This is a genomic window from Streptomyces sp. NPDC001852 (assembly GCF_042891825.1).
Taxonomy (GTDB): domain Bacteria; phylum Actinomycetota; class Actinomycetes; order Streptomycetales; family Streptomycetaceae; genus Streptomyces.
This window is the reverse complement of record NZ_JBIATN010000043.1, coordinates 1-49,074: the sequence shown is the minus strand read 5'-3', so window position 1 is coordinate 49,074 and position 49,074 is coordinate 1. Positions and strand designations below refer to the sequence as shown.

Genomic DNA, 49,074 nt, shown 5'->3' with positions numbered 1-49,074 from the left:
GGGTGGTGTGGTGTATGACCGCGCGGGGGGGTTACTGGCGGTCCGGGGTGGCGCCGTCGGGTAACCGGGGGGTGTGGGGGTCGGGGGCGCGCGCGACCTGGGCCGCGCCCCCCCCGACGACACCGCGCAGCGCCAGCACCCGGCACAGGTCGACCCGGTTGGCGCCCGTGCTCGTCCCGCTGTAGCTCGCCACCGCCGAGTCGGGCACGAAGTGGTCGACGGCGGCGAGGTAGCCGGCGAGCCGGCCGGCCGGCAGGGCGTCGTACATCAGCACGCACACGTCCAGCAGTGCCTGCGGGGCGCCGATCTGCCAGCTGTACCAGTTGCCGTAGCGGGTCTGGTCCGCGTTGTAGACGTCGCCGTGGAGGTGGTCAAGGCCGGTGAGGACCGCGTCCCGCAGATCCGCGTCGCCGGTCAGGCCGGTGCCGGGCTGGGAGTAGGCCTGTGCGAGCGTGCTCAGCCGGGTGCAACTGGTGTTCATGTTGCCCGAGTAGCCGTACGACTCCTGGTCGGTGTCCGGGTCCGGGTCGGCGTAGACCAGGTCGGGCCACAGGGAGCCGGGGGCGGGGGCCATCGTGGCCCGGTACCGGCCCGCCGTCGTGCCCAGGTCGGCGAGCCGGCTCGTGAACGGTTCGGCGGCGGGGTCGAAGCCCTCGCCGAGGATCAGGGTGCGCCACCTCGCCCGGAGCGTCGCGAACTCGTCCGACGCCGCGAACGCCCGGGTCCCGAGACCCAGGGCGAGAGCGGTTCCCGAACAGACGGCCAGAAAACCACGGCGTGACCAAGGAGTCGTCATGACGGCGCTTTCTAGCACGCGCTTTCTCAAACGCTCAATACCTCTTTCGGAGTTGCGTGTTCCGATCGTTTCGGTGTGGCCGGTCGACCCTGAACGGCGCCACCCGCGTCGCCGTATCTCAGTGCGGGGACGACGGAAGGAGATCCAGGTGCCGACACCGCCCGATCCCGAACGGCCGCGTCCCGGACCGGTCCTGGAACCCGTCCGGGTGCTGCGGCCCCGCCGCCTCGACGGCCTCGCGGAGCTGATGCGCGAGATGGAGAGCGCCCCGGCGCGAGCGGCGCACGCCGACGAGGCGGAGACGCAGGAACTGCCGCCCGTACCGCCGGTCCGCACTCCTCCCCACGCCGACGACCGGCCCCGCGTCCTGCGCCGGACGGCCGTCGCCGGGGCCGTGGCCGCCGCCGCCCTCCTCGGGTTCGGCGGCGCGCTGCTCCTGCCCGGCCGCGAGCAGGCCGCGGCGACCGTGCCCCCGCACCGGCCGGCCGCGACCGCACCGCCCCCCGCTGCACCGGCCCCCACCGCATCCCCCGCGCCCACCACCGCCACCGACCCCGACGGCCCCGGCACGCTCCGCCAGGGCGACACCGGCCCCGGCGTCGCCGAACTGCAGAAACGGCTGCTCCGCATCCCGGACGTCTACCGCGACGGCTCCACCAGCGGCACCTACGACGCCGGCCTCACCGCGGCCGTGGCCCGGTTCCAGCTCTGGTACGGCATCAGCGGTGACGAGACCGGCGTCTACGGCGACGACACGCGCCGCGCGCTGGAGTCGCGGACCGGCCCGGGCGACGATTCATGAGCGGTACGCGGGGAACCCCGGGAGAGCGGCGCGGACCGTGCCCGGGCCTCCGTGTGCACGCCGAGGCCGGGCCGTAGCGGCGGACGGGAGCGCGGTGCCATGACGGACGTGGACGGTGCGGCGAGCGTGGCCGGAGCCGGCCCGCAGGAAGGCATGGACGGCTCCATGGACGGCTTCTTCCAGCGGCTGAACCCCGACATGTGTGTGGTCACGGCCGTGGCCGACGGGGAGCGGGCCGGGTGTCTGGTCGGCTTCGCCTCGCAGTGCTCCATCCGGCCGCTCCGGTTCACGGTCTGGCTGTCCAAGGCCAACCACACCTACCGCGTCGCCCGGGCCGCACAGCACCTCGCCGTCCATCTGCTCACCCGCGACCAACGGGACCTCGCGGAACTCCTCGGCGGCCGGACCGGCGACAGGACCGACAAGTTCGCGCGCCTGGACTGGACGGAGGGCTACGGCGGCGCGGTGGTGCTGCGGAACACGGCGGCCTGGTTCGTCGGCACCATCCTCCACCGCACCGACGGCGGCGACCACGTCGGCTTCGTCCTGGACCCGGTGCAGTGGGGCGGGGGGCGCGGCGGGCCGCTGCTGCGCCTGTCCGACGCGGCCGGCATCCACGCAGGTCACCCTGTGGACTGAACGGGTTCGAACACCGGGCAACGCCCTGACGAAAGGCATTGCCCCGGCGGTGGCCCGGCCCCCATCATGGGCAGCCCCGCGGCCGAGCGTCGCGCGTTCCCCCGCACCACTACCGAAAGCCGGCCCGATGACCGCCTCCCGCATCCCGGGCCTCCTCGTGCCCGCCGTCTTCCTGTTGGCCCTGGTCGTCGGGGTGTGCTGGTACTGGCGGCACCGTGACGACGACTGATCCGCGGCCCCGCCACCCCGCGGACCGTCACCGGATCCCGGCGCGGTGTGGCCCTAGTCGTCCGTGTCCGGCGCGTCCGTCACGTCGTCCAGCGGCATCCTGATGTCCACCACGCACACGTCGTCCCGCCCCTCCTCCGCGAGCATCGTGGTGAGCAGCGCGTCCAGTGATCCGCAGTCACCGCAGCCCTGGGCGCGCACCGCTTCGGCCAGCCGGTCCAGGCCCGCGTCGAGGCTCTCACCGGGGCGTTCCACCAGACCGTCGGTGTACAGCAGCAGCCGGTCCCCGGGCTCCAGACGGAGTTCCGCCGCCTCGAAGAGGGGGGCCGCGGTCGCGCCGAGCAGCATGCCGGCGGGCCGGTCGAGATAGCGCACCTCGCCGCCGCGCACGAGCAGCGGCGGCAGATGCCCGGCCTGCGCCCACCCGAGCACGCGCCGGCCGGGGTGGTAGCGGGCGAGCACCATGGTGGCGGTGGCCTGGCTGTCGGGGGAGTGCAGCAGCAGGTAGTTGAGCCCCGCCAGTGCCTCGGTCAGCGAGGAGCCGGTGCTGACCATCCCCTTCGCGGTGAACCTGAGCTGGGCCATCGTGGCCACGGCGTCGACGCCGTGGCCCGCCACGTCACCGACCACGAACAGCGCGTCGTCGCCGGGGAGTTCGATGGCGCTGAACCAGTCGCCGCCCACGTGGATGCCGGACTGCGCGGGCAGATACGCGACCTCGACTCGCAGCCCCGCCCGCCGCACCGGCTTGCTCGGCAGCGGCAGCAGCGCGTGCTGCAGCCGGGCGGCGAGGGCCCGCTCGGCCTGCAGGATCCCGCGCTGCAGCAGCATCGCCCGCTCGCTCTCCACCAGCGCCAGTTCCGCGCTCCGCTGCCGGGTGAGGTCCTGGACGAAGCCGCGCACCTCGACGGCGGTGCCGTCCGGCGCCGTGACGGCCTCCGCCACCAGTCGCAGATGCCGGACACCCCCGTTCGTCCCGATGCGGAACGGCACGTCGAACGGCCGGGCGTGGCGGGTCAGTTCGACGATCGCGTGGGTGAGCGGGCCCGCGTCCTCCGGCAGGGCGAGGTCCGGGAGCCGTTCGAGAGCGAGCGGCTGCTCCGCGGCGGACCGGCCGAGCACGGCATAGGCCTGCTCGGACCACGAGCTCTCCCGGGTGATCAGGTTCCAGTTGGCCCAGCCGAGGTTGCCGAGCCGCTGCACATCGGCCAGGCGCTGCGCCTGCCGCTGAGCGGGTTCGTGCCGCAGCCAGGTGACCAGCAGGCCCTCGCCCAGCGGGGCGGCCCGCACCGAGTAGGTGCCGGTCACGGGCACCTCGCCGGCCACCTCGTGGTAGACGAACGGCTCGCTCTCGAACGGCACGCCCGCCTCCAGCGCCCGGAGACAGCCGTGCCACAGCGCCTCGCCCGCGACGGACGGGTAGCACTCCAGGACCTGTCTGCCGACCATCTCCCGGCCGGACCGGCCGAGCACGTCGACCGTCTCCGCGGTGGCGGCCTCGATGCGGTAGTCCTCCACCTCGCCGGAGGCGGCGCGCAGCGGAGTCAGCAGGATCGCCGCACCCGGCAGCGCGTCGAACACCGCCTGCACGGTCCGGGAGACGGCCTCGCCGGGGCGTTCCGGGGGAAGGCCGAAGGCGCGCAGCCGGCCCGCGCAGAGCCGGGCCACGGCCAGCAGCAGGTCCCGCTCGCGCGGCTCGAACGACCCGCCGCGCCTGCGCAGCACGCCGAGGGCGACACACGCGGTCTCGCCGTCGGGCACCGGCACCGGCAACCAGGCCCTGCTGGCCCAGCGCTCCGGCGGCTCCCCGATCAGCAGGTACCGGTCGCGGTCCCCGGAGTGGTCCTCCAGCCACCGCGGCTCACCGGACCCCAGGGCGTCGAGCGCGGCCACTCCGCGGACCGGGGGGACGTACCGCCACTGCGCGGCGAGGGTCGCGTCGACCCCGGCGTGCCCGATCAGTTCGAGCCCGCCCTCGGGCAGCCGCTCGTACAGCATCACCGCGTCGGCGTCGGTCTCGGGCGCGATGTGGTCCAGCAGACACCGGGCCAGCTCGTGCGGCGTGTCCGCCCGGACCAGGTCCCGGCCGATGCGCCCGAGCGTCTTCGCGAGGTCCGCCGTGCCGGTGGGTGCGGCGTTCCACGTGCCGGCGGCCGGCGGTCCGACGGGGGCCGCGGACGTGCCGGGCGGTCTCTCGTTCGGCGGCAGCAGGGCACCGAGGGTGAGCCAGCACTGTTCGACGAGCGTGCGGTTGCCGTCCCCGGCGCACCGCTGCAACTCCTCGTGCGCGGCTTCCGCGGTGCACCCTGTGACGGCCATCAGCACGCCCTTGGCCCGCTCCACGACCGCCGAGGTCGCGGCCAGGTCCCGCAGCCGTTCCAGCTCGGCGCGCTGCCGGGCCACGATCCTGGCCAGTGCGACAAGATCGTCGCCGGCGTGGTCCACCGGGTGCGCGCGCTCGCTCGTCACGCGATGAGCATGGCACACCGGGGGCCGTTCGATCACTCGTCCGCGGGATCCGGTTTTCATACGACCTTCACACCGGCTTCGCGCCACCTTCCACACCGGCTCCGTACGACCGTCCGGCGGTGGAGCGAGTCGTCTGCACGGACCGCAGCCACAGGGCCTGCGAGGTCGTCAGCCCGGTGCGGGCCCGGTGGATCAGCGGCCCGTGCCACGTGCGGCCAGGGCCTCGCTGACCGCGCGGACGCTTCGGGCGATGTGCTGCAGCTGCATCACCTCGGCGGCGTACAGCTTGATCGTGTGCTCGATGACCGACTCGGGGAGGCCCAGCATCGGCAGCTCGGCCCGTGCGGTCTGCAGGGCCGTCCGGGCGACCCGTATCTCCTGCTGGACCTGCAGCTGGGCGTGCCGGGCGAGCAGGACGGGGTGGCGGATGAGGGCCGGATAGCTGGCGTAGCGCGCGGGGATGAGGTCGCGCAGCCACTTGGCCGCCGAGCGCTCCCAGTCGTACGAGCCCGGCTCCTTGACCTGGCAGGGCCAGTCAGGGCTGATACGCGTGCTGGTCAGAGGCATGATCATCGCTTCCGGTGTGCGGCGTCGTGTGGGTGGTCGACGGGGTGCGGGGCGGCCCCGGCCTAGGGGATGGCCGGGGCCGCCACGGGCGCGTCGCGCAGACGATGCGCCCCGGTACACCCCGCGCGCCGACGTGGGTAGGGGACGGCGGCGGGGGGTGTCCGTGCAGGGGCCCCGGGCGTCGGCGACCGGCGCTGCGCGGTGACTTGCGTACGCATGGGCGGTCCGTCGGCTTTCTCGGGGCGGTGTGCGAGCGGTGGGTCCGCGGGTGCGGAACGCGCCAGGAGTGGGCCGGGCGCGATCCGTGAGCAGTATTTATATATGCCGTCCGCTTTGCAAGACGTATGAAAACATTCATGCGTGATTTGTCGTGGATGATCCCCGTCCGTGGCAGGGGAGACCGCAGGATCTTCACCGCACCCGGTGCAGGGGCGCAGAAACGTGCCCGATTCAGTCCTTCAGGAAGAACTGGTGCTGGTCGGAGAGGTGCTCGTACTTCTCCAGGCGGGCCTGGGTGCGCTCCGGATCGGCGTCGGTCATGGCCTGCAGCAGCGCGGCGGCCATCACGCCCGGCGCGGCGTAGGAGTCGAACACCAGCCGTGAGCCGGTACCGGTGGCGAAGGTGACGTCGGCCTCGTCGGCCACCGGCCCGAGGGCGAGGTCGGTCACCAGGGCGACCTTCAGACCGGCGCCGCGGGCCACCCGGACGGCCTGGAGCGTCTCCTGGGAGTGCCTGGGCATGGCGAAGGCCAGTACCCAGGTGCCGCCGGCCTCACGGCACTGCAGCAGCGCGTCGTAGGCCACGCTGCCGCCCCGGGTGACCAGCCGCACGTCGGGGTGGATGCGGCGGGCGGCGTAGCCGAAGTACTCGGCGAGGGACTCCGAGATGCGCAGGCCCAGCACCGTCAGCGGGGTGGAGCGGGACAGCTCGCGGCCGACGCGGATGATCTCGTCGGGGTTGGCGAAGTCCCGCCGCAGGTTCTCCAGGTTCTCGATCTCGGCGTCGACGGCCGCCTGGAGTTCGTTGGCCCGGTTCTCCTCGGCAGGCCCGCCGGCCAGGGTGCTCAGCGCGATCGACTGCAGCCTCTCGCGCAGGGCGGGGTAGCCGCTGAAGCCGACGGCGCCGGCGAAGCGGGTGACCGAGGGCTGGCTGACCCCGACCCGGTCGGCCAGCTCGGTGATGGACAGGAACGCGGCCTCGGTGATGTGCTCGATCAGGTACTGGGCGATGCGCCGCTGCCCCGGCGACAGACGGGGGCCGTCGAAGAGTTCCCTGAGCCGGGAGGTCGGGGCGGCCTCGGCCGCGGGCACGGTCTTGCCGGACGTGATCGCTGATGCCTGTGCGCGTGCCTGCTGCGGCGAGGGCACCGGTCCGCCTCCTTTTTCTGCCACAAGCACTCAACATAGCTCACCCACCGTCAGGAACAGCGGGTTGAGCAGGAGGTTTCAGCGCCGGAAGAGGCTGATGGAATGCCCCACGTCACCGGCCGGCCGACTGCTGCCGACCAGCTCGGCGAGCCGTCCGCGCGCCTTGGCGAGGGCGGAGTCGGAGACCACCAGCAGCCCGTGCACCCGCTCCGGCGGCACCGTGCGCGGATCGGCGGCGTGGATGCCGTAGTACGACGGCACACCACTGCCCTTGTACACCAGCCACACCCGCTCGCCCCCGTGCCGCTGCCGGAGCCGGTCGGCGAGCCGGCCCAAGTCCTGTCCCCAGTCCACGTTGGAGTCGTGCAGCAGCCGGTGGGTGCGGGCGGGGCCGCCGAAGGCCTCGTTGGCGTACGGCAGGTAGTACGGGAAGGTCCGCAGCGAACTCACGCCCGTGAACAGCACCAGCGCGGCCGCCACGGCGGCCGTCCACCGCCGGCCGGGCCGGGGCACACAGGCCGCCGCCACCGCGAGGAACATCGGCACGAACAGCGCGTACCGCGTCCCGAAGTCCCGTGACCCCGTCATGGCCGCCGCGAGCAGCACCCCGGGCGGCAGCAGCACATACGGCGCCGCCCGCCGCAGCCGCCGTACCGCCACGACCGCCACCGCACCCGCCGCGCCCAGCGCCAGCAGCCCGAGCGGCGTCTTCACCAGCAGGGCGGCCGGCAGGTAGTACCAGAGCGAGCCGGTGTACAGGTGCCCGAACAGATACCCCTGCCACGGCTGGTCCTCCAGACCGAACTGCACCCGCATGCCCGCCCGGTAGGCACCGGGGACGGGAAGCAGATCCACCAGCCGGCCGCGCAGCCCGTGCAGGGCCGGTACGGGTTCGGCGGGAGTGAACCGCAGGCCGGGGTCCACGGCGAGATACGCGGCCCAGACGACGGCGACCGCCACCACCGCCACCACGACCGCCCCGGCGAGCGCCGCCGCCACCGTCCGCCGCCGTCCGCCGGGGGCACCCGCGAGGACGGACGGAGCTGTGTGCAGGCGCGTTTCGGCCGTGCCGGGCTGCGGGGACAGGGCCTTGCCCCGGCGAGGGGCGGCCTGGGCCATGAGGGCGGACAGCGACCGTCGGGCCCGGCCCGGGCCGGCAGGGGGCCGGCCGGTCGGTCGGGCGTCGTGTTCCCGGCCGTGTCCTTGGTCCGGGCCGTCGGTCTGCGGTGCCCGCCCTTCTCGGCCGTCGCCCGTGTACGGCCTGTTGGTGGGCGCTGTCCCCTGCTCCCGACGGCCGCTTGTGTGCGGTGCCTCCTGATCCCGGGCGGCGCCGGTGTCCGGTCCGCCCGTCCTCGGCGCCTCGCGTCCGCTGTCCGTGCCCGGGCCCGGCCGGTCCCCCGGTGGCGGCGCAGGGGCCCGGCGTGCAGCCAGGACGGACAGCGCGGCCAGGCCCAGCAGCACCGGGACCGCCGACAGCGCGCTCATCTTCGTCGCCACGGCCGCGCCGAGAGCCGCCCCGGCGAGCGGCAGGTACAGCCCGGGCCGGCGCCGGGCCCGCCACACCAGCCAGGCCGAGGTCAGGACGAATCCGGCCATCGGCACGTCCAGTGTGGCCAGCGAGCCGTGGGCGATCAGATCGGGCGAGAAGGCGTACAGCGCGAGCGCCACCAGACCGCCCGCCCGACCCGTCAGTTCCCGCGCGAACGCGAAGGCGACCAGCCCGAACAGCAGGGTCAGCACGATCACCGGAAGCCGTGCCCACAGCATCACCCGCCAGGGGTCGTTGCCCGACTCGTAGAGCAGATGCCGGCCCACATCCCCCTGGGTGCCGGTGTACGAGGGGTCGTAGTGCGGGTCGGCCACCGCGACACCGGCCGCGATCAGCAGCTTGCCGAGCGGCGGGTGTTCGGGGTTGTAACGGATCCGGTGCTCGTGCAGATAGTCGGTCGCCGTCGCGACGTACACCGGCTCGTCGATGGTCGGCGTCTGCTGGACGGCCGCGGTGACCACCGCCGCGGCCATCTGGGCGAGCAACACCCCGGCCAGCAGGGGAACCAGCCACCGCCGGTGGCGGCGCAGCCAGGCGTACGGGCGGCCGGGGGCCGGCCGTGGCGGCCCCTCGGCGGCAGCCGCACGGGTGAGGAGCAGGTGCTGTTCGCGCGCCATCATCCGCCCCGCGGTGGCACCGGCCGGGGCGCGGCGGGAACGGTCGTGGGCCGGATCATGGCCCTACTGTCGCACCGCTCCCGCCGCCGCAGGCGTCACCGCTTCACGAGTCGTACCGACAGACCTTCTGCCGTGTACACGGGTACGGCCCGCAGCCGCTCGGAGTTCACCTCGATCCTGGTGAACCGGCCGCGCAGCCTGGGCGCGTCGAGGACCGGCAGGGTGCTGCCCTCGGCCGGCGGCCGCTCGGGGTCGAGGTGCAGCGCCGGCACCGCGGAGTCGCCGATCAGGGCGAGGTGCTGCACCGTCAGCGGTGCCTTGCGGCCGGCCCGCAGGGTCACCTTCCCGGCAGCGGGCACAAGGAGTTCGGCGTCGCCCATGGCCAGCGCCGACGGGCGGGTGCCGGACGGCAGCGCGTCGGCGACCAGCCCGGCCGGCCAGGACGCGGCGGCCACCGGGGCGTGCGGCCGCCGGCCGCTGCTCTCGTGGACGTGGTCGGCGACGGGGGCGTCCTCGGCCACGGCGCGCAGCTGCGTCCTGGTGCCGCCCACGTCGACGCCGACCAGGACGTTCGTGGAATCCTGCACGCCTCTTTTAGTCGGTGCTCCGGCTTACGACGGTGGGCGAACCGTGCCTGGGGAAGGGGTGGTTGAGAGCGGTCGGGAAGCCCCGGGACGGGCCTCGGGCGGAGTACGGCAGGCGAGTACCGTGGAGTTCGTTAGGAAGTTAACTAACCAAGTACAGTGCGTCAAGAGGCGTCGCGCTCCGGACCGTCGAGACGACCGGGCCTTTCGCTGTGACGCCGGGTCGCCCATCGCCGTATCCGGGTGGGTGAGCCCTGCCGAGAGCGGTCCATGACCTGTGGGAGAACCGTGGAACACGACGTGGTGACGGCGCCCCGGCTGTCCGAGAGCGCGAGCGCGGTCTTCGCCGTGCTCGCCCGGGCGGGCAGCGCGACCCGGCCGCAACTCGCGGTCCTCGCCGGCCTGTCCAAGCCGACGGTGTCCTCCGCCGTCGCCGAACTGGAGAGCGCCCGGCTCGCCGCCCTCTCCGGCACCGCCTCCAGCGGCACCGGCCGCACCGCCGCCGTCTACCGGCTCGGACCGGACGCCGGTGCCGTGCTCGCCGTCGACCTGGGCCCCGACCGCACCCGGGTACGGGGCTGTGCCCTGGACGGGACCCTGCTGGCCGAGACCGCCGGCTCCCGGGCCGACGCCGCCGACGCCGTACGCGAGGCCCTCGGCGCGCTGCCCGCCGGCACCCCGCTGCGCACGATCGTCGTCGCCGTCGGCGACGTCACCGCACGGGCGGCGGACGGCGGCGGGATGCGTCCGGCGACCGACAAGGCGGGGCCGGTCTTCGACGCCATGGCCGTCGCCCTGCCACCGGCCGTCCCCGTCCACCTGGAGAACAACGTCAACTGCGCCGCTCTCGCCGAACTTCACGAGGGCGCAGCCCGGGGCCGCGGCACCTTCGGCTACCTCCGCGTCGGCGTGGGCGTCGGCCTCGGCATCGTCGTCGACGGCCGGGTGCTGCGCGGGGCGAACGGCGCCGCCGGTGAACTGGCCCGGCTGCCCTACCCCTGGGACGACGGCCGCGAGCCGCGCCGGGAGGCGCTGGAGGAGTACATGGGCGCCGCGTCGCTGCTGCGGCGCGCCGCCGAGGCCTGGCGGGAGACCGACGGCCCGTGCCCGGCCGGCACCGAGCGGCTGTTCGCCCTGGCCGGCCAGGGATGCGCCCCGGCCCGTGCCGTCGTCGCCCGCCACGCCGCCGACGTGGGCCGGCTCGCCGCCGCCGTGGCCGCCGTGCTCGACCCGGGGCTGATCGTGCTCGGCGGCAGCACCGGTGCGGACCCGCAGCTGCTGCCCGGGGTACGGGCCGAACTGGCGCGGCTGAGCTGGCCCACGGAGGTGGTCAGCAGCACGGTCGGCGAGCTGGGCACCGTCGTGGGTGCGGCCCGGCTCGCGGTCGCCCGCGGTGTCCGAACCGTGACCGAGGCCGTGCGAAGGAAGGATTGACGGCCTCCGGCTCGTTCTGCCAATGTCCGGACAAGCGCTTTCTAAGCCGGTCGGGACACCGGCTTGGGGTGGCATCCGGGCAGGACGCGACGTACGGCCCGGCGCACGAGGGCGTGCTCGTGCGACACCGGCCCTCAGCGGCGGCCGGGACCCCACCCGCAGCAGGCGGCGCGGCCGGGCGAGGCCGCCCCCCGGGAGGCGCACGTTCCCGAGCAATGCCCCGTGCCGCAGCCGCCGCGCACCCGTGCCACGGCCTCCGGCCGGGGAATCCGTCACGCACCTCCAGGGAGGACCCGGTGGGTCACCAGATCTCGCGCAGAACCCTCTTCCGCACCGCGGGCGGGCTCGCCGTCGCAGGCGCCCTCGGCCCCGCCCTCACCGCCTGCGCCGGCGGCACCGGAGCGGGCACCACCAGCAGCAGGCTGACCATGACCTGGTGGGGCAGCGACGAGCGGCACGCGGCCTACAAGAAGGCGCTGGCCTACTTCCAGCAGAAGAACCCGAAGATCAAGATCCAGGAGACCTACTCCGGATACGACGGCTACTTCAACAAGTTCAACACCCAGATCGCCGGCGGCAGCACCCCCGACCTGCTGCAGATGGACACCGCACTGGTCGCCCAGTACGCCCGCAAGGGAGTCCTCGCCCCGCTCGACGACTATGTCGGCAAGTCCCTGGACCTCACCGGCTTCTCCAGGACGCTGCTCGCCGCCGGCACCGTCGACGGCAAGCTCTACGGCGTCCCGTCCGGCATCGGCGTCAGTCAGCTCACCGTGAACCGCAGCGGGCTGGAGCGGCTGGGCCTGAGGTTCCCGGACGCCGAGTGGACCTGGGCCGACCTGAAGAAGATCTCCGCCGACGTCAACAAGAAGAGCGGCGGCAAGCTCTTCGGCGTCGACGACGGTGGCGGCGGCACCCTCAACGCCTTCGAGATCTTCGCCCGTGAGCACGGCCAGAACCTGTTCTCGGACGACGGCAAGAAGCTCGGCTTCACCTCGGACACCCTCCAGGCGTGGTGGGAGTACTGGGCCGAGATGCGCAGGATCAACGCCTGCCCGGCGGCCGCCGTCACCTCCGCGGCGCACAACGACCTCACCAAGAACGCCGTGGTCATCGGCAAGGCGCTGATCACCTTCGACATCGGCGTCTACGGCGCGGGCGGTTCGATCACCGACGCCACCCTGGACTTCCTGCCCACCCCGCAGGGCGACTGGTCCGGCGCCCGCGAGGGCAACTACCTCAACGGCGGCGTGCTGCTCAGCGCCACCAGGTCCAGCAAGCGGGTGGCCGACTCCGTGCAGATCATGTCCTTCTTCGCCCAGGACGCGACGGCCGTCAAGGACATGCAGCTGTACCGCGGCATCCCACCGACGGAGAAGGCGCGCAACCTCATCTCCGCGGGTCTGGACGACACGGACAAGCGGGACATGGCGAACGCCGACTACATCTCCAAGCGGGTCTCCAAGGCCACCGACGCACTGGCCGCCCCGCCGCCCCCGCCGGCGGCCGCCACCCAGATCTGGGACCTGCTGTTCCAGTCGAATCTCGCCATCGCCTTCGGCAAGACGACGCTCAAGGCGCAGCTAGGCAGGTTCTTCGACCAGGCGGCAGGGATTCTGAGCGCCTAGCCGGCACCGCACCGACGAACACCGGGAGAGGGCCAGGGAGATGAGGATGACCACCGCGCAGACCGACGCGGTCGCCAAGGAGCCGTCGGCTCCGGCGACCCCGTCCGACCAGCGGGAACGCGACCGCATGCGGCGCCGCCTGGCCAGAGGGCGGAATCAGGAGGGGCAGCGCGCGGCGCTTGTTCCGAAGGGCGGTGGCGGGCGGCGGGCGGGATGGTGGCCGTACCTCTTTCTGGCCCCCTGGTTCGTGGGCCTGTTCGGCCTCACGGTCTACCCGATGCTGGACTCGCTGTACCTGTCCTTCACCAAGTTCGACCTGCTGACGGCCCCCGAGTGGATCGGCGTCGACAACTACCGGAAGATGTTCACCGACGACCCGGTCTTCTGGGATTCGGTGCACGCCACGCTCCTGTACGTCGTCGTCTCCGTCCCGCTGAAGCTGGCGTTCGCGCTCGGCGTGGCGATGCTGCTCAACCGCCCGCTGAAGGGCATCGGTCTGTACCGGGCCGCCTTCTACCTGCCCTCCCTGCTCGGCGGCGCGGTCGCCGTGGCCATCGTGTGGCGGCAGGTCTTCGGCGGCGACGGCCTGTTCAACGACTTCCTGGGCTGGTTCGGCATCAAGGGCCAGGACTGGGTCTCCAGCCCCGACAGCGCGCTGTACACCATCGTGCTGCTGGCCGTCTGGCAGTTCGGCACCCCGATGGTCATCTTCCTGGCAGGCCTGAAGCAGTTGCCCAAGGACGTCTACGAGGCGGCCGCCATCGACGGCGCCGGGCCCGTCACGCGGTTCTTCAGGATCACCCTGCCGCTGCTCACCCCGATCGTCTTCTTCAACGTCGTCCTGCAGATCATCGACGCGTTCAAGACGTTCACGCCCGCCTTCGTCATCAGCAACGGCACCGGCGGACCGCTCAACTCGACCATGCTGTACTCCCTCTACCTGTACAAGAAGGGTTTCGCGGACCTCCAGATGGGCTACGCCTCGGCGCTGGCCTGGGTGCTCTTCCTGGTCATCGCGGGCTTCACGGCGGTCAACTTCGTCGCCGGCCGGTACTGGGTCCACTACGACGACTGAGCGAGGAGCCGATTCCGATCATGTCCGCCATCACGCCGAGCGTTTCGCCGCTCCAGAAGCTCCGCTCGCTCACCGGCCCCCGCCGCATCCTCCTGCACACCCTGCTCATCGGTGTCGCGATCGTCATGCTCTACCCGCTGCTGTGGATGCTCAGCAGCTCCCTCAAGCCCGACACACAGATCTTCACCCACCCCGGACCGATCCCCGGCGCGCTGCGTCCGGAGAACTACGCCGAGGGCTGGAGCGGCTCGGGAAACTCCTTCTCGCTCTACATCACCAACTCGCTGATCGTCACGATCGGCGCGGTGGTCGGAAACGTCGTCTCCTGCTCGCTGGCCGCCTACGCCTTCGCACGCTTCGAGTTCCGCGGCAAGAAGATCTGGTTCGGCCTGATGCTCGGCACGCTCATGCTGCCCATGCAGGCCACGCTGATCCCGCAGTACACGATCTTCTACAACCTGACCTGGATCAACACCTTCCTGCCGCTGATCGTGCCGAAGTTCCTCGCCACGGACGCCTTCTTCATCTTCCTGATGGTGCAGTTCATCCGCTCCATCCCGCGCGAGCTGGACCAGGCCGCGATGATGGACGGCGCCAACCCGCTGCAGATCTACTGGAAGATCATCCTGCCGCTGATGCGGCCCGCCCTGGTCACCACCACGATCTTCACCTTCATCTGGACCTACGACGACTTCCTCAGCCAGCTCGTCTACCTCCAGCAGAACGCCCGCTTCACCGTCCCCCTCGGCCTCACCCTCTTCCTGGACCAGACCAGCGGCTCCTCCTACGGCGCGATGTTCGCCATGTCGACACTCGCGCTCGTCCCGACGCTCATCTGCTTCCTCGTCTTCCAGAGGAGACTGGTGGAAGGCCTGGCGACCACCGGAATGAAGGGCTGAACAGCGTGCACCTGCCCCACCAGCGCGGCCCGCTGCACGACCTGCCGGACACCCCGCAGGCGTACGACGCCGTCCTCGCCGACGTCACCGAGCAGGCTCTCGCCCGGATGACCCGCGAGGGCAGTCTGGAACACCCCGACGCCCACGACGACATCGGCGACACCTCCCTCGGCATCACCTCCCTGCTCGCCCTCGCCTGGCAGCGCGGCAAGGACCCCCGGTCGGCGGAGGCGGTCCGCCGCTCCCTCGCCTTCCATCTGCGCGAGCGCGTGTACACCGACGACAACCCGGGCTACCCGAACCTCCGGGTCACCAACTCCGGTCTCCCGTATGCCCGTTACGTACTCGAATCCGGTGCCCACCCGATCGGCGACTGGCCCAGCACGGTCTGGGCGCTGCTCCAGGCGGTGAACGTCCTCGACGCCGCCGACGGCCTCCTGGACGACGGACAGCGCGTGGAGCTGGAGGAGCTGGCGCACGGCTACTGGCGGTGGCTCACCGAGGCCACCTTCTTCAACCCGCAGGAGGCCGGCAACCAGGCCATCGGCTGCGTGGTCGGCGGCCTGATGCTCGCCCGCCATCTCCCGGCGGCACAGGGCGAGTCGGTCCGGGCGCGCGCCCTGGCCCTGTACGCCGACGAGATCCGCGCCCACCGCGTCCGCGACCGGGGCGCGCTCCTGCCCCCCGAGCACGGCGGCGCCTACGACAACAACTACGGTCCGATCTCCCTGTCGTTCCTGGCCCAGGCCCACCGGGTCGACGGAGAGGAGATCTTCGCCGAGGACGGCGACACCCTCGCCCGTTACATCGACGCCCGGCTGACGTCCGGCGGCTACGACAACGGCGGGCCCCGCTACAGCGAACAGCACTCCGGCTTTGAATCCGTCCTGGGACTGCGGTACTTCGGGGCGCGCATCGGCGCCGACCTCGGCCGCTACCGGGGCGACACCCTCCCCCACTGCCCGAAAGGCGTGGGAGGTGCCCCCAGGGGCCGGCACGCGGTCGGGGCCGACGGCGGAATCGACGGGCACTTCGCCTTCATGCTGGTCTGGCAGATCCAGGACCCCACCCGCTGGCACCGCACGCCGTCGCCGGCTCCCGCCCGGCACCAACTGCGCCTCGGCACGGTCTCGGTCGCCTTCGACAGCCGGATGACCCCCTCGCTCATCGAGGCGGGCGGCACCTACCACCTGCCCGCGGCCGTGGACCGACAGCACGGGTTCGGGCCGGTCACCGACGGCTTCCTGCTGTGCCGCCCGATGGGAGAGGTCCGGGTCCGGGACGTCCGCTCAGGCGGGCTCGCGGCGAAGCTGGTGACCAAGCCGGTCGTCGGCCGCGACCACGTCCTGCGTCATGTGCGCTCGCTGTACGTCACCGACGGCACGCGCCTGTGGGTGACGGTCGCCGTGGAGCGGCTCGACGGGGCGCCCTACCTGCTGTCCGGGATGCCGTACGCCGCCGACGACGGCGACCGGGTGCGCCGTACCGCCGAGGGCGAGGTCACCTCGGCGGGTGGCCTGCGCCTCACCCACCCCACGGCCTCCGGACCCGGTCACTTCGACGCCCGTGGCGAACTCACCCAGGAGCAGGCCGCGTTCGCGCTCGCCGCCGACCCGCGCGGCTACGGCAACCCCGACGAGGGCTGGCGCCACCTGGTCTCCTCCAGCGCCCTGGAGGCCGAACCGGCACCGGGTGCGCCGGAGGGCCTGCACGTGTTCGCCGTGCGGTACGGGCCGGGAGGAGCGTTCGAGCCGGTGTTCGAGGGCGGCGCGGACGGGTTCACCGTACGCACGGAGGCGTTCACGGCGGTGGTCGGCGCGGTGGCGGGCGACGGCCGTGGGGAGCCGTCCCTCACCCTCCGGAGCTGAGCGTCGTCAGCGCTCGGGGTGCACCGGTGCCGGCAGCGCGCCGGCCGGTACCACCAGGTCCGCCCGCCCCCGCGTCATGGCCACCAGGTCGGCGTTGCGCTGGTCCGTGCCCCGTACCCAGGCCACGGCCGTCTCGTGGTCCTTGCCGAACTCCTCGTGCCGGGCGACCAGCCGGCTGATCCGCTCGTCCTCGGCCGTCTCGCAGAACCACACCTCGTCCAGGCACGGCCGCACCCGTGCCCACGTACCCTCCGTCAGCAGAAGGTAGTTGCCCTCGGTCACCACCAGCCGCGCGGCCGGCGGCACCGGGATCGCGCCCGCGATCGGCTGCTCCAGCACCCGCTCGAACCCCGGCGCGTACACCACGTCGTCGGTGTCGTCACGCAGCCGCCGCAGCAGCGCCGCGTACCCGGCCGCGTCGAAGGTGTCCGGCGCGCCCTTGCGGTCCCGGCGGCCGAGCCGGTCCAGTTCGGCGTCGGCGAGGTGGAAACCGTCCATGGGCACATGCGCGGCCCGGGGCGGGCCATCGGCGTTCAGGGCGCGCACCAGGTGCTCGGCGAGCGTCGTCTTGCCCGCCCCGGGGCTGCCCGCGATGCCCAGCAGGGCACGCCGGCCGTCCCGGACGAGGCCACGGGCGCGGTCGAGGAGGTCGTCGAAGGTCAGCGGCACACAGCAGAGTGTGTCACCAGGAGTTCGCACGGTATGTGGCGTGTGCCACTCACTGGACGGCGCCCCATGGGGAACAGTGCTGGGTATGACTCAGCTCGGTCTGCCCGACGGAATCCAGGCCTGTCTCTTCGACCTCGACGGGGTCGTCACCAAGACGGCCGTCGTGCACGCGGCGGCCTGGAAGGAGACCTTCGACGCGTTCCTGCGGGACTACGCGGGGGAGCAGGGGCGGCCCTTCGACGCGGTCGCCGACTACGACGAGTACGTCGACGGCCGCCCCCGCGCCGACGGCGTCCGCGCCTTCCTCGACTCGCGCGGCATCCACCTGCCCGAGGGCACCCCCGAGGACCCACCGGACGCCCGCACCGTGCACGGCCTCGGCAACCGCAAGAACGTCCTGCTGCTGGAGAAGATCCGCACCGGCGGCGTGGAGGCCTACGAGGGCACCCTGCGCTATCTGGAGGCCGTGCGCGCCGAAGGGCTGCGCACGGCGATCGTCTCCTCCAGCGCCAACTGCAGGGACGTGCTGCGCTCCGTCGGCGCCGAGCACTTCTTCGACGTACGCATCGACGGTGTCGTGGCCGCCGAACGGCACCTGCCGGGCAAGCCGCACCCCGACACCTTCCTCGCCGCCGCCCACGACCTGGGCGTCGAGCCGCGGCGGGCCGCCGTCTTCGAGGATGCGCTGGCCGGCATGGAAGCGGGCCGCGCGGGCGGCTTCGGATACGTCGTCGGCCTGGACCGCGTGGGCCAGGCCGACGCCCTGTACGCGCACGGCGCGACCATCGTGGTGAAGGATCTCGCCGAGCTGGGAGGCAAGCAGTGATCACCGACCGGTCGTACGGCGTGGAGCCGTGGGCCGTACGGGAGACGGCCCTCGATCTCGACGTGCTCGCCCAGAGCGAGTCGGTGTTCGCGCTGTCCAACGGGCACGTCGGCTGGCGCGGCAACCTCGACGAGGGCGAACCGCACGGCCTGCCCGGCAGCTACCTGAACGGCGTGCACGAGGTGCACCCGCTGCCGTACGCGGAGGCCGGCTACGGCTACCCGGAGTCGGGTCAGACGGTCATCAACGTCACCAACGGCAAGATCCTCAGGCTGCTGGTGGACGACGAGCCGTTCGACCTGCGCTACGGCCGGCTCGTCGCCCACGAGCGGGTCCTCGACCTGCGCCGCGGGGTGCTGGAGCGGACCTGCGAGTGGACCTCGCCGGCGGGCTCCACGGTCCGGGTGCGCTCGACCCGGCTGGTGTCCCTGACCCAGCGCGCGGTGGCCGCGGTCGCGTACGAGGTTCAGGCCGTCGGGTGCCGCAGCAGGGTGGTGATCCAGTCCGAGCTCGTCGCCAACGAGACCCTGCCCCAGTCGAACGGCGACCCGCGCGCGGCCATGGCGCTGCAGTCGCCACTGGAGCAGGAGGACCACTTCGCCTCCGGCAGCCGGCTGCGGCTGGTGCACCGCACCCGGCGCAGCGGCCTCAGGGTGGCCGTGGCCGCCGACCACGTCGTCAGCGGCCCCGAGCGCACCACCACCCGCAGCGAGAGCGGCACCGACGTGGCCCGGCTGACGGTCACCTCAGTGCTGGAGCCCGGGCAGCGCCTGCGAGTGGAGAAGCTGGTCGCCCACGGCTGGTCCGGTGCCCGTTCGCTGCCCGCGATGGCCGACCAGGTCGATGCCGCGCTCGCCGCCGCCGCGCACGACGGCTGGCAGGGCCTGCTGGCGGACCAGAGGGCCTGCCTGGACGACTTCTGGTCCCGCGCCGACGTCGAGGCGGAGGGCGACGAGCAGGTCCAGCAAGCCGTCCGCTTCGCCCTGTTCCACGTCCTGCAGGCCGGGGCCCGCGCCGAGCAGCGCGCCATCCCGGCGAAGGGCCTGACCGGCTCCGGCTACGACGGGCACGCCTTCTGGGACACCGAGATGTTCGTGCTGCCCGTGCTCACCCACACCGCGCCCGCGGCGGTCGCCGAGGCGCTGCGCTGGCGGTACAACACCCTGGACGAGGCCCGCGAACGCGCGGCCCAACTCGGGCTCGGCGGAGCCGCGTTCCCCTGGCGGACCATCGCGGGCCCGGAGGGCTCGGCGTACTGGCCGGCCGGCACCGCCGCCTTCCATGTGAACGCCGGCATAGCCGACGCGGTGGTCCGGTACGTCGAGGCCACCGACGACACCCGCTTCGAGCGCGAGGTCGGCGTGGAACTGCTGGTGGAGACGGCCCGGTTGTGGCGCTCGCTGGGCCACCACGACGCGCACGGGGTCTTCCACATCGACGGCGTCACCGGGCCCGACGAATACAGCGCGATCGCCGACGACAACACCTACACCAACCTCATGGCCCGGCGGAACCTGCACTCCGCGGCCGACGCCGCCGAACGCCATCCGCGCGAGGCGGCACGCCTCGGCGTGGACGAGGAGGAGAGCGCGGCCTGGCGGGACGCCGCCGAGGCCATGCACATCCCCTACAACGACGAACTCCGCGTCCACGAGCAGCACGCCGGGTTCACCCGCTACCAGCGCTGGGACTTCGCCGGCACCCGCCCCGACCAGTATCCGCTGCTGCTGCACTTCCCCTACTTCGACCTCTACCGCAAGCAGGTCGTCAAGCAGGCCGACCTGGTGCTGGCCATGTACACCTGCGGGGACTACTTCGAGAAGGGGCACGACGAGAAGGGCGCGGAGGGCGCGGACGGAGCCGGGGGCGAGGACGGCGCGGAGCAGGTCGCCCGGAACTTCGCCTACTACGAGCCGCTGACCGTCCGGGACTCCTCCCTGTCCGCGTGCTGCCAGGCCGTGATCGCCGCCCAGACCGGTCATCCGGACCTCGCCTGGGCCTACACCACCGAGGCGGCCCTGATGGATCTGCAGGACCTGGAGCACAACACCCGCGACGGGCTGCACATCGCCTCCCTGGCCGGAACCTGGATGGCGCTGGTGGCGGGCTTCGGCGGGATGCGCCGCGACGGCGAGCGCCTGCGGTTCGCGCCACGGCTGCCCGAGCGGCTGAGCCGGCTCGCCTTCCACGTGGAGTTCCGCGGCCGGCGGCTGCGCGTGGACATCGGCGCGGACAAGGTGACGTACGCGCTGCTGGACGGGCCGCCGCTGGGCCTGCGACACCATGGTGAGCCGCTCACCGTGAGCACGGACGAGCCGGCGGTGCGGGCGGTGCCGCCGGTGGTGCGCCGCCCGACGCCGGAGCAGCCGGTGCATCGGGCTCCGAACGGGGGCTGAGTCAGGCGCCCCAAAGGGGCGCGGCGCTGTGACGCTCGCTCAGTTCAGCGCGCCGGACAGCTGTCGCAGCAGGTCGCCCGTCGCGTCCGCGGCGAGCAGGGTGGAGAGGGTGCCCAGGAGGAGGACGGCGGCCGCGGCGGGCCAGAGCCGGGGGAGCGGGCTCGTCTGCAGCGCCGCGATCCGCCGGGTGACGGCGCGGTCGGTGAAGTGCAGGGCGCAGGCGGTGCGGGCAGGGCCGGCGGTGAGGGCCGCCCGGGCCAGCGCCCGCGCGGTGGTCCGCCGGTCGCCGACCGTGGCCGCCGCCTGCTCGTCGGCCCACCGCTCCACGAGGAAACCCACGGCCCTGCGCACCGGAGCGAGCAGCGGGTCGGCCGCGGCAGCGAGCGCCGCCGCCGTGACCAACGGCCCGTGCCGGTGGGCGAGGTGGGCGCGCTCGTGTGCGAGGAGCACCCGGCGCTCGGCGGGCTCGAGCGCGCGCAGCATCGCCGAGGTCACCAGGATCCGGCCCGGCCGGCCGGGGATCGCGAACGCCTGCGGCACCTCGCAGGCGGCGACGATCAGTTCGGTGTCCGCCGGGTGCCCCGCGCACAGCCGGCGCAGGGCCCGCCGGGTGCGGCGCTCGGCGCGTACGGCCCGGTACACCCGTACGGCGATCAACGCCAGCGCCAGGCAGGCGGCGAGGCCGATCGCCCCGGGCACCGGATCCGCCACCGGATGCCCGTCCTCCCGGGCCTCGCGGATCACCGGTGGCGCGTCGCCGAGGAGCGCTGCGGCCAGCAGGACCAGTGACCAGGTGGTGGCCGCGGCCGTCAGCACGGCCGCCGAGGTGAGCACGCGCGCGGCGAGCGCCGGAGCGACCCGGCGGGCGATCAGCGGGCCGACCACCGACAGCAGCAGGGACAGCACCAGCGGGGTGTACACGTCGAACCTCATGCGGCGCCTCCGGCGAGCAGTTCGCGCAGCGCCCGCTCCTCCTCGGGGCTCAGCCCGGTCACGAACTGCTGGAGTGCGGCGATCGGATCCGGGCCCCGGTCCAGGGCCTCGTGCATCGCCTCGGCGGTCAGCTCGGCCGCGTTCTTCGCCGGCCGGTACGCGCCGCGCCGCCCGTCGGCGTCCCGCAGCACCAGCCCTTTGTCGTACAGGCGTTTGAGGATGGTGTGCACCGTGTTGTAGGCGAGCGCCCCGTCGATCTCGGCCTGGATCTCGGCCGGCGTCAGGGGCCGCTCGGTGGCCCAGAGCGCGGCCAGTACCTCGCTCTCCAGCGCACCGGCGCTGCGCCGCTCCGCCCTGCCGCGGGACCCTGTGCCAGCCATGGCCCAACCTTACAGCGCGTAGTGCCGTCGGTCGGATGGCCCCGTCCGCCCGGCATGCGGCAGGTATTCGGGGTAGTTTGGCGGTGTTTTCCCCGACTCCCGTTCGCGACCCTACAGGTTGTAGGGTGACCTGGGTCCCCACACGCAGCGGGGGCAGAGGGGTGATGATGGCCGGCAGCGCGCACGCCACACTCGCCGGGCTCCGGCGCTCCCGCTCGTCGCGCACGTCCGGCGGCACCCGGCCGCTCCCCACGTCCGCCCCGCTCGCGGCCGTCGCCGCTGCCTTCACCCTGGCCCAACTGCTCCTGGTCCGGCCCGGTATGGGCCTCGGCTGGGACGAGACGGTGTACGTCAGCCAGGTCAGCCCCCAGGCCCCCGCCGCCTTCTTCAGCGCACCCCGGGCCCGGGGCGTCCCCCTGCTCGTCGCGCCCGTCGCCTCCTGGTCCACCTCCACGGCACTGTTGCGGACCTACCTCGCCCTCCTGTCCGGCCTCGCCCTGTACCTGGCCCTGCGCGCCTGGCGCGGCCTGTTCCCGGTGCGCGTCCTCGCCCTGGCCGGCGCCCTCTTCGCCTCCCTGTGGGTCACCCTGTTCTACGGCCCGCAGGCCATGCCCAACTACTGGGTCGCCGTCGGCGCCCTGGCCGCGGTCGCCTGCTTCCTGCGCGCCCGCGCCGACCGGGCCGACCGCGGCGCCCTGTGGGGCCTGGCGGCGGGTGCCGTGCTCATGGCCCTGATGCGGCCCATGGACGCCGTCTGGGCGGTGCTGCCGCTCCTCGCCCTCGGCCTGGCACGCCGCCACTGGCGCCCCCTCGCGGTGCTGCTCGCCGGGCTCGCGGCCGGCACCGCCGAGTGGGTGGTCGAGGCCTACGCCGACTACGGCGGCCTCCTGCGCCGGCTGTCCGAGGGTTCCGCGATCCAGGGCGGCCTCGGCTGGCATCTCGCCGTCGTCGACCAGCTGCGCAGCCTCGGTGGCCGGGCGCTGTGCCGGCCCTGCACCGGTGCCGTCCCCCACCCCGTGGTCACCGTCTGGTGGTTCGTCCTGCCGCTGCTCGCCGTGCTCGGTCTCGTCGTCGCCGTCCGCGCCCGGCGTACGACGGCCACGCTGCTGCCGCTCGCCTGCGCGGCCACCGCCGCCTTCCCGTACCTGTTCATGATCGGCTACGCCGCCCCGCGCTTCCTGCTGCCGGCCTACGCGCTGCTCGCACTCCCGGTCGCCGGCGCGCTGGCGTACCTGGTCGCGGCGCCGCGCCGGCCCTGGCGGCCGGTCGTCGCCTCTCTGCTCTGCCTCGGACTCGCCGCCCACCTCGCGGTGCAGCTGGCCGTCCTGGAGAACACGGTCGACAACACCACCGAAGACCACCAGGGCTGGTCCCGCACCGCCGCAGCCCTCCACCGGCTCGGCGTCCGCCCGCCCTGCCTGCTCACCGGGGACGGGGCCATCCCCGTCGCGTTCTACACCGGCTGCTCCTCGGCCGAGACGGCCGGGCACGATGCCAACAGCACCGCGGAGACCATCGGCGGGAGCGCCCGGCGGATCCCGGTCGCCGCGCTGGTGCCCGACGGCACCCGGCCGCCCGGATACGCCCGTGGCTGGCCGTCCGAACCGCTCGACGGACAGCGGCTGTACTACTCCGTACCCGGGGGCGGCCGATGACCTCCCCGCCCCGCACCGAGGGACGGCCGCTGGAGTCCCCGCCGCAACTCGCCCTGTCCCCGGGGCGCCGGCACGCCTATTGGCACGCCGGCGTCCTGCTCGCCGTCCTGCTCGGCGGGCTGTACCTGGCCCGCCGGCACTGGCCCGTGCTGGAGAGCGGAGCCGGGCGGCTGGCCGGGGCCGACCAGGGCTGGCTGCTGGTCGGGGCGACGGCGGCCCTCGGCACCTGGGCCGCCTCGGCGCTCGCCCAGCAGGGCGCGGTGCTCCGGCGGCTGCCCGGATCCCGGCTGGTCGCCGCCCAGTTCGCCGCCTCCGCCGCCAACCATCTGCTGCCCGCCGGGCTCGGCGCGGGTGCGGTGAACCTCAGGTTCCTGATGCGCTGCGGACTGCCCGCCGGCCGCTCGGCCAGTGCCCTCGCCGTCAAGGCCACCGCCGGAGCCACGGTCCGCCTGGCACTGATCGCGCTGCTCGTCCCGGCCTGCCCGGGACTGCTGCGTGCGCCGCACCCCACCCCGACGACCCTCGCCGTGGCCCTGGGCGGACTCGTGCTGCTCGCGGCCCTGCCGGTCACCCCCTGGTGGGCGCGCTGCCGCAGGGCCCTCACGGCGGTCCTGGCCGACATCCGCGCCCTGCACACCTGCCCCGCGCGGGCGGCCGCCCTGTGGGGCGGTTCCCTCGCCTTCGCCGCGCTGCACTCACTCGTCCTCATCGCCGTCACCCGGGCGGTCGAACTGCCGCTGCCCCCGCTGCAGGTGGCCCTGCTGTACCTCGCCGCCAGCAGCGCCGCCGCCCTGCTGCCCACCCCGGGCGGTCTCGGCTCCCTGGACGCGGCGCTCGCGCTCGCCCTCACCGTCTCCGGGGCCCCCGGCGCGGCCGCCGCCTCCGCCGTGCTCGGGTACCGGCTGCTGACCGTGTGGCTGCCCCTGCTTCCGGGGCTGCTGGTGCTCGGGGTGCTGGTGCGGCGCAAGGCGCTGTGAGGCCGCGGAGTTTCCCACCCGCCCGCCACAGGTAGGAGTCGGGTGTCGCATGCCGCACAGGAGGGGGAGAGCCATGTCGGGGAACGACACAGCGGGCTTGCCGGCGAGGCGTTCTTCACGCCGGGGACGTCGTCCTTCACCGAGTTCCTGGCCGCGCACCGCCCCGGGTTGCTGCCCACCGCGCCCGTGCTGCCCGCCGGGACGCGGATGGCTCCCGACCGGTTCCCGCACGGCACCACCGTGCTCGCCCTCACCTACCGCGACGGCGTGCTGATCGCCGGCGACCGCCGCGCCACCATGGGCAACCTGATCGCCCAGCGCGACCTGGAGAAGGTGCACCCCGCCGACGACCACACGGCCGTCGCCTTCGCCGGCACCGTCGGCCTCGCCGTCGACATGGTGCGGCTCTACCAGGTCGAACTCACGCACTTCGAGAAGATCGAGGGCACCCCCATGACTCTGGCCGGCAAGGCGACCCGGCTCGCGGCCATGATCCGGGAGAACCTCGCCCAGGCCATGCAGGGCCTCGCCGTCGTCCCGCTGCTCGCCGGGTACGACCTGACCGCGCCCGACGGCGGCCGCGGCCGTGTCTTCGGCTTCGACGCGGCCGGCGGCCTCTACGAGAAGGACGACTTCTACGCCGAGGGCTCCGGCTCCCCGTACGCCCGCGGCGCCCTGAAGAAGCTGTACCGGCCGGGCCTTTCCCGGCGCGAGGCCGTCCTCGCCGCACTCCAGGCGCTCTACGACGCGGCGGACGACGACTCGGCCACCGGCGGCCCCGATGTGAACCGCCGCATCTTCCCCGTCGTCTGCGTGATCACGGCGGACGGCTTCGAGCGGCTGCCGGAGTCGGAGACCGGCGAACTCAGCCACGAGACGGTCCGGCAGCGCACTGCCCGCCCGGACGGCCCGCAGGCCGCGCCCTGACCCGGCGCCGCGCCGGCGCGGGCAGGGACCCGCGGACCATCTGCCGGCGATCGTCCGGCGGGCGGGCGCGGCCACGCGGACCGTCTGGCCTCGGTGCTGTGACCGATCGGGCGAGGCGGACCGACTGAGGCGGTCGCCCGGCGGTCCGGGTGACGCGGACAGTGCGAGGTGGTCAGCCGGCGGGCAGGGTGACGCGGGCCGGCTCCGGCCCCGGAGCCGGCCGGCAGTCCGTGCGGTGCGGTGGCCTCATGTCAGGCGGTGGCCGATCCCGCGTGCGGTGGCGATCGTCCGCTCACTGCCCGCCGCGCGCAGCTTGCGGCGCAGCCGGGTCAGATACTGGTCCAGCGTGTTGTCGCTGACCTGCGCCCCCTCCGGCCAGCCCGCACGCAGCAGTTCGCGGCGGCGCACCAGCTCCCCGCCGGCCGCGCTGAGCGCCGCCAGCAGCCGGAACTCCGTCGGCGTGAGGTCGACGCGCCTGCCCGACACGGTGGCGCTGTGCCGTACGGCGTCCAGCACCAGTTCCTCTTCCTCCGCAGTGGCCGAGGCCGCCGGGGGTGCGGCCCGGCGCAGGGCGGCGCGCAGCCGGGCGGCCAGCTCGGCGAGGTGGAACGGCTTGGGCAGGTAGTCGTCCCCGCCGGCCGAGAACCCGGACAGGCGGTCCGTCAGCCCGTGGCGCGCGGTGAGGAAGACGACCGGGGCGAGGAAGCCGTTGGCCCGCATCGCCTGGCAGACGTCGCGGCCGTCGGCGTCGGGCAGGCCGACGTCCAGCACGACGGCGGACACGTCCGGTGTCGCCAGCCGCAGGGCGGTGGCGCCGTCGCCGGCGCAGACCGTGTCGAACTCCTCGTCCTGCAGACCACGGCGCAGCACGTCACGCAGGGCGTGATCGTCCTCGACGATGAGGATCCTGGGGCGCATGTCTCTCCACCGGCCCGTCGGCCGCGTCGTTCGGGTGGGGTGTGCCGGGCTCAGGGGCACGGGGGACGTATCGACCGGGCAGCCACCGGGCCACCGCGCAGACGAACACGCCGAGCCAGCCGATGGCGAACAGCCAGCCGCCGACCACGTCGGTGAACCAGTGCACGCCCAGGAAGACACGGGTCAGCCCGACCCCGGCCCCCCAGCACGCGACCAGCAGACACAACACGGTCCTGCCGCGCGGGGCGCGCAGGCACAGGGCCACGATCAGCAGGCCCGCCGCCAGCGCGGACGTGGTGGTGTGACCGGAGGGGAAGGACCAGCCGGAGGCCTGCGTCTGCCAGTCGTGGTGCGGCGGCCGGGCCCTGGCGACCAGCTCCATCACGCCGTACCGCACCGCCTGGCCCGCGCCCAGGCAGACCACGCCGAGCGGCACGGTCACCAGCCGCTGCCGCCAGGTGCGGCCCGCGATCAGCCCGGCCAGGATCACCAGGACGTACGGCACGACGCCCGTGCCCGTGGCGGTCAGGCCCCGGGCCAGCGCCAGCGCGACCGGCGAGCGGTGCCCGACGGACCACGACAGCAGGCCCCGGTCCAGGCCGAGGGGGTCGCCCTGGTCGCTCACCACCACAGCGGCCAGCGCGGCGAACGCCATCCAGGCGCCGAGGGCCACCGTGCCCGCCGGCTCCGCGACCTTCCCGGGCTTCATGCGGTGCCCGCCACCAGCAGCGGGCGCAGCCAGGTGGCCGAGAGCCGCCCCGCGAGGCACGCCGGCCAGCGGCGCAGGACGATCATGGAAAGGAAGCCGACCAGCCCGCCGAGCGCCGCCCCCGCGACGACGTCGTGCGGATAGTGCACCCCGACCCACACCCGGGAGGCCGCCATGGCGAGGGCGCACACCGAGGCGACCACGCCCAGCCGCCGGGAGACGAAGAACAGGGCGACCGCCGCGGCCCAGGCGATTGCGGTGTGATTGCTCGGGAACGCCCAGTCGCCCCGCGCCGGACACGCCTCCAGCGTCCGGAACGCCAGGTGGCGGCACGGCCGGTCCTCGGCGACCAGCGGCTTCACGGCGCTGTTCACGGCGAACGCCACCAGCACCGCCACCGGCACGGTCAGCGCGATCATGGCCGCGGTCGCCCCGTCCCGGCGGGCCCGCCACCAGCCCACCACCATGAGCAGCGCGAACGCCGCCAGTCCGTACGCCGACCACACGGTGATGGCGCCGTCCAGCCAGCCGGGGGAGCGGTGCGCCAGGTCCACCACGTCGGTGTACAGCGGCCCGTCGACCGACGAACCCGACAGGGCGGACAGCATCAGCGCGCCTCCTCCTTGGCCGCCCTGCGGGAGCGCAGCACCTCGGCCGCGAGCGGGAGAAGGGACACGACGACGATCAGCGCGATCACCGGCAGCAGGTACTTGTCGATGTTCGGGATCGAGGAGCCCAGCGCGTATCCGGCGAGCGTGACACCGAGGCTCCACACGAGCCCGCCCGCCACCTGCCAGAGGGTGAACGTCCGGGCCGGGACCTCGAGCGCGCCCGCCAGCGGGTTCAGCACCGTGCGCACCACGGGGATGAAGCGTGCCAGCACGATCGCCTTGGCGTGTCCGTACCGCTCCAGCATCTCCTCGGCGCGCTGCGCGCCCTCGCGCAGCTTCGCCGACCGGCTGCGGGCCAGCAGCGCGCCGCCCGCCTTCCGCCCGATCAGGAACCCGCACTGCGCGCCGGCCAGCGCGCCGACGGCCGCCGCGACGAGCAGCGGGCCGAGCGAGAGGTGCACCCCGCTGTCGGACCTGCCCGTGCACAGCAGCCCGGCGGTGAACAGCAGGGAGTCTCCGGGCAGGAAGAACCCGATCAGCAGGCCCGTCTCCGCGAAGAGCACGACGCCGACGCCGAGCACGCCGAAGGCGGCGAGCAGCGAGTGGGCGTCGAGCACGTTGACCGCGAGCTGCGACGCCAGGTGTGGGGGAGTGGCCATCGCCGTACGCCCTTTCCTTCGACTTGCCTCGACAAGGTTTGACTACACATTTGTAGACGTTCCAACGGACTGTAGACGAATGGAGAGTGGCGAACGTTCCCGGACTTTACATTTCCATTGCCGGTTCGTGACCGGCCGACTACATGGTCGTGGTCATGATGGTCCGCGAAGGTAAGGTATGCCTTCACTAACTAACAGGGAGGGCAGCAGGGCATGTGGGACGACGCGTTTCCGAGTTTCCTGATCGGACTCAGGGAGGGACTCGAAGCCGGACTGATCGTCTCCATCCTCGTCGCCACCCTGGTCAGGGCCGAAGCACGGTCGCGGCTTCCCCAGGTGTGGACCGGCGTCCTGGCCGCCGTCGCCGTGGCCATGAGCTTCGGCGCGGTGCTCACGTTCACCGCCGCGTCCATGCCGCAGACCGCGCAGGAGGCGTTCGGCGGCATCCTCAGCGTGATCGCCGTCGCGTTCGTCACCGCCATGGTCTTCTGGATGCGCCGCTCGGCCCGCAGCCTCTCCGGCGAGCTGAAGGAGAAGGTGACCGGCGCCCTCGCCATGGGCTCCGGTGTGCTGATCCTCACCTCCTTCCTCGCGGTCGGCCGTGAGGGCCTGGAGACGGCCCTCTTCCTGTGGACCACCGCGCAGGCGGCCGGCGAGTCGGCCGGACCGCTGACCGGCGCCGCCATCGGCCTGGTCCTCGCGGCGGGCCTGTGCTGGGGCCTGTACCGGCGCGTGCTGAAGATCAACCTGACGAAGTTCTTCACCGCCACCGGCGCCGTACTGATCGTCATCGCGGCCGGCGTCCTCGGCTACGGCCTGCGTGACCTGCAGGAGGGCGGCGTGCTGCCCGGCAGGACCGCCTACGCGGTCGACCTCGCGAGCAGCGTCGACGCCGGCTCCTGGTACAGCACCCTCATCCAGGGCGTCCTCAACCTCACCCCGACCATGACCTGGCTCCAGGTGGCGGCCTACGTCGCCTACCTGGTCGTCGTGATGACGCTGTTCGTCCGCGGAGTGCGGACCACCGCCCCGAAGCCGGCGAAGGAACGCCCCGCGGCGGAGCCGAAGGCCGGCCGGCCCGAGCGGCGCCGCCCGGTCTGGGTGGTGCCCGCCGCCGTGGTCGCCGTACCCGCCGTGATCGCCGGACTCGTCGTAGCCGTCTCCCGGCCCAAGCCCGCCGGTGACCAGACCGTCGCCGTCTCCGAGACCGAGTGCGGCAAGGGCTTCACCGCGCCCAAGCCCGGCCGGCAGACCTTCCAGATGCACAACACCGGCGGCAAGACCTCCGAGGTGTACCTCATCGACCCGTCGACCAGCGCGGTCTACGGCGAGATCGAGGGCCTCGCCCCCGGTACCACCCGCGACCTCGTCGCCACCGTCGCCGGCGGCGCCTACGCCTGGCGCTGCGTACCCACCGGCGGCAAGGCCGTCACCTCCCAGGCGGTCACCGTGAGCGGCGGCGGCGCGGCCAAGCCGGTCGTCCCCGTCTCCGAACAGGACCTCGCCGCACCCCTGAAGGCGTACAGGACGTACGTCGAACAGGGTCTGGACACCCTCGTCACCCAGACCCGCACCCTCGACGACGACATCGAGCACGGCCACCTGGACAAGGCCCGCACCGACTGGCTCACCGCCCACCGCACCTACGCCTCCCTCGGCGCCGCCTACGGCACCTTCGAGGACTTCGACAAGAAGATCGACGGCCGCGCCGACGGACTGCCCGACGGCGAGAAGGACAAGGACTTCACCGGCTTCCTGCGCCTCGAGTACGGCCTGTGGCACGGCGAGTCCGCCAAGGACCTGACCTCCCCCGCCCGGCAGCTCGCCACGGACGCCGCGGGTCTGCGGAAGGCCTTCCCGTCCCAGGACTTCGACCCCGGCGACCTGCCGCTGCGCGCGCACGAGATCCTGGAGAACACCCTCCAGTTCGAGCTGACCGGCGACACCGACGAGGGCAGCGGCACGAACCTCGCCACCGCCGACGCCAACCTGGCCGGCACCCGCGAGCTGCTCACCGTCCTCGAGCCGCTGCTGACCAGCCGCGCCCCGAAGCTGCTCCCGACGGTCGACACGGACATCGCCCGCGTGCAGAAACTCCTGGACGCCGCCCACGACGGCACCCACTGGACCCCCGTCGACCAGCTCGCCCAGGCCGACCGGCAGCGGCTGAACGGCGCCACCGGCCAGCTGCTGGAAGACCTCGCCCCCGTCCCGGACCTGCTCGAGATCCGGAAGTCCGCCTGATGACCGACGCCTGCCCCATGACGTCCGCGCACCCGCACCCCGAAGGGAACCCTGCGATGTCCACTGCCGAACCGCCGGCCTGCCCGGTCGGTCCCGCCCGCCGCTCCTTCGTGCGGACCGCGCTCGGCGCCGGTGCCGCCGGAGCGGTCCTGGCCGGCGGCGGATTCGCCCTCGGTGAGAGCGGCGGCACGGCCCAGGCGCAGACCGCCGGCCCGGACGGCAAGGCGAAGGTCCCCTTCCACGGCGCCCACCAGGCCGGCATCGTCACCCCGGCACCGGCCGCCGCCACCTTCGTCTCATTGAACGTCATCGCCGACGACCGCAAGGGCCTGACCGACCTGCTGCGGACCATCACCGAGCGCGCCCGCTTCCTCACCTCCGGAGGCACCCCCGCCGACCTGGGCGTCGGTGCGCCGCCGTCCGACAACGGCATCCTCGGCCCCGAGGTCCCCTCCGACGCCCTCACCGTCACCGTCGGCGTCGGCGCCTCCCTCTTCGACGACCGCTTCGGCCTCGCCAAGGCCCGGCCCGCCCGGCTCACCCCGATGCGGACCTTCCCCAACGACAACCTGAACGCCGCCGAGTGCCATGGCGACCTGTCCCTGCAGATCTGCGCCCAGAGCACGGACACCGTGCTGCACGCCCTGCGCGACATAGCCCGGCACACCCGCGGCGCCATGCAGATCAAGTGGCGCATCGACGGCTTCCAGAACGCCCCCCGCCCCACCGGCGCCCAGCGCAACCTGCTCGGCTTCAAGGACGGCATCGCCAATCCGGACGTCACCTCCGCACGCGAGACGGACAAGCTGATCTGGGTCGGCGACGGCCAGGGCGAGCCGGCCTGGACCAAGGGCGGCAGCTACCAGGTCATCCGGATCATCCGGATGCTGGTCGAGTTCTGGGACCGTGTCTCGCTCACCGAGCAGGAGAAGATGTTCGGCCGCCGCAAGGACACCGGCGCCCCGCTCGACGGCGCCAAGGAGACCGACATCCCCCAGTACGCCAAGGACCCGCACGGCACCGCGATCCCGCTGGACGCCCACATCCGGCTCGCCAACCCGCGCAGGGCCGAGACCGACGGCTCCCGCATCCTGCGTCGCGGCTACAACTACGACCGTGGCGTGGACAGCGTCGGCAACCTCGACATGGGCCTGGTCTTCTGCTGCTACAACCAGGACGTCAAGCGCCAGTTCGAGGCCGTGCAGACCCGGCTGATCGACGAGCCCCTGGTGGACTACATCTCCCCGACGGGCGGCGGCTACTTCTTCGCCCTGCCCGGCGTCCGGGACACCGGGGACTGGCTCGGCCGGGGCATGCTCTCCGCCTGACGGCACCCGGCGAACCCCGCCACGACGGCAGGCCTTTCCCTCCTCATGGGAAAGGCCTGTCGCTGCCTTTACCGATCAGTTACTGCACATCACTTGCAAGTACGGGAGGATGGCACAAGGCTGCGCTGTGCAGCCGTACCCGCACCACCGAAGGATGACCCTCCCGATGACGGCCGCCCCTGGTTCCGCTCCGTCCCTCCCCGCCCAGGCCGACGCCAAGCGCTCGGCCTGGCAGCGTGTCCGCGGCTCCATGACGCGGCAGGAGTGGATCAGGGTCGGCGGGATGGCCGCGTTCGTGCTAGCGCTCCACATCATCGGCTGGGGCACCCTGGTCGGCATCATCGCGCCACAGCACTTCAGCGTCGGCAAGGAGTCCTTCGGCATCGGCATCGGCGTCACCGCCTACACCCTCGGCATGCGGCACGCCTTCGACGCCGACCACATCGCGGCGATCGACAACACCACCCGCAAGCTGATGGGCGAGGGACAGCGTCCGCTCTCGGTCGGCTTCTGGTTCTCCCTCGGTCACTCCAGCATCGTCTTCGGCCTCTCCCTGCTGCTCTCGCTCGGCATGAAGACCCTGGCCGGACCGGTCCGCGACGACAACTCACACCTGCACCAGGTGACCGGCCTGATCGGTACGACGGTCTCCGGCACCTTCCTCTACCTCATCGCCGGCATCAACCTCGTCATCCTGGCCGGCATCTGGAAGGTCTTCCGGCAGATGCGTTCCGGCGCCTACGACGAGGCCGCGCTGGAGACGCAGCTGAACAACCGCGGCTTCATGAACCGCCTGCTGGGCCGGGTCACCGGCTCGATCAGCAAGCCGTGGCAGATGTACCCGCTGGGCCTGCTGTTCGGCCTCGGCTTCGACACCGCGACGGAGATCGCCCTGTTGGTCCTCGCCGGCTCCGGCGCCGCCTCGGGCCTGCCCTGGTACGCGATCCTCTGCCTGCCCGTCCTCTTCGCGGCCGGCATGTCCCTGCTGGACACCATCGACGGCTCGTTCATGAACTTCGCCTACGAGTGGGCGTTCTCCAAGCCGGTCCGCAAGGTCTACTACAACCTCACCATCACCGGGCTGTCCGTCGCCGTCGCCCTCATCATCGGCACCGTCGAGCTCCTCGGCCTCATTGCCGACAAGTTCGACCTGCACGGCGCCTTCTGGGACTGGGTCTCCGGCCTCGACCTCAACACCGTCGGCTTCGTCATCGTCGGCCTGTTCTTCGCCACCTGGGCGATCGCCTTGCTCGTGTGGAAGGCGGGCCGCATCGAGGAGAAGTGGACAGAAGGCCTGGCCACGGCCGAGCAGTCCGGCTCCTGACCCTCGTCCCGGGCCGGCAGCCCAGCAGTGACCCCAGCTCCAGCCCCCCAGCAGCACGGCTCTGACGCAGCCCAGCCGGAGCCGCATCGCCCCGAAGCCACTGCACGGCGTCCCCCACCTCGTCCGGTACCGGTCGGTGAACAAGACGGCCGCCCAGTCGAGACGCGCATGATCGCACCGCTGACCCCGTCCGCACGCGGGAGGGGGTTGGCGCCGCGCCACCGGGAAACGCGGACCGGGACCGCCCGCGAGTCCCGAGGGAGGCGACGATGAGCGACCAGCAGTCCGAGCAGACCCCGATGGCGGACGACGCCTACCAGCCCACCGGAACCAACGAGGAACAGGCGGACGCCGCTCCCCTGGACCTCCAGGACGCGGTCGACGAGCGCACCTACGACGACGTCCTCGACGAGGGCTACTCCCCGCCCGAGCGCCCCCTCGCCGTCACCAAGCGGGGCACCACCGCCGCCGAGCAGCACGCCGGGGAGACCCTGGACGAACGGCTCGCCCAGGAGGTCCCGGACACTGAGGCGCCGGCCGGTGACGGGATCGGCGACCGCCCCGGCGGCGAAGGCGAGCCCCTCGGCCCCGAGGCGGGCGCCTCCCGCGCCGGCCGCCTGGTCGCCCCGGACGAGGGCGCGCACCCCGCCACCACGAAGGAGGAGGTCGCGCGGGACGTGGGCATAGACGGGGGCGCGGCGGGAGCCGAAGAGGCGGCGGTGCACGTGGTGGAGGAAGAGACCTGAACCTGGCCACGGGGTCGTCCGCGGCTCTGGGGAACCTTGCGCGGGGCCGCCGGAGCGTACGCAGCGCATCGGGGGCGGCTCGGTCGCGCGGTCCGTCGGGCACGCCGTAGGAGTTTCCGCACGCCGCGAACGTGGCTGGTTCTTGTAGGACTCTCCAAAGATCGCGTTTCGTCCGGTGGCTGCTTTCATGCCTTCCACGCCTGGCTGACTCTACTCCGTTGACTGTGTACTCCTCGTACGAGCTGCGACGACGCACAGCGGGTTGCAGCTGACGGGACACCGATCGCGGGCGGTACGGGCCTGTTGGCCGAGATCGACACCGGCCGCAGCCGGGCCACCGCTCCGCTCGGTCTTCCTGACATCCGGTCAGACATGGGGGGAAATCTTGGCTGAGACGCCGTCCGGTCGGCGCACCGCTCACCGTCGCCGCCACCCCGGCCCAGGTGAACGCCGTCCGCGACGCCACCCGGCCTGAACTTCACCCACACGCGGCGACCCCCCCCCGCACCACCCCACTCATCTCCCCGAAGGAGCGATCATGACCACGCACACCCAGGAAGCGAGCATCCAGGACTCCGAGCGCGCCTGGATGGAAAAGGCGATCATCCTGGCCACCACCAGTGTCACCAACGGCGGCGGCCCGTTCGGCGCCCTGGTCGCCAAGGACGGTGAGGTCGTCGCCACCGGCAACAACCAGGTCACCTCCACCCTGGACCCCGTCGCGCACGCCGAGGTCAGCGCGATGCGTGCCGCCTGCAAGCGGCTGAACACCTTCTCGCTCGAAGGCTGCGTCCTGATCACCTCGTGTGAGCCGTGCCCGATGTGTCTGTCCGCCGCTCTGTGGGCGCGGGTCGACCGGCTCGTCTACTCCGCCGACCGGCACGACGCCGCGGTGGCCGGCTTCGACGACCGCAAGTTCTACGAGCTGTTCGAGAAGAGGCCCCACTCGATGTGGCCCATGGCGGTCGAGCACCTCGACCTGCCCAACCGCACCCAGCCGTTCGACACGTGGCTGGCCAAGGCCGACCGCATCGCCTATTGATCCGGAGCGTCCGTGGGAGCCGCGGTGCGGGACACTTCGCCGCGGCGGGCCGGCCTGCCGGTGAACCAGGAGAGGAAGGCCGTTCGAAGCGGCGCGCGGCGCGTGACCGCCGTACGGGACACCCCGATACCGTGCCCCGGAGCGGGAGTTGCCGTTCGCGTGCGCACTTGTCGCCGGGCCGGTGTGCCGGGAGGACAATGACGGCATGGGGCAGCGACCCGGCGACGTGAGCGCCCCCGCCCGGCTGGCCGGTGCCGACGAGGGGATCGGTGCCGACGAACTCGCGCTGGCCACCCGCAACCACGGTCTGCCCCTCGAAGCGCTCCGGCACGACGTCACCCCGCCCGGGCTGCACTACGTCCTCACGCACTACGACATCCCGTACGTGCCGGACACCGGTGCCTGGCGGCTGACCGTCGACGGCCGGGTGCGCACCCCGCTCGACCTGTCCCTCACCGACCTGCTGTCCTTCCCGCAGGTCACCACCCGGGTCACGCTGGAGTGCGCGGGCAACGGCCGGGCCCTGCTCACACCCCGGCCGGTCAGCCAGCCGTGGCTGGTGGAGGCGGTCGGCACCGCCGACTGGACCGGAGTGCCGCTCGGGCTGCTGCTCGCCGAGGCCGGCGCGGACCCGGCGGCCGTGGACGTCGTCTTCACCGGCGCCGACCACGGAGTCGAACGGGGGGTCGAGCAGGACTACCAGCGCGCCCTGCCCCTGGCCGTCGCCGCCTGCGACGATCCGCGGGTGCTGGTCGCCACCGGGATGAACGGTGCGCCGCTGCCCCCGCAGCACGGCCGTCCGCTCCGGCTGATCGTGCCCGGCTGGTACGGCATGGCGCACGTGAAATGGCTGCGCTCGGTCACCGTCAGCGACGTACCGTTCACGGGCTTCCAGCACTCGGTCGCCTACCGGGTCCGGCGCGCCGCCGACGACGAGGGAGAACCGGTGACACGGATCGCGCCGCGCGCGCTGTGCGTCCCTCCGGGGTTTCCCGACTTCATGTCCCGGACACGGGTGGTGCGGCCGGGGCCGGTGGGGCTCTTCGGCCGTGCCTGGTCCGGTTGGGCGCCCGTTTCCTCGGTGGAGGTCAGCACGGATGGCGGCGCCTCCTGGGCGCCGGCCCGCCTCGACCCGGTCACGCACGGGCACCGGTGGGCCTGGCAGGCCTGGCAGCACACGTGGGTCGCGTCGCCCGGTGAGCATGCCGTGGGCGCGCGTGCGACCGACGCCGACGGTCATGCTCAGCCGCTTGACCAGCGCTGGAACCGTGGCGGCTTGGCCAACAACGCGGTGCGCTGGCAACGGGTGGTGTGTGTCGTCGACACGTCTTCGCCGTAGGCGTCAGCGCCGTCCGGCGGGCGCGGATCGTCCGTGACCGCGCGCCCCGCGCCCCTTGCGGACGGCTGCCCTGCCCCCGTTGGAACGTAGTCCCTTGCTTCCCCGGACCGCCCTACGGCAGCAGCCTCTCGATGGCTGTCGGGCCCTCCTTCTCCATCTTGCGCCGTGCCCAGTCGAGGTTCTTCGGTGTGACGTCCTTGCCCGCCGCCATCACCAGGTCCTCCGGAGTGACATCCCTGGAGGGAGCGGAGTGGAGCAGGGCGTCCGGGGTGCAGTGGTCGTCGGACGACCGGGATTCGTCGGGTGTGATCGTCGACATGATGCCTCCTCCTCGGTCCGGATGACCGCATCCGTGCCGGTGCCGCCGAACGGGGCACACTCTCACCATTCCCCGCAGCGCCTTCCCACGCCACCCGAGAGCACTCGCTCCTAAGCTGGAAAACATCTCGCACCGCTCACCGGGAGGCCGCAGATGGCCGACACCCCGTTTCCCGAGGACGGCCGGACCCGTCCCCGCTATCTGCCCATCGCCGAGCACGGACTCATCGGCGACCTGCGCAGCGTGGCCCTGGTCGGCACGAACGGCACCATCGACTGGTACTGCTGTCCGTCCTTCGATTCCCCCAGCGTGTTCGCGGCCGTCCTCGACGCCGAGCGCGGCGGCCGCTTCGAGCTGGCCGCCGCCGTACCCGCGCGCACCAAGCAGTTCTACTTCCCCGACACCAACGTACTGATCACCCGGTTCTTCACCGAGGACGGCGTCGGTGAGGTCCAGGACTTCATGCCGGTCACCTCCGACAGCGTGGCAGGCGAGGGCGAGGCGGGCCGGCACCGGCTGATCCGGCGCGTGGTCTGCGTTCGCGGCACCGTCCCGTTCCGGGTGCTGGTCGCCCCCCGGTTCGACTACGGCGCGGCCCCGCACACCCTGCGCACCACCGGCGGCACCGTCGTCTTCGAGTCCGCCGAGCGGTCCCTGGCGCTGATCTCCACGGTCGAGCTGGAGTGCGACGACCGGGATGCGCGCGCCGACTTCAAGCTCGGCGAGGGGGAGTCGGCGGTGTTCGCCCTCGACCAGGTGGGCGACGCGGTGGCCCCCCGCGGCTGCGCCCACGCCGAGGCCGAGCACGAGTTCAACGCCACGGTCGCGTACTGGCGGCGCTGGCTGCGCCAGTCCCGCTACCGGGGCCGCTGGCGCGAGATGGTGCACCGCTCCGCCCTGACCCTGAAGCTGCTGACCTACGCGCCCACCGGAGCCATCGTCGCCGCCCCCACCACCAGCCTGCCCGAGCAGGTCGGCGGCGAGCGCAACTGGGACTACCGGTACGTGTGGGTGCGGGACGCCGCCTTCGCCGTCTACGCACTGCTGCGGCTCGGCTTCGCCGGTGAGGCGGAGGCGTTCATGCGCTTCCTGACCACGCACGTTCGCCCCTGCGACATCGACGAGTCCGCGCCCCTGCAGATCATGTACGGCATCGACGGCCGCAGCGAGCTGCCCGAGCGCACGCTGCCGCACCTGGAGGGCCATCTGGGCTCCGCCCCCGTCCGGGTCGGCAACGCCGCTGCCGGCCAGCTCCAGCTGGACATCTACGGTGCCCTGATCGACTCGATCTACCTGTACGACAAATGGGCCCAGCCGATCTCCAGCCAGCAGTGGGACGACGTGTGCCATCTGGTCGAATGGGTCTGCGCCCACTGGGACCAGCCCGACGAGGGCGTGTGGGAGACCCGGGGCGGCCGCAAGAACTTCCTGTACTCGCGGCTGATGTGCTGGGTCGCGATCGAGCGGGCCATCCGCCTCGCCAACCGGCGCGGACTGCCCGCCGATCACCGGCGCTGGCGGCAGGCCCGCGACGACATCTACCGGCGGATCATGGACCGCGGCTGGTCCGAGCGGCGCGCCGCCTTCGTCCAGTACGAGGGCGGCGACGTGCTGGACGCCTCGCTGCTGATGATGCCGCTCGCCAAGTTCGTCGCCCCCACGGACCCCAAGTGGCTGTCCACCCTGGACGCCCTCACCGAGGACCTGGTCTCCGACTCCCTGGTGTACCGCTACGACCCGCAGGCCAGCCCCGACGGACTGCGCGGCGACGAGGGCACCTTCTCGATCTGCTCCTTCTGGTACGTCGAGGCGCTGGTGCGGGCCGGACGGCTCGACGAGGCCCGGCTGGCCTTCGAGAAGATGCTCACCTACGCCAACCACCTCGGCCTGTACGCCGAGGAGATCGGCCGCACCGGCGAGCAACAGGGGAACTTCCCGCAGGCGTTCACGCACCTGTCCCTGATCAGCGCCGCATTCAATCTGGACCGTGCCCTCGGCTGACCGTCGGGGCGGTGTGTCCGCAGGTCGTGCGGGTACCCGGAGGTCTCCGGAAGGAGAACGACGCAGGGTCGAAAGAAGGAGGAGACCCCGTATGACCAGCACCAGCGAGACCGGCGGCGTCACCGGCACGCGCGACAAGAACTACGACCTCATCTGGTACGTCGAGGCGTGCCTGGACAACGCCCTCCGCCTGGAGACGTACATCCACGACGCCGAACGCGACAACGACCGCGAGCTGATCGACCTGTTCCACAAGGCCCAGGCGGACAGCCGCAAGGGCGCCGAGATGGGCAAGCAGCTCCTGCGCGAGCGGCTGAGCGGCTGAGCGCCTGAGGCCGCCTCCCCGCTCAGGCGAACCGGGAACGCGGGACGGGCCCGGCGGAGCGCACGCACGCCCGGTCGCCGCGCAGCCAGGTGCCCTGCACGGCCCCTGCGAACGCGGCTGACCGAGCGTCGTCACCCGCCGGGCCCTCGCCGTCCCCGGACCCGCCGCCAAGCGGCAGGACCCAGGTCAGGGCAGTGGCTGCTCCGCCCAGATGATCTTGCCGTGGGGGGTGTAGCGGGTGCCCCAGCGCTCGGCGAGCTGCGCGACCAGGAACAGGCCCCGGCCGCCCTCGTCGGTGGTGGCCGCGTACCGCAGATGCGGCGAGGTCGTGCTGCTGTCGGACACCTCGCAGATCAGCGTGCGGTCGCGCAGCAGCCGTACCCCGATCGGACTGCGCCCGTAGCGGATGGCGTTGGTGACCAGCTCGCTCAGGATCAGCTCCGTGGTGAAGCCCAGCTCCTCCAGGTCCCAGTCGGCGAGCCGCCGGGTCACCGCGGACCGCACCTCGGACACCGCCGCCGGGTCGGACGGCACCTGCCACTCGGCGACCCGGTCGCCGCCCAGCACCCGGGTGCGGGCGACGATCAGCGCGACGTCGTCGCTGGGCCGGGCCGGCAGCCGGTCCAGCACGGCGCGGCAGGTCTCCTCCGGCGAGCCGTCCGGCGTGCCCCGCAGGGCGTCGCTCAGCAGCTCGAGACCGACGTCGATGTCCCGTTCCCGGTCCTCCACCAGCCCGTCGGTGTACAGCACCAGCCGGCTGCCCTCCGCCAGCTCCAGCTCGGCCGCCTCGAACGGCAGCCCGCCGAGACCCAGCGGCGGTCCGGCCGGCACCTCCGGGAACTCCACGCCGCCCTCCGGCGGCACCAGCGCGGGCGGCGGATGGCCGGCCCGGGCGATGCTGCACCGCCGCGACACGGGGTCGTACACCGCGTACAGACAGGTCGCGCCGGCGATCGCCGCGGAGCCGTCCGCGGCGGTCTCGTCCTGGTCGATCCGCCCCACCAGCTCGTCCAGCAGACCGAGGAGTTCGTCGGGCGGCAGGTCCAGCGCGGAGAAGTTGTGCACCGCGGTGCGCAGCCGGCCCATGGTGGCCGCCGCGTGCAGCCCGTGCCCCACCACGTCACCCACCACCAGCGCCACCCGGCCACCGGACAGCGGCAGCACGTCGAACCAGTCGCCTCCCACCCCGGCCTGCGCCGGCAGATAGCGGTAGGCGATCTCCAAAGCCCCCTGCTCCGGCAGCGAGCGCGGCAGCAGACTGCGCTGGAGCGTGACCGCCATGCTGTGTTCACGGGTGTACCGGCGGGCGTTGTCGATGGACACCGCCGCCCGCGTGACCAGCTCCTCGGCGAGCGCCAGCTCCTCGGAGTCGAACGGCTGCGGCTTCTCCGAACGCCAGAAGTTCACCACGCCCAGCACCAGGTTGCCGGCCCTGAGCGGCACGGTGATCAGCGAGTGGATGCCGTATTCCAGTACCTGGCCGGTGCGTTCCGGGTGCTGCGCGCGCCAGCCCGACGCCTCGCGCAGGACGGGCACGAGGACCGACTGCCCGGTTGTCAGGCTGCGCGCCTGCGGCGAGGTGGCCACGAACCGGATCCGCTCGCCCACCGGGTACAGCGGGCAGTCCTTGCGGACGCCGGCGCAGGCGGCGCGGCGCAGCGCGGTGCCCGGCTTGGGCTCCTCGCCGTGCAGGACGGCGTCGAACAGGTCCACGGTCGCGAAGTCCGCGAACCGGGGCACCGCCAGCCCGGCCAGTTCCTCGGCGGTACGGCCCACGTCCAGGCTGGTGCCGATGCCCACCCCGGCGTCGTACAGCATGTTCAGCCGCTCGCGCGCCACCTCCGCCCGGCCCGACAGGGCGCGCAGCTCGGTGGAGTCGCGCAGCGTGGCGACGCTGCCGGCCGGGCCGCCGCGCACAGCGGTGGGCCGCTGGTTGATCGCCAGCAGCCGGTCCTTGACCAGGTGCACCTCGTCCGTGGCCACCCGGCCCGAGGCCAGCAGCGCCGCCGTCTCGTCGTCCAGGCCCAGCTCCAGCACGCTGCGCCGCTCGGCGTCCTGCGGCAGGTCCAGCAGCCGTTGCGCCTCGTCGTTGGCGAGCAGCAGCCGGCCACCGTCGCCGACGATCAGCACACCCTCCCGGACCGCGTGCAGCACCGCGTCGTGGTGCTCGTACATCCGGGTCATCTCGTGCGGCCCGAGGCCGTGGGTCTGGCGCAGCAGCCGTCTGCTGACCAGGGCCGTGCCCGCGGTGGCCAGCGCGAGCGCCGCCGCTGCCGCCGCGAGCAGCAGGGGCAGCTGCTGGTTGGCGGCCCCGCCCACGTGCGCGGTGGTGATGCCCGAGGACACCAGGCCCACCACCTTGCCGGACCGGTCCTTCACCGGCACCACGACCTGGACCAGCGGACCTATCGTGCCGTTGACGTGCTCCACCACCGTGCCCCCGGCCACCGCCGGGCCGATGGTGCCGACGAACTTCTTGCCGATGCGGTCGGGTTTGGGGTGCGTGTAGCGGATGCCGTTGGTGTTCATCACGACGACGAAGTCCACACCGGTCGCCTTGCGCGTGGCCTCCGCCTTCGGCTGGAGGATCGCCGTCGGGTCCGGAGAACGCAGCGCGGCCGCGGTGCCCGGCGCGTGCGCGAACGACTGGGCGACGGCGATGGAACGGTTCTGGGCCTCCAGATCCGTGTCGTGCCGCACCTGGAGCACCTGCGCCACCACCGCCGAGACGACCAGCAGCAGCACGATCACCACTTGGAGGACGAACACCTGTCCGGCGACGCTGCGCCCGGTCACCACCGACCACAGGGCCCCGGGCCTGGCGCCGTTCCCGCCCGGGCCCTGCGGCCGGGGGCCCGCCGATGCGTGCGGGGACTCGGAAGGACGGGGCCGCCGAGTCGCGCTCCGGCCGGACAGTCGCACCATGTGCCCATGTCTACACTGCCGGGCCCGCTCCGGCGAGACCGTCACCCGGGTGACTGCAGCCGATCGGTACACGGCCGTGCTCTCACTGGTGGCGTACGGGGGCCGAACGGCGGACGGCGAGCAGCAGCGCGACGTCGTCGGGGCGGTTGGTGGCGTGCCGGGCGTCGGCCGTGAGCCGGTCGGCGACCCCGGTCAGCGACCGCCCGACCCGGCGCCCGGCGGCGGCCCCCGCCCTGGCGAGCGCCAGCCGCAGCGCCTCGATGCCGTCGTCGATGTCCGCGCCCGGCCGCTCCACCAGCCCGTCCGTGTACAGGGCCAGGATGGCGTCCGGCTCCAGCAGCAGTTCGGCCACCGGATAGCGGGCCTGCGGATCCACCCCCAGGACGACATCGCCCGGGATGTCCAGCAGCCGGGTCCGTCCGTCGGGGGAGCGCAGCAGCGGCGGCGGATGTCCCGCCCGGGCGATCCGGGCGCGGCCGGTGGCGGGGTCCAGCCGCAGATAGCAGCAGCTGGCGAACTGACCGGGGTCGAGGTCGATCAGCAGGTGGTTGGTGCCGCTCAGTACCTCGTCGGGCGGCCGGTCGCCCAGCGCGAACGCGCGCACGGCACTGCGCAGCTGCCCCATGGTGGCCGCGGCCTGCACCCCGTGCCCCTGCACATCGCCGATCACCAGGGCCAGCCCGTCGCCCGCCTCGACCACGTCGTACCAGTCGCCGCCCACGTCCATGCCCTGCGTCCCCGGCAGATACCTGCCCGCCGTCTCCACCTGGGGATGCACCGACAGCCGGCGGGGCAGCAGCGCCTGCTGCAGGCCGCGGGCCAGGGCCGCCTCGCTGTCGTAGCGCTGCGCCCGCTCCATGGCGTGCGCGATCAGCCCGGCGAGCGCGGTGAGCACCGTGCGCTCCTCGGTGCTGAAGCCGCGCGAGCGGTCGAAGCCGAGGATGCACGAGCCGACCGGCCGGCCGGAGGCGATCAGCGGCAGGAAGGCCCGGGCGCCCTCGTCGGCGTCCAGCGGCATGCCCGGATATGCGGCCGCCATCTGCTGCATGGACTCGAAGAACAGCGGCCGGCCCGTGGTCAGGCACTCCACGCCCGGCAGCCGGGCGTCGAGGCCGACGCCCTCGAACGGATCGAGGAACCCCTGCGGGAAGCCGCTCTCCCAGGCGAGATGGAAGTGCCGTTCCTGGAGCAGATAGATGGCGAGGCACCCGCCGCCGAACGCGGGCAGCAGTTCGCGCACCACCACCGCCGACACCTGCCGGGCGGTCACCGCGTCCGTCAGCGCGATGGCCAGGGCGATCGGCCGGTACAGCGGCGCCATCGAGCCGCCCGCCGCCACCGTGTCCTCCAGGACGTGCTCCTCGACGGCCGGCCCGACCGGTGCGTCCATGCGGCTGGCCGGTACGAGCGTGCAGGTCAGCAGGTCCTCGCCGGAATGCACCGAGACGGCGAGCCAGTCGTCCGCACCGGGTTCGCCGTCTCCCCCGGCCCGGCGGCGCACATGGAAGTGCACCGGATCCGGGGACAGCAGCGCACCGCGCAGATGGTCGTCGTACGGCGCACCGGCGAGCCACGGCATCGCCTCCCACAGGGGACGGCCGATCAGCCACTCCCGGTCCCGGCCGGCGAGCCGGGCCGCGGCCCCGTTGGCGTACACGATGAGCCCCAGCCGGTCCAGGCAGAACACGCCCTGCGGCAGCAGGTCGGCCGCGCCGTCAGCGCAGGTGGCGGGCCCGGGGGCGATCACCACGCCGCCGACCTGCGCCATGGCCCCGACCTCGGCGGCCGGCCAGACGTCCAGCAGCCGCGGCGTGCCGTCCCGCGCCCGCAGGCTCAGCGGCGCGGCGGGCGGTTTCCCGGCCGCGGCGTCGCGCAGCGCGGCCAGGACCAGGTGCGCGTCGTGCGGGGCCAGCGCGTCCGCGAGCGCCCTGTCGGTGCCTTCGAAGTCGCCGGGGGACAGCCCGAGAAGGGCGTGCAGCCGGTCGTCGGCGCGGACGGCGCGGGTCACGGGATCCCAGCCGAACCGGGCCACGGCGGCCTGCGCGGGCCGGATCGCGGGCGGCCGCACGCACAGCGGCTCACCGTCCCAGACCACCCTTCCCGGATCGCCGTCGGCGAGCCCCAGCAACTCGGCGCCCAGGCCTTCGGCGAGCCGGTCGAGCAGCTCGCGGTCCAGCAGTTCGTCCGCGGTGTCCGTCACCGCCGGGCGCAGCACCATGAGCACCCCCAGTGGCTCGCTCCCGCCCGGCACCGGCACGTGCACCGACCCGAACGGGAACGGCAGGCCGGCCGCGAACTGCGGATACCGGCGCACCGTCTCGGCGGCGTTCGCCAGCACCACGGGTACGCCGAGACGGTAGGCGTCGGCGACGGGGAAGGGGCGGTGGACATGCAGGCGCCACCAGGGCCGGAACAGCGGGCCGGGCAGCCCCGCGAGGGCCGCGAGACGCAGCAGGCCCGGGGTGCCGGAGCGCAGATACACGGCCGCCACCCGGCCGCCGGCCGCCCCGAGTGCGCCGGTCGAGGTGTCGGCCAGCAGCGCGGCCAGCCGGGCCCGCGTACGGACCGCCTGCTCGCCACCGCTCCCAGTCATCGCCCCTACCTCGTCCCGTGCGCCTCGGGTGGATGACACAGCAAGAATGCGCCAGGAGGACCGTGCGATGCACCTGGGAGGAGCGGGAAATCGGGGAGAGGTCCGGGCGCCGGGCGCGGAGGGCGGCCTTCCGTCCGGGGGATCGTCTGCCGCTGCCTTCACGTCGGTCGGCGCGGCGATCGCTCCCCGCCCGGCCCCGATGCCCCGGCCGCGGCGGCCACCGGCAGGGGGCCGGACCGTCCCAGGGCCCCTCGCCGTGGGCCCGTGCGTCCTGCCGGACCTCGTGGTGGCCGTCCGAGCCGGTTCGGCCCGGCAGGTTCGGCTCGTCACGGCGCCGGCGTACTCGGCGTCGCCGTTGCGCTCGGCCGCCGGGCGGCTGCTCGGCGGCCGAGCGCTCGGGCCTCAGCGGGGCCGGGCTGCGGGCGACGCCCGCCGTGAGGACATGGGCTTCCTCGGCCGGCGGCGCTTGCAGGGCCGGTGGTGCCGGGGCGCGGGCGACGCCCGCCGCGTGGGCGCGGGCCGGCTCAGGGGGCCGGGCGTGCCGGTGCCGCACGGTCCGGCTCAGGGTTCCCGGTGTCCACCGGACGCAGCACCAGATGATTGTCCACGCGGGCCGCCGCCATCGCGAAGGGGAAGGTGTCCGCCTCCAGGCACATCGCCGCGTCCTCGGGATGGACACCGGCCCAGCCCCGCCGCACGCCGTCGGCGAGCCGGGCGGCGCCGTCGGAGCGCCGGGCCCGTTCGAGGTAGGGGGCGGGGTCCGCGTCGGCCGCCCGGACGCGGTCCGCGATGTACTCGGCGCAGGCGAGATCCTCCTCGGCCCGCCCGCCGTCCCCGGTGACGACGAAGGTCACGGTCTCCGGCCGGGCCCGGCGCAGCACCTCGGCGGTCGCGCCGGCCACCACGAAACTCGCGCACAGCAGCAGCCCGGCGTCCGCCACGGCGAGCGCCCCGGCCGTCCCGGCGGTGGTCTTCTGCACGACCGTACGGCCCCGCACGTCCAGCGAACGCAGCATCGCGGGTGAGTTGGCCAGGTCGAACCCAGCCACCGGCTCGCCGTCCTGGAACGCGAGCCAGCCCGGGTGACGGGCCTTCAGCTCCAGGGCCTCCTGCTGCGTACCGGCGAAGACGATCCGTTCGGCACCACGCCGGAACGCCCAGGCAGCCACGGTGAACGCCCGCATGACATCGACGACCACGGCCACGTCCGGGGCCTTCGGCGTACCGGGTATACCGGTGAACTCGGTCTGCATCGCTCAATGATGAGGCCTGCTGCCGCCGGTCAGGGATCGGCCGGACCGGGCGGCAGCGGCCGGGCGGCGCGCAGGCTGCGCAGCGCGAACAGCAGGACGGCGATGTCGTCCAGGTAGACGGGATCGGGCAGCAGGTCGGTGGGGAGCAGCAGATAGGCGATCGCGCCCCAGAACACCCAGGGCGGGCCCGTCGGCAGCCCGGCCCGCCGCAGCGCGCGCCGGACACGTACCAGCCGTACCAGCAGACCGAGGGCGACGGCGAGCAGCACCGCCGCGACGACGGCGCCGATTACCAGCAGGGCAGTGGTGGAATCCATCCCTACGACGACCGGTCCGTGCCCTCGACGGCCTCCGCGCTGCCGTTCGCCGGGCCCGCCAGCGGGTCCTGCGGGGCGGGCGTCGACTGCCCCCGGCCCTTGGCCGTGAGCCTCAGCCGCTCGAACGTCCGGGTCAGCTGGTGCAGCGCACCCGGTGTCCGGGACGCGGGCCGCTGCGGCGGAAGGGCGGGCGCGGGGACGTCACGGTAGGCCGCCAGCGCCTCCAAGGCCTGCTCGGCGGCCTCCTTGTACAGGTCACGGGACTTGGTCATCGCCTCCAGCGCCTCGGCGTACCGGGCGGCCAGCCGCCGTTCCCGCTCCAGCTCCTCCCGCAGGGTCAGCAGGGTCCAGTGGTCCCTCAGGTCGGTCAGCGCCTCCTCGGCCTCCCGCGGCAGCGGCCGGGGCAGCGCGGCGAAGTGACGCAGGGCCGCGAAGAGTTCGGCGGGCTCGGAACCGTCCAGGAAGACGCTGCGGACGGTGTGCTCGCGGCTGTCGAAATCCTTCGGAGCCGGGTCCGGGGGCAGCAGCACCGCGCCGCCGCGCGGCACCTCGACGCCGAGGTCCTTCAGCGCCCAGTTGACGGCACGGAACTGGTGCGGCGCCGCCCGGTGCTCCACCACCCGGTGCCTGAGGCCCGGCGGCAGCAGCCGGGTCAGCGGCAGTTTGCCCTGCTCGTCCGGGGTCATCGCCTCGTGCACGACGACATTGAGGCACCACGCCTCGCCCGCCGCGTCCCGCAGCCTGCGCCGCATCTCCTTGTCGTCCGCGGGCAGCGCGTTGACCTGCCGCAGGCGCAGCCCGGGCACCGTGGCGTGGTGGTCCCAGGAGCCGTCCTCGCCCACCGCGCCCTCGGGCCAGAACAGCGTCGCCGGCGAGGGCCATGTCTCGTCCCACGGGCGCTCCGCCTCCGCGACGAGCCGCCACTCGTGCCCCTGGCGCCGTCCCTCCTGCGCCACGAGGGCGAGCCTGGCCCGCACGGTCACCGTGCCGGCGACCCGCCAGCGCGCCTCGAACACGCGCCGGGCCGCATCCTCGGGCACGGGGGGTTCCGCGAAGTCGTCGATGTCACCGCTCTCCTTGTGCCGGCGCAGAGTGCGACGGACGACCTCCTCGGGGGCGGGACCGGTGTGACGGCCACGGGCCGCCCACAGGGTCTGCGGGATGGTGGCGCGGTCGGTGGTGGAGTTCGACATGAGCCAATCTGCTGATGGGGGCGGGTGTGGCTCCCAGTATCACCGCTCGGCGGGGCAGCACGTCCTTCGGGGCCGTCAGGCGGCGCGTGGCGGCGGCCGCACGCCCCCGCGCACGGGACGCGCGGCGTACACCCGGGGCGCGCGGGGCACGCGTCGGGCGGCCGTCCTTCACACGTGTTCGCGTCCTCGTACGGCCACCACAATGGTCCGGCGAACGGGGCCCGCCCATCCATCCGCTTAGGGGCGGGCCCCGTTCTCGCTGCTGGGGGAGCTCGGCGACAGTGCTCGATATATATCGGCAGCCGATATATCATGGCCGCATGACAGCGAAGAGCATGACCCGGGCGGCGTTCTTCGTCCTCACGGCGCTCGCCGACCGGCCTCGGCACGGCTACGGCATCCTTCAGGAGGTGGCGGAACTGTCCGACGGCGAGGTGCAGTTGCGGGTCGGCACGCTGTACGGGGTGCTGGACCGGCTCACCGCGGACGGGCTGATCGTGCTGGACCGGGAAGAGGTCCAGCAGGGCCGGCTGCGGCGCTACTACCGGCTCACCGACGACGGCGTGGCCGCCCTGGACGCGGAGGCCGAGCGGATGGCCGCCGGTGCCGGGGCGGCCAAGCGGCGCATCGCCGAGGGCCGCCGCGCCGGCGCCCGCCCCGCGGCCCCTGCCGGGCTCGAACCCCCCACCGCACCCGGACTCGCGGGAGGCTACGCATGACCACGCTGCTGGAGGCCCGCTACCGCACCGTCCTGCGCCTGCTCCCCGCCTACTACCGGCGGGAGAGGGAGGAGGAGATGGTCGAGACGTACCTGGAGGACCTCGACCGCGACACCCAGGACCAGAGCCGGCCCACGCTCGGCGAGGTGGCGAGCATCGCCGCCCTGGCGGTCCGCAGCCGGCTCGGCGCCGCCGGGGCGCCCCGGCGCTACGTCCTGCTCGGATCGGGTGCACGGCTCTTCGCGCTGGCCGCCGTCCTGCTCCTGGCCGCCTCCGCGGTCGTCGAACCGGTGCTGCAACTGACCTGGCGGTTGACCCGGGGCGACGCGGAACGGCGGCTGTTCCTGGCGGACTTCACCGGCCACGGGCTCCCCGCCGCGACCCTGACCGTGGCCCAGTGGGTCCTGCCGCTCGGCTGGACCGTCGCCTTCTTCGCCCTCCTGCACGACCGCCGTCGCCTCGCCCGTACCGGCGCCCTGGTGGCCGCGGTGCCCACCCTGTGGCCGCTGGTCCGCTCGCTGGCGGGGGCGACGGTCATCACGGAGCCGGCGTTCGTCGCGGCGCTGGCGCTTCTCGCCTGGCTGCCCGCGCTCGCGCTGTGCGCCGCCCACCACCGCGACGCACCCCCCGCCCGGCTGCCCGTCGGCACCCCCGGTCTGGTCCTCATGGCGACGTGCGTGGTGACGGGCGCGTCCCTTGTGTTCGTGCCCACCGCCGACGACCTGGTGTGGGGGCCCGCCAACTGCTTCGTCGTCGGCGCCCTCGGATGGCTGCTGTGGAACGCCCGCCGCGCGGCGAGCGACGCGCCCGGCGGCGCCCTCGCCCTCGCCGCGCTCGGCCTGCTCTTGCTGGCCGCGCGTGTCGCCGCCGTCTACCCGTGGCTCCGGGTGCCCGGAGCCGGTCCGTACACCGGCGGCGGCCTCGCCCAGACCGCCGCGCTCGCCCTGCTCACCGTGCTCCTGGCGGTGGCCGGCCGCCGCGAACTCGCGGCGCGCTGAGTCGCTCGCGGTTCGTCCCCCGCGCGACACGCGGTGCCGACCTGAAGTGGCGGGCGGCAACGGGCCCGCGCGGAGCGGTTCTGCGCTGACGAAGAGACGCGGGCGGGGGGTTTCCGCTCATGTGGAGACCGGGGGGGTGCCTCTATGTCCTTCGTCAAGGCTGAGTGGTCATGCGGTGGCTGCTTCGGGGGTGCGTGGTTCGTAGAAGGTGCCGTCGCGGAGCAT

The 49,074-nt window shown here is 73.4% G+C and carries 39 protein-coding genes and 2 pseudogenes; 22 read left to right on the top strand and 19 right to left on the bottom strand.

What is annotated here, in order from left to right; genetic code table 11:
• Positions 1-58: 58 nt before the first annotated feature.
• Positions 59-796, bottom strand: a pseudogene (locus ACFYZB_RS42325) (lyase); the annotation flags it as partial.
• A gap of 148 nt (positions 797-944) precedes the next feature.
• On the opposite strand from ACFYZB_RS42325, the gene ACFYZB_RS42320 reads away from it, so the two are divergent.
• Together ACFYZB_RS42320 and ACFYZB_RS42315 are read left to right on the top strand one after the other, a co-directional pair.
• A complete protein-coding gene (locus ACFYZB_RS42320; protein WP_388767214.1) occupies positions 945-1,598 on the top strand; it encodes a peptidoglycan-binding protein in 654 nt (217 codons plus the stop codon).
• A gap of 165 nt (positions 1,599-1,763) precedes the next feature.
• Positions 1,764-2,237 carry a flavin reductase family protein gene (locus ACFYZB_RS42315; protein WP_388767216.1) on the top strand — a complete coding sequence of 158 codons (474 nt, stop codon included), beginning with the start codon at positions 1,764-1,766 and terminating at the stop codon, positions 2,235-2,237.
• Between the two features lie 282 nt (positions 2,238-2,519).
• Here the strand turns inward: ACFYZB_RS42315 and ACFYZB_RS42310 are convergent, their stop codons facing one another.
• The 5 genes and pseudogenes from ACFYZB_RS42310 to ACFYZB_RS42290 form a co-directional block, all read right to left on the bottom strand.
• Positions 2,520-4,934 (bottom strand): SpoIIE family protein phosphatase, encoded by a 2,415-nt coding sequence (locus ACFYZB_RS42310; protein WP_388767213.1) that lies wholly within the window; start codon positions 4,932-4,934, stop codon positions 2,520-2,522.
• Between the two features lie 192 nt (positions 4,935-5,126).
• A complete protein-coding gene (locus ACFYZB_RS42305; RefSeq protein WP_351211711.1) occupies positions 5,127-5,507 on the bottom strand; it encodes a hypothetical protein in 381 nt (126 codons plus the stop codon).
• A 444-nt stretch (positions 5,508-5,951) separates the two neighbouring features.
• On the bottom strand, positions 5,952-6,869 hold the full coding sequence (locus ACFYZB_RS42300; protein ID WP_388767212.1) for a MurR/RpiR family transcriptional regulator: 918 nt from the start codon (positions 6,867-6,869) through the stop codon (positions 5,952-5,954).
• 78 nt (positions 6,870-6,947) lie between these two features.
• A complete protein-coding gene (locus ACFYZB_RS42295; RefSeq protein ID WP_388767211.1) occupies positions 6,948-9,038 on the bottom strand; it encodes a phospholipid carrier-dependent glycosyltransferase in 2,091 nt (696 codons plus the stop codon).
• A gap of 341 nt (positions 9,039-9,379) precedes the next feature.
• A pseudogene (locus ACFYZB_RS42290) lies at positions 9,380-9,622 on the bottom strand (ATPase); the annotation flags it as partial.
• 285 nt (positions 9,623-9,907) lie between these two features.
• Between ACFYZB_RS42290 and ACFYZB_RS42285 the strand changes: the two are divergent.
• The 5 genes from ACFYZB_RS42285 (at position 9,908) to ACFYZB_RS42265 (ending at position 16,523) form a co-directional block, all read left to right on the top strand.
• Entirely contained in the window at positions 9,908-11,053 is a 1,146-nt protein-coding gene (locus ACFYZB_RS42285; protein WP_388767210.1) for an ROK family transcriptional regulator, read from the top strand.
• Positions 11,054-11,349: 296 nt separating this feature from the next.
• Positions 11,350-12,681 carry an ABC transporter substrate-binding protein gene (locus tag ACFYZB_RS42280; RefSeq protein WP_388767209.1) on the top strand — a complete coding sequence of 444 codons (1,332 nt, stop codon included), beginning with the start codon at positions 11,350-11,352 and terminating at the stop codon, positions 12,679-12,681.
• 46 nt (positions 12,682-12,727) lie between these two features.
• Positions 12,728-13,756: a carbohydrate ABC transporter permease gene (locus tag ACFYZB_RS42275; RefSeq protein WP_388767208.1), complete on the top strand. Its 1,029-nt coding sequence runs from the start codon at positions 12,728-12,730 to the stop codon at positions 13,754-13,756.
• 20 nt (positions 13,757-13,776) lie between these two features.
• Positions 13,777-14,655 (top strand): carbohydrate ABC transporter permease, encoded by an 879-nt coding sequence (locus tag ACFYZB_RS42270; RefSeq protein ID WP_388767207.1) that lies wholly within the window; start codon positions 13,777-13,779, stop codon positions 14,653-14,655.
• Positions 14,656-14,660: 5 nt separating this feature from the next.
• Positions 14,661-16,523: a hypothetical protein gene (locus ACFYZB_RS42265; protein WP_388767206.1), complete on the top strand. Its 1,863-nt coding sequence runs from the start codon at positions 14,661-14,663 to the stop codon at positions 16,521-16,523.
• 6 nt (positions 16,524-16,529) lie between these two features.
• Here the strand turns inward: ACFYZB_RS42265 and ACFYZB_RS42260 are convergent, their stop codons facing one another.
• Positions 16,530-17,192, bottom strand: coding sequence for a nucleoside/nucleotide kinase family protein (locus ACFYZB_RS42260; protein WP_388767205.1), 663 nt, complete (start codon positions 17,190-17,192; stop codon positions 16,530-16,532).
• Between the two features lie 85 nt (positions 17,193-17,277).
• Between ACFYZB_RS42260 and ACFYZB_RS42255 the strand changes: the two genes are divergently transcribed.
• Together ACFYZB_RS42255 and ACFYZB_RS42250 are read left to right on the top strand one after the other, a co-directional pair.
• Positions 17,278-18,018 carry an HAD family hydrolase gene (locus tag ACFYZB_RS42255; protein WP_388767204.1) on the top strand — a complete coding sequence of 247 codons (741 nt, stop codon included), beginning with the start codon at positions 17,278-17,280 and terminating at the stop codon, positions 18,016-18,018.
• Positions 18,015-20,414 (top strand): glycoside hydrolase family 65 protein, encoded by a 2,400-nt coding sequence (locus tag ACFYZB_RS42250; protein ID WP_388767203.1) that lies wholly within the window; start codon positions 18,015-18,017, stop codon positions 20,412-20,414. Before ACFYZB_RS42255 ends, ACFYZB_RS42250 begins: the two co-directional genes overlap by 4 nt.
• A 39-nt stretch (positions 20,415-20,453) precedes the next feature.
• Here the strand turns inward: ACFYZB_RS42250 and ACFYZB_RS42245 are convergent, their stop codons facing one another.
• On the bottom strand, positions 20,454-21,347 hold the full coding sequence (locus ACFYZB_RS42245) for a M48 family metalloprotease (RefSeq protein ID WP_388767202.1): 894 nt from the start codon (positions 21,345-21,347) through the stop codon (positions 20,454-20,456).
• The gene (locus tag ACFYZB_RS42240; RefSeq protein ID WP_388767201.1) at positions 21,344-21,727 is read right to left on the bottom strand and encodes a BlaI/MecI/CopY family transcriptional regulator; all 384 of its coding nucleotides are present in this window, start codon (positions 21,725-21,727) and stop codon (positions 21,344-21,346) included. The genes ACFYZB_RS42245 and ACFYZB_RS42240 overlap by 4 nt, the downstream gene beginning before the upstream one ends.
• 167 nt (positions 21,728-21,894) lie before the next feature.
• On the opposite strand from ACFYZB_RS42240, the gene ACFYZB_RS42235 reads away from it, so the two are divergent.
• Genes ACFYZB_RS42235 through prcB form a run of 3 tightly spaced genes read left to right on the top strand, consistent with a single transcriptional unit; the run spans position 21,895 to position 25,286 of the window.
• Positions 21,895-23,382, top strand: coding sequence for a hypothetical protein (locus tag ACFYZB_RS42235; RefSeq protein WP_388767200.1), 1,488 nt, complete (start codon positions 21,895-21,897; stop codon positions 23,380-23,382).
• Positions 23,379-24,359, top strand: coding sequence for a lysylphosphatidylglycerol synthase domain-containing protein (locus tag ACFYZB_RS42230; protein ID WP_388767199.1), 981 nt, complete (start codon positions 23,379-23,381; stop codon positions 24,357-24,359). The genes ACFYZB_RS42235 and ACFYZB_RS42230 overlap by 4 nt, the downstream gene beginning before the upstream one ends.
• 42 nt (positions 24,360-24,401) lie before the next feature.
• Complete coding sequence (prcB, locus tag ACFYZB_RS42225; protein WP_388767198.1) at positions 24,402-25,286, top strand: proteasome subunit beta; 885 nt, start codon at positions 24,402-24,404, stop codon at positions 25,284-25,286.
• Between the two features lie 246 nt (positions 25,287-25,532).
• On the opposite strand, the gene ACFYZB_RS42220 is transcribed toward prcB, so the two are convergent.
• Genes ACFYZB_RS42220 through ACFYZB_RS42205 form a run of 4 tightly spaced genes read right to left on the bottom strand, consistent with a single transcriptional unit; the run spans position 25,533 to position 28,183 of the window.
• Positions 25,533-26,204: a response regulator transcription factor gene (locus ACFYZB_RS42220; protein WP_388767197.1), complete on the bottom strand. Its 672-nt coding sequence runs from the start codon at positions 26,202-26,204 to the stop codon at positions 25,533-25,535.
• A complete protein-coding gene (locus tag ACFYZB_RS42215; RefSeq protein WP_388767196.1) occupies positions 26,158-26,913 on the bottom strand; it encodes a phosphatase PAP2 family protein in 756 nt (251 codons plus the stop codon). The genes ACFYZB_RS42220 and ACFYZB_RS42215 overlap by 47 nt, the downstream gene beginning before the upstream one ends.
• Positions 26,910-27,521: a phosphatase PAP2 family protein gene (locus ACFYZB_RS42210; protein ID WP_388767195.1), complete on the bottom strand. Its 612-nt coding sequence runs from the start codon at positions 27,519-27,521 to the stop codon at positions 26,910-26,912. Before ACFYZB_RS42210 ends, ACFYZB_RS42215 begins: the two co-directional genes overlap by 4 nt.
• A complete protein-coding gene (locus ACFYZB_RS42205) occupies positions 27,521-28,183 on the bottom strand; it encodes a DedA family protein (protein WP_351213464.1) in 663 nt (220 codons plus the stop codon). The genes ACFYZB_RS42210 and ACFYZB_RS42205 overlap by 1 nt, the downstream gene beginning before the upstream one ends.
• 213 nt (positions 28,184-28,396) lie before the next feature.
• Between ACFYZB_RS42205 and efeU the strand changes: the two genes are divergently transcribed.
• The 6 genes from efeU to ACFYZB_RS42175 all read left to right on the top strand — a co-directional run bounded on the left by efeU (position 28,397) and on the right by ACFYZB_RS42175 (position 36,206).
• Positions 28,397-30,427 (top strand): iron uptake transporter permease EfeU, encoded by a 2,031-nt coding sequence (gene efeU, locus ACFYZB_RS42200; RefSeq protein ID WP_388767194.1) that lies wholly within the window; start codon positions 28,397-28,399, stop codon positions 30,425-30,427.
• 56 nt (positions 30,428-30,483) lie between these two features.
• The gene (gene efeB, locus ACFYZB_RS42195; RefSeq protein ID WP_388767192.1) at positions 30,484-31,755 is read left to right on the top strand and encodes an iron uptake transporter deferrochelatase/peroxidase subunit; all 1,272 of its coding nucleotides are present in this window, start codon (positions 30,484-30,486) and stop codon (positions 31,753-31,755) included.
• A gap of 166 nt (positions 31,756-31,921) precedes the next feature.
• A complete protein-coding gene (locus ACFYZB_RS42190; RefSeq protein ID WP_388767191.1) occupies positions 31,922-33,079 on the top strand; it encodes a HoxN/HupN/NixA family nickel/cobalt transporter in 1,158 nt (385 codons plus the stop codon).
• Between the two features lie 269 nt (positions 33,080-33,348).
• Positions 33,349-33,825: a DUF5709 domain-containing protein gene (locus ACFYZB_RS42185; RefSeq protein ID WP_388767190.1), complete on the top strand. Its 477-nt coding sequence runs from the start codon at positions 33,349-33,351 to the stop codon at positions 33,823-33,825.
• A gap of 538 nt (positions 33,826-34,363) precedes the next feature.
• Positions 34,364-34,867, top strand: coding sequence for a nucleoside deaminase (locus ACFYZB_RS42180; RefSeq protein ID WP_388767189.1), 504 nt, complete (start codon positions 34,364-34,366; stop codon positions 34,865-34,867).
• Positions 34,868-35,072: 205 nt separating this feature from the next.
• On the top strand, positions 35,073-36,206 hold the full coding sequence (locus tag ACFYZB_RS42175; protein WP_388767188.1) for a molybdopterin-dependent oxidoreductase: 1,134 nt from the start codon (positions 35,073-35,075) through the stop codon (positions 36,204-36,206).
• 112 nt (positions 36,207-36,318) lie between these two features.
• Here ACFYZB_RS42175 and ACFYZB_RS42170 read toward each other — a convergent pair whose 3' ends face one another.
• Complete coding sequence (locus ACFYZB_RS42170; RefSeq protein ID WP_388767187.1) at positions 36,319-36,525, bottom strand: hypothetical protein; 207 nt, start codon at positions 36,523-36,525, stop codon at positions 36,319-36,321.
• 153 nt (positions 36,526-36,678) lie between these two features.
• Here ACFYZB_RS42170 and ACFYZB_RS42165 point away from each other — a divergent pair, with 153 nt between their 5' ends.
• Both ACFYZB_RS42165 and ACFYZB_RS42160 read left to right on the top strand, forming a co-directional pair.
• Positions 36,679-38,526 carry a glycoside hydrolase family 15 protein gene (locus ACFYZB_RS42165; RefSeq protein WP_388767186.1) on the top strand — a complete coding sequence of 616 codons (1,848 nt, stop codon included), beginning with the start codon at positions 36,679-36,681 and terminating at the stop codon, positions 38,524-38,526.
• Positions 38,527-38,617: 91 nt separating this feature from the next.
• The gene (locus tag ACFYZB_RS42160; RefSeq protein WP_351213481.1) at positions 38,618-38,851 is read left to right on the top strand and encodes a hypothetical protein; all 234 of its coding nucleotides are present in this window, start codon (positions 38,618-38,620) and stop codon (positions 38,849-38,851) included.
• 186 nt (positions 38,852-39,037) lie between these two features.
• On the opposite strand, the gene ACFYZB_RS42155 is transcribed toward ACFYZB_RS42160, so the two are convergent.
• From ACFYZB_RS42155 to ACFYZB_RS42135, 5 genes are all read right to left on the bottom strand, one after another.
• Entirely contained in the window at positions 39,038-41,776 is a 2,739-nt protein-coding gene (locus ACFYZB_RS42155; RefSeq protein ID WP_388767185.1) for a SpoIIE family protein phosphatase, read from the bottom strand.
• A gap of 82 nt (positions 41,777-41,858) precedes the next feature.
• On the bottom strand, positions 41,859-44,369 hold the full coding sequence (locus tag ACFYZB_RS42150) for a SpoIIE family protein phosphatase (RefSeq protein WP_388767184.1): 2,511 nt from the start codon (positions 44,367-44,369) through the stop codon (positions 41,859-41,861).
• A 524-nt stretch (positions 44,370-44,893) separates the two neighbouring features.
• Positions 44,894-45,622, bottom strand: coding sequence for a 2-phosphosulfolactate phosphatase (locus ACFYZB_RS42145; RefSeq protein WP_388767183.1), 729 nt, complete (start codon positions 45,620-45,622; stop codon positions 44,894-44,896).
• A gap of 29 nt (positions 45,623-45,651) precedes the next feature.
• The gene (locus ACFYZB_RS42140; protein ID WP_388767181.1) at positions 45,652-45,939 is read right to left on the bottom strand and encodes a DUF1232 domain-containing protein; all 288 of its coding nucleotides are present in this window, start codon (positions 45,937-45,939) and stop codon (positions 45,652-45,654) included.
• 2 nt (positions 45,940-45,941) lie between these two features.
• Positions 45,942-47,132 carry a hypothetical protein gene (locus ACFYZB_RS42135; RefSeq protein WP_388767180.1) on the bottom strand — a complete coding sequence of 397 codons (1,191 nt, stop codon included), beginning with the start codon at positions 47,130-47,132 and terminating at the stop codon, positions 45,942-45,944.
• A gap of 335 nt (positions 47,133-47,467) precedes the next feature.
• Here ACFYZB_RS42135 and ACFYZB_RS42130 point away from each other — a divergent pair, with 335 nt between their 5' ends.
• Together ACFYZB_RS42130 and ACFYZB_RS42125 are read left to right on the top strand one after the other, a co-directional pair.
• A complete protein-coding gene (locus ACFYZB_RS42130) occupies positions 47,468-47,851 on the top strand; it encodes a PadR family transcriptional regulator (RefSeq protein WP_388767215.1) in 384 nt (127 codons plus the stop codon).
• Positions 47,848-48,849, top strand: coding sequence for a hypothetical protein (locus ACFYZB_RS42125; protein WP_388767179.1), 1,002 nt, complete (start codon positions 47,848-47,850; stop codon positions 48,847-48,849). Before ACFYZB_RS42130 ends, ACFYZB_RS42125 begins: the two co-directional genes overlap by 4 nt.
• Positions 48,850-49,074 lie beyond the last annotated feature (225 nt).

Excerpts from the sequence above, each read along its gene's own strand:
- ACFYZB_RS42315 (WP_388767216.1), top strand. The coding sequence starts at position 1,764 with ATGGACGGCTTCTTCCAGCGGCTGAACCCCGACATGTGTGTGGTCACG.
- ACFYZB_RS42295 (WP_388767211.1), bottom strand. The coding sequence starts at position 9,038 with ATGATGGCGCGCGAACAGCACCTGCTCCTCACCCGTGCGGCTGCCGCC.
- ACFYZB_RS42240 (WP_388767201.1), bottom strand. The coding sequence starts at position 21,727 with ATGGCTGGCACAGGGTCCCGCGGCAGGGCGGAGCGGCGCAGCGCCGGT.
- ACFYZB_RS42165 (WP_388767186.1), top strand. The coding sequence starts at position 36,679 with ATGGCCGACACCCCGTTTCCCGAGGACGGCCGGACCCGTCCCCGCTAT.
- ACFYZB_RS42235 (WP_388767200.1), top strand. The coding sequence starts at position 21,895 with ATGGCCGGCAGCGCGCACGCCACACTCGCCGGGCTCCGGCGCTCCCGC.
- ACFYZB_RS42275 (WP_388767208.1), top strand. The coding sequence starts at position 12,728 with ATGACCACCGCGCAGACCGACGCGGTCGCCAAGGAGCCGTCGGCTCCG.
- ACFYZB_RS42185 (WP_388767190.1), top strand. The coding sequence starts at position 33,349 with ATGAGCGACCAGCAGTCCGAGCAGACCCCGATGGCGGACGACGCCTAC.
- ACFYZB_RS42190 (WP_388767191.1), top strand. The coding sequence starts at position 31,922 with ATGACGGCCGCCCCTGGTTCCGCTCCGTCCCTCCCCGCCCAGGCCGAC.
- ACFYZB_RS42125 (WP_388767179.1), top strand. The coding sequence starts at position 47,848 with ATGACCACGCTGCTGGAGGCCCGCTACCGCACCGTCCTGCGCCTGCTC.
- ACFYZB_RS42305 (WP_351211711.1), bottom strand. The coding sequence starts at position 5,507 with ATGATCATGCCTCTGACCAGCACGCGTATCAGCCCTGACTGGCCCTGC.
- ACFYZB_RS42245 (WP_388767202.1), bottom strand. The coding sequence starts at position 21,347 with ATGAGGTTCGACGTGTACACCCCGCTGGTGCTGTCCCTGCTGCTGTCG.
- efeB (WP_388767192.1), top strand. The coding sequence starts at position 30,484 with ATGTCCACTGCCGAACCGCCGGCCTGCCCGGTCGGTCCCGCCCGCCGC.
- ACFYZB_RS42175 (WP_388767188.1), top strand. The coding sequence starts at position 35,073 with ATGGGGCAGCGACCCGGCGACGTGAGCGCCCCCGCCCGGCTGGCCGGT.
- ACFYZB_RS42230 (WP_388767199.1), top strand. The coding sequence starts at position 23,379 with ATGACCTCCCCGCCCCGCACCGAGGGACGGCCGCTGGAGTCCCCGCCG.
- ACFYZB_RS42215 (WP_388767196.1), bottom strand. The coding sequence starts at position 26,913 with ATGAAGCCCGGGAAGGTCGCGGAGCCGGCGGGCACGGTGGCCCTCGGC.
- ACFYZB_RS42210 (WP_388767195.1), bottom strand. The coding sequence starts at position 27,521 with ATGCTGTCCGCCCTGTCGGGTTCGTCGGTCGACGGGCCGCTGTACACC.
- ACFYZB_RS42255 (WP_388767204.1), top strand. The coding sequence starts at position 17,278 with ATGACTCAGCTCGGTCTGCCCGACGGAATCCAGGCCTGTCTCTTCGAC.
- ACFYZB_RS42180 (WP_388767189.1), top strand. The coding sequence starts at position 34,364 with ATGACCACGCACACCCAGGAAGCGAGCATCCAGGACTCCGAGCGCGCC.
- ACFYZB_RS42155 (WP_388767185.1), bottom strand. The coding sequence starts at position 41,776 with ATGGTGCGACTGTCCGGCCGGAGCGCGACTCGGCGGCCCCGTCCTTCC.
- efeU (WP_388767194.1), top strand. The coding sequence starts at position 28,397 with ATGTGGGACGACGCGTTTCCGAGTTTCCTGATCGGACTCAGGGAGGGA.
- ACFYZB_RS42205 (WP_351213464.1), bottom strand. The coding sequence starts at position 28,183 with ATGGCCACTCCCCCACACCTGGCGTCGCAGCTCGCGGTCAACGTGCTC.
- ACFYZB_RS42140 (WP_388767181.1), bottom strand. The coding sequence starts at position 45,939 with ATGGATTCCACCACTGCCCTGCTGGTAATCGGCGCCGTCGTCGCGGCG.
- ACFYZB_RS42150 (WP_388767184.1), bottom strand. The coding sequence starts at position 44,369 with ATGACTGGGAGCGGTGGCGAGCAGGCGGTCCGTACGCGGGCCCGGCTG.
- ACFYZB_RS42160 (WP_351213481.1), top strand. The coding sequence starts at position 38,618 with ATGACCAGCACCAGCGAGACCGGCGGCGTCACCGGCACGCGCGACAAG.
- ACFYZB_RS42170 (WP_388767187.1), bottom strand. The coding sequence starts at position 36,525 with ATGTCGACGATCACACCCGACGAATCCCGGTCGTCCGACGACCACTGC.
- ACFYZB_RS42270 (WP_388767207.1), top strand. The coding sequence starts at position 13,777 with ATGTCCGCCATCACGCCGAGCGTTTCGCCGCTCCAGAAGCTCCGCTCG.
- ACFYZB_RS42220 (WP_388767197.1), bottom strand. The coding sequence starts at position 26,204 with ATGCGCCCCAGGATCCTCATCGTCGAGGACGATCACGCCCTGCGTGAC.
- ACFYZB_RS42135 (WP_388767180.1), bottom strand. The coding sequence starts at position 47,132 with ATGTCGAACTCCACCACCGACCGCGCCACCATCCCGCAGACCCTGTGG.
- ACFYZB_RS42130 (WP_388767215.1), top strand. The coding sequence starts at position 47,468 with ATGACCCGGGCGGCGTTCTTCGTCCTCACGGCGCTCGCCGACCGGCCT.
- ACFYZB_RS42145 (WP_388767183.1), bottom strand. The coding sequence starts at position 45,622 with ATGCAGACCGAGTTCACCGGTATACCCGGTACGCCGAAGGCCCCGGAC.